The organism is Lysobacter sp. BMK333-48F3, assembly GCF_019733395.1.
Lineage (GTDB): Bacteria > Pseudomonadota > Gammaproteobacteria > Xanthomonadales > Xanthomonadaceae > Lysobacter.
Genome location: NZ_JAIHOO010000001.1, coordinates 3,896,841 through 3,953,599 on the forward strand (window position 1 = coordinate 3,896,841; position 56,759 = coordinate 3,953,599).

A 56,759-nucleotide genomic window follows, 5' to 3' on the forward strand; every position below is an offset into this window, starting at 1 on the left:
ATGACCGCGGTGCAGACGCCGGCGACCGCGTTGACCACGTAATCCGGCAACGGCTCCAGCCACGGCATCGCCAGCACGACGCTGGCCAGAAAACCGAGGCACGCGCCGGCGGCGGTCCAGATCGTCCTTGTCTGCCAGGGGGTTCCCATGACCCGGCTCCTTGGGCGTGCGCCCGTGGCTTCGTAGCGATTCTATGACTGTGGGCGCATCCAAGTGCCAGTGTGGCATCGCCCTCAGACCGTCGTGACACGGATTGGCCCCGCAATAAAGTTTCGATAGGGCGATCCGAGCGCGAAGGCCGCTCCTGAGGACCGCCATTGCCAGGAGTGGGGGCTTCGATTGAAGAACAAGCCGATCCGATGGGGCGAGCTTGGTTACTCGTTAAGGGGGGGCACTATTGTGATTCTTTGCACATCGATCCCTGGCAGTCGATTAGCAAAGAACGCCCGGTAGATGGACAACTCGCCCGGTACGTGTTGTCACTGATGAGCGATACTCCGCCGGCTCCGCAACCTCGTTCTGATGCGTACCTCAGCGCAGCTTCGTATGCGGTTCCGCCCTGTGGAGCCGCGGTTTCTTGTGTCGCGGTGGCAACGGAAACAGGCTCGGTGCGAGCCGAGGTCTGGTCGAACACATAAATCGCCAGACCTGAGCCGGCCTTACGATAGCTGGCGACGCTTGATCCTATCCCGAATGCCGAATTGCCACTGGCCCACGCGTTACCTACACCGACGCTGCCGTTGTATTGGTCGCCTACGTTCTGCAGAAGGACGCCATTTGCACCATATTTAGCGGCTTCGATTTTCAGTCGTTCGACAGCCTTGTTTGTCTTCTGTTGAGCAGTGATAGCCCAAGAGGCGTCGCTGTTCGATTCGAGTATGGCGATTTTTTCGAAGCGTTCTGGTGGGTCTACGTAGAGCCTCACCTGGCTTGGGTCAATTGGCGGTCTTGCAGTTCCAACGAGAATGCTGGACGAAACGCATCCGGTCGCGCCGACGATGAGCGCGAGTAAGATCAGGCAATTACGAAACATCGGCCCCCTCCATTTCGTTGATTTCACCTACGCGTTGAGCATTGGCGGCTTTGCCCGAAGGTCGCGCGCGAGCGTGCGCCTCAAACGCTAAAACGTTGTCACGGGGTCTAAACGGCAAACTCCGGTGAGTTAGGCCAGGCTTTGCAGGCCGGTTCAGGGCATCGATCCTCGCCGACAGCTTTTCGGCCAGCGCCCACAACATTCCGTCCGTCCATCTTTCCAAGATGTCTTCCCTTTCTGAGGTCGCTCGATCAACCTTGCGCGCGGTATTGATGTCTTCCATCATGTCCTGGAACACCAACACCAGGGTCTGCTTGATCCGTTCGCTGCGGTGCGGTGCAGACGCCGGCGACCGCGTTGACCACGTAATCCGGCAGCGGCTCCAGCCACGGCATCGCCAGCACGGCGCTGGCCAGAAAACCCAGGCACGCGCCGGCGGCGGTCCAGATCGTCCTTGTCTGCCAGGGGGTGTCCATGACCCGGTTCCTTGGGCGTGCGCCCGTGGCGATGGCCCGATTCTATGCCTGCGGAAGCGACGGGAGAGAAGCGGCGTGCCCGGACGACTCTGCGGGGCGAAGCTCCGCCGATCAGTCGGCGATGCCGAAGCGTTGCTTGAGCCGGGCGATCGTATCGATCCAGGACGCGGCGCGCGGGCGCGCCACGCTGTTCTGATTGCCGAACAAGCCGGGTTCGTGGATCGCCTGCGCCAGCGGCACGGTCTTGATCCAGTCCACCCCGACCACGTATTCGGCGTTCTCCGGGTCGTCGGCATAGCGCGTGGTCTTGGCGATCGCCGGCGCGACTTCGACGATGGGGCGCGTCACGCCGTCGACCACGACCTTGAAGTCGTCGACCGGCACGGCTTTGGACACCACCCGGCCGACGCCTACATAGCCGCGCTTGGGGCTGCGCACCCAGATCCGGTCGCCGGGGTTGAGCAGGTTGAGGGTGCGCGTGTACCACGAGCCGCCGCCGGCGGCGAAAAAGCCGTACTTGCTGGCTTCTTCCCAGGAGCGGTCGGGGTACTCGCCGAAGCTGGCGTAGAACTCGCGGTTCCAGCCGGCCTGGTCCGGCGTCGGCGACGGCGCCTCGGTGGGGTCGCGCAGCCAGGCGCGGGCCAGGTACTCGCGGTCGCCGTCGCGCATCACGTGAACGAATACGGCGTTGATCGGCAATTCGTAATGTTCGGCCAGGTAGTCGCACAGGCGCCGCGTGCGCTCGTCCATGCCGGCGACTACGAGCCACAGTTCGTGGGTGGCATCCAGTTCTTCGGGCAGTTCGTGGCCGAAGCGCGCCTTGAAGGCCTGGTCCAGGGTCTGCCCGGCCGTGCGGTTGGGGTTGTACTTTTCGAACAGAGTGTTGAGATCGCCCAGACTCAGCTCGGCGACCCAGGCGCCGTAGTCGAGCAGCTGCGCCACCGCTTCGCGCCGGGCGATATCGCGCTTGAGCTCAAGCACGTACAACCGCCCGGCGCGGTCGATCGCGAGCAGGTCGATGCGCTCGTTGTCGAAGGCGTGAACCTCCTTGCCGACCAGCATCAGCTCCGGCGCGACGATGCTGAGGTCGCGGATCAGCCACTGCTGCAGCCGATTCTCCTTGTCCGACCCGCCCAGGGACAGGCGTTGCGGGCTGTCGCCGTCCACGCGCCAGACGCCGAATTCGATGCTCATGGGATTCCATTCCTTCCGGCCGGCGATCCCGGCGGCCTATTTTCTCCTGTGGCCGGTACAGCGCAAGCGCATTGCAAGACGTAACCAGAGCGCGCCGCGGGCGATGCTAATCTTGGTGTCCCGCTCATGCATGGACCGCATATGCTCGCCCGCTTGCGTCGTTTGTTCGGAGGTCCCGCCGCGGCCGCGAGTCCGGCGCTGATCGGGGTAGCGGCGCCGGAAGTGGCCATGCACTGGCAGGCGGACACGCGTCAGCCGATCCCGGATTGGGAGCGCCTGGCGCAAGCTGAGGACGGCTCATGGTCGGAGCCGTTGCGGGACGCTTACTGGACCCGGGCCGGCGAACACTGGCTGACGGCGCTGGCCGAGTCGCTGGGGCCGGACTACGGCCTGCAGGCCTCGGACCGCTTTCTGCTGCTGTCGGCCCTGTCGCCGGAGCAGGGCAGGGCGTTCCTGTCGTTCTGCGAATCGGCCCGGCGCCGGATCGTGCGCAACCTCGGCGAGCTCGCGCTGCCGCCCGGCGGCGGCAAGCATGTGTGCCTCATGTATGCCGATGAGGATGCGTATTACGACTACATCGCCCACTACTACCCGGACGGCGGCGAGTACGCCATGTCCGGCGGCATGTTCATCCGCGCCGGTTACGGGCATTTCGCCCTGTTCGAGGGCGATATCGACGCCATGCGCGCGACCATCGCCCACGAAATGACCCACGCCCTGCTGTCGCACCTGCCGATCCCGATGTGGCTCAACGAGGGCATGGCGGTCAACACCGAACACAGCCTGTTCCCGCAGTTGGCCGACCCTCGGACACAGCTCTACTCGCCGGCCGAGATCGCACGCAAGCATGCCGCGTTCTGGAACCCGCAGCGGATCCAGGAGTTCTGGTCGGGCGCCTCGTTCCTGCGCACCGACGACGGCAACCTGCTGTCCTACGATCTGGCCAAGAAGATGGTCGGGCTGGCGGCCGGCGATCACGCCGCCTTCGTCGCGTTCGTCCTGCAGACGCAGGCCTGCGATGGCGGCATCGCCGCCGCCGAGCGCCTGGGCTATCCGCTGGAAAACCTGGTGGTCGCGGTGCTGGGGCCGGGGAGCTGGGCGCCGCAGCCGCAAGAGTGGTCGGAGGTTCCCGAGACCGCGGCGACCGCAGCCGAGCCCGAACCCGAATCGCAAGTCTGATCGGCCTCGGAGCGCCACGGCGGAACGAGCTTATCGCTCCAGTTCCAAGCGCATGATGGTTTCGTCGAACTCGTCCTGCTCGACCACCCGGAAGCCGAAGCGTTCGAAGAACGGACGCATGATGTCGTGTCCTTCGACGTAGCAGACCGAGATCGCGCCGCAGTCGTCGCGCCGGCGGATTTCATCCAGCGCCAAGGCGACGGCGCGGGTGCCGATGCCCTGGCCCTGGCGGCTCGCGTCGACCATCAACTGGTCGATGAAGATCTCGTCCGGCCGGCCATTGCGCAGATTGGGATAGTACTGGAGGAAGCCGACCGGCTCCTCGTCGAGGTAGATCGCGCGGTTGACGTAATGCTGGTGGAACTTCGACGCGGCGATCGACTCGGAATTCAGCGCGACGTAATCCTCCTGCTCGCGGGTGATCTCCAGGCAGATCACCTGCACCCAGTTGTCGGCGGTGACCTCGCGCAGGCTGATGTTTGCGTTCATGCATTCGTTCTCCATAGGCGGCGATCGCGCCGACGCCCTACGCCCGCCTCGACGGCCACGGCAATAACGTTGAGGGCGGTGGAGTGCGGCGCAAGGAGTAGCACCGCAAGCGGCCCGGTTGGGCAAGGCCCGGCGCGATGCCGCGGCACGCAACGCTGCGAGTGTCGCTCGAAGCCGTCGCGCTGCGAGGACATCGGTGCGGTATGACCGGTCGCGCAAAAAAAAGCCCTCGATCGCTCGAGGGCTTTGGTATTGGTGGAGGTGGGCGGAATCGAACCGCCGTCCGAAGGCACTCCATCCCCGGCACTACATGCTTAGCGCTCCGTTGGATCTCGTCCCGGGACAGCACGGCGCGCAAAGCGCATCCCCGGACCAGCCTGCTATAGGTTGACCCGGAGCTGGCAGGCGGCCGCTCCGGGCGATTCCGTGATAGTGACCCTACGCTGCGAGCACGGACACAAGCAGTTTCGGGGCTTACGCCTTAAGCGGCGAGAGCGTAGTTGTCGTCGTTGGCAACTAGAAGTTTGCAGCTGGATTTACGAGGAAAGCTACCCCCTCGGCATGCGCCAAGCGATTTCGCGACCCCCGTCGAAGCCAGTGCACCCCCGGGGACAGCCAAACTGCGCTGACGTGTTCAGTATAGGGCCTGGCGGCGCGTTCTCAAGCACCGCGTCAGCGGTCGGCGGGCGGGGTTCAGCCGCGGCGCCGGCTCAGTTGCCGTCCAGCAGCTCGATCAGGGCGCGGCGCTTCTTGCGCGAGAGCTTGCGCATCAGGCCCATCAGGCGCAGTTCGTCGGGGTCGCTGTACTTGGCGGCGTTCTCGCGCACCGACAGCGATTTGCCTTCGATCGTGCCGCGGCCGGTGGCCAGCCATTCGAAGCTGACATGCTGCTGCACGGCGATCTGCAGCATGCGCTCGAGTTCGGGCAGGGCCAGGCCGACCAGCCATTTGCGGGCGGTCTCGCGGCTGACGTCGTAGTAGGCGGAGAGGGCGCCGGTGCGGGCCCGGCCCTTGGCGAATCCGGAAAAATCCAGGGCCTGGTGCAGGCGGTTGGCGAATTCTTGGTGGGGCGCGTTGGTCATGGGGTCTCGCCGGAGCATCCTGCAGGGCTAAACGTCGGCGCCGCCCGTCCCGGGCCGCCGGCCGAGGGGAGGATAGCGCAACTCATTGTTGCGTACCCCCTCGCCAAAACATCACTCTTTGCGGTCGTTGAAAAGAGCAATTTGTGGTGGTAAGTTGGCCTGGCATGGATGCAAGGCCGGAGATCAGGACATGGACTCGAAAGGCAAGGCGGGATCGCGACGCGGTTCCGGGCAGGGATCGCGACAGGCCGCACAGGACGAGGGCGCACCGCTGCCGCGGCTTGCGCCGGCGCGCGAGCCCAATCCCATCGAACGTTATATCGCCTGTTTCGCCACCGCGCGGGCGGCGGCCGAGGCGGCGGGGGTGTCGACCGCGATGCTGCGGCGCATGCGCGGGCGCGGTTACGTGTCGACCCGCGGCCGCGCGCTGGTGATGGCGCAGGCCTGCGGCTTCCGGATCCAGGCGGCCGAGTTGCTGGCCTTGCCGGCGGAGGCGAAGTGATGCGCGCGCGGCGGTGGTGGGCGGCGCTGGGACGGGTCGCGTCGGGCGCCTGGCGTCCGCTGCCGGGGCGTCCGCATGCGCCGTGGGGCGGGCGGATCGAACTGGCCCGGCGCGCCGACCGCAACGGCCGCGCGCTGCTGGAACTGGCCGACGAGATCGAGCGCTTCCTGGCCTGCCAGCAGTGGGAGGGAAGGCCGGTGAGCCTGCAGCGGCACTGGCCGCGGCTGTGCCGGCAGGTCGCCGCCGAACACCTGGAGTGCATCAACCGGCTGATGCTGGACGGCGCCTGGGACGAGGAAAACGCGGCACGGGGCAAGGATTGAGCGCCCGGCGGCGGGCGTGAGTGCGGCGCACACGAAGGGGCAGGTATGCTTGATCGGATGACGACGAGCGATCCGGCCGAGCACGCCCCTTCGGCGTCCGGCGACGACGATGCCGAGCTGAGCGGGCTGATGCCGCGGCGCGGCTACCTGTTGGCGCTGGGCGTGTTGATCGGTTCGCTGATCCTGGTGTTCACCGCCTGGCGCATCGCCCGCGACCGCGAGTTGCGTTCGGCCCAGGCCGAGTTCGTCGGCCGCACCGTGCAGGTCACCGAGCTGATCCAGCAGCGCCTGGTCAATTACGAACTGGTCGCGCGCGGCGGCGTGTCGTTGTTCGCGTCGGTGCAGCGGCCGACCGCCGAGCAGTGGCGCGCCTACGTCGACGGCATGAACATGCAGCGCCGGTTTCCGGCGACGCTGGGGCTGGGCTTCGCCGGTTACGTGCCGCAACGGCTGTTGGTGCAGTTGCAGAGCGAATGGCGCGACGCCGGCTACGGCCTGCTGACGGTGCGTCCGCAGGGCATGCGTGAGGTGTACGCGCCGATCCTGTTCCTGGAGCCCAGCACCCAGGCCAATGCCGCCGCGGTCGGCTACGACGTCTATTCCGAAGCGGTCCGGCGCGAGGCCATGGCCGCGGCGATGGACACCGGCCAGGCGCGGCTGTCGGGCAAGATCCACCTGATCCAGGACGGCCCGCAGGCGCAGGCGAGCGGGCTGCTGCTGACCCTGCCGGTGTATCTGGGCGGCGGCCGGCCGCAGTCGCCGTCGCTGCGCCGGGCCGAGATGCAGGGCTGGGTCTACGTGCCGTTCCGGATGGAGCGCTTCGTCCAGACCACGCTCGGCGGCAGCCACGACGACATGCTGTTCCGGATCTACGACCGCAGCGGCGGACGCGACACGTTGTTGTACGAGGCGCCGGGCATGAAGGGCCAGGCCGCGGCGTTCGTGCATCGGGTCAGCTTCGACATCTACGGCCGCAGTTGGCGGATCGACTACCAGTCCGCGCCGGTGGAGCAGGCGGTGCCGCGCTTGAACGCGCTGCGCAACATGTTCGCGCTGGGGCTGTTCTCTTCGTTGCTGCTGTACGGCATCGCCTTGATGCTGGCGCGCACCGAGTCGCGCGCGCGCAACATCGCCGTGCGCATGACCGAGGACTTCCGCCGCAGCGAGGCGCGTTTCCGCAGCGCCATGCAGTACTCGGCGATCGGCAAGGCGCTGCTCGACAGCGAGGGCCGCATCGTCGACGCCAACCCCTCGCTGGCCGGGATCGTCGGCACCGGCATCGAGCCCTTGCGCGGGCGGCGTTTCGAGGACCTGCTGGAGCGCGACGACGGCGACGGCGCGGAGGAGGGCGACGGCCGCACCGACGAGGACGGCGTGCACCGCGCCACCCGGCGCCTGCATCGCGAGCACGGCGTCGCCCGCCAGGTGCAGCTGACCTATTCGCCGGTGCCGGGCAACGTCGGCCAGGACATCACCGGCCTGGTCCAGGTCGAAGACGTCACCGAGCGCCTGCGCGCCGAGGCGCGGGTGCACGCGCTCAACCGCACCCTGGAGGCGCGCGTGGCCCTGCGCACGCGCGAGCTCAGCCAGGCCAATCAGGAACTGGAGGCCTTCGCCTACAGCGTCTCGCACGACCTGCGCGCGCCGCTGCGGGCGATCGACGGCTTCAGCCGCATCCTCGGCGAGAAATACGCCGGCCAACTCGACGCGGCCGGCCGCGACTACCTGGGCCGGGTGCGCAAGGCGGCCTCGCGCATGGGCGACCTGATCGACGCGCTGCTGAAGATGTCGCGCCTGTCGCGCGGCGAACTCAAGCACGAGAGCGTGGACCTGAGCCGGGTCGCGGCGGAGCTGATCGAAGAGCTGCGCCTGGCCGAACCGCAGCGTGCGGTCGAGGTGCGGATCGACCCGGGCATGCGGGTCATCGGCGACACCTCGCTGCTGCGCAACCTGCTCGGCAACCTGCTCGGCAACGCCTGGAAGTTCAGCCGCGACCGCGATCCGGCGCAGATCGCCTTCGGCCTGCGCGAGCTGCCCGGCGGCGGGCGCGAGTTCTTCCTCAGCGACAACGGCACCGGCTTCCCGCAGGCCTATGTCGACAAGCTGTTCCGGCCGTTCCAGCGCCTGCACAACGTCGAGGATTTCGCCGGCCACGGCATCGGCCTGGCCTCGGTCAAGCGCATCGTCGAGCGCCACGGCGGCACGATCCGCGCCGAGGGGCGCGAAGGCGAGGGCGCGACGTTCTACTTCACCCTGCCGTTGGAGACCGCGCGCGGGGAGTGAGGGCGGTCGGGCGTCCGCGGCGTCGATGCGCAGCGGTGCAGGTGCGGTTTCTGCGGCGTGCCGGGTCGCGGCTTATGACCGAAGGAAATCCCCTTGGGACGCCGCTCCTACAGGAGAGGCCAGCGTCGCTCGATGGCGTCGCTATCGGGTTTCTGCGCGTCCCGGGTCGCGGCTTACGCCGCTCCTACAGGGGGGGCGGAGTCAGGCGTCGCGGTTGTGGCGACGCATGACCCGCTGCTTCTCGCGCGCCCAGTCGCGTTCCTTGCTGGCCTCGCGCTTGTCGTGGGTCTGCTTGCCCTTGGCCAGGGCGACCTCGATCTTGACCTTGTTGCCCTTCCAGTACAGCGCGGTGGGCACCACGGTGTAGCCGTCGCGCTGGACCCGGCCGATCAGGTTGTCGATCTCGCGCCGGTGCAGCAGCAGCTTGCGGGTGCGGCGTTCCTCGGCGACGACATGGGTCGAGGCCGAGATCAGCGGGGTGATCTGCGAGCCGATCAGGTAGATCTCGCCGTGCAGGATCACGGCGTAGCTTTCGGTGATGTTCGCCCGTCCGGCGCGGATCGACTTGAGCTCCCAGCCCTGCAGGGCCAGGCCGGCTTCGAAGCGTTCCTCCAGGTGGAATTCGTGGCGCGCGCGCTTGTGCAGCGCGATGGTGCCGCCGGCGGCGCCCTTTCCTTTATCCTTGCCGGCCTTGTTGTTGGTGTTTTTAGCCATGCCGCGATTGTCTCCGATCCGGAGGCGGTTTGAGTAGCCGGCGGGGCGGCGGGGGGCTTCGCGGCCCTGCGGACCCTCGGCCGGCGATGCTTGCGGCAACGGGCGGCCCGGTCCGGCCGGCTTGAAACCAGCGTTGCGATCCCAACTAGCGAACACGATGCCTACCATCCGCCGCTCCGCCTTGGTCGAACACTCCGCCGCGCGCATGTTCGCGCTGGTCAACGACGTGGCCGCCTATCCGCGCCGTTTCGACTGGTGCGAGCAGGCGCAGATCCTGGAAGTCTCCGAGCAGCACATGGTCGCGCGGCTGGACCTGGGCCTGGGCGCGCTGCGGACCTGGTTCACCACCCGCAACAGCCTGTCGCCGCCGCATCACATCGAGTTGCAACTGGTCGACGGCCCGTTCCGCAAGCTCGGCGGGCGTTGGGAGTTCCATGCCCTGGACGAGTCGGCGTGCAAGGTCACCCTGACCCTGGAGTTCGAGCCGGCGGTGAAGCTGCTGGGCCCGGCGCTGGCGCTGGGCTTCCAGAGCCTGGCCGACCGCATGGTCGACGACTTCGTCCGCGTCGCCGACCGCGGCGCCGAGCCCGGCGCGCCGGTGGCCGGGGCGGCGGCGACGTGAAGATCGAGCTGGTCCGCGCCTGGCCGCGTCGCCACGAGGCCTTGACGCTGGAACTGGCCGAGGGCGCGACCGTGGCCGCGGCGCTGGCCGCCGCCGGCTGGCAGGACGCGCCTGAAACGGTCGCCTATGCGGTGTTCGGAGTGCGCGCCACGGCCGACACCGCGTTGCGCGACGGCGACCGGATCGAGTTGCTGCGGCCCTTGCAGCTCGACCCCAAGGAGGCGCGCCGGCGCCGCGCGGCCGACCGGCCGCTGAAGCCGCCGCCGAAGAAATAGCCCGGGGCGGTTGCGCACGGCCGGGCCGGCCAGTGTGCGAACGGGCGTGCTTTCGAGAACGGGCTGAGAGGCGCCGAGTGCCCGCACCGGCGCCGGAACGAGGCGCCACAATGAGGCGCCACAATGAAAGACGGCCGCCCTGCGGCGGCCGTTTCTGACGATGGACGGAGCGGGATCAGCTGCCGCGACGGCGCTTCTTGTCCTTTTCCTTGGCCAGGTTACGGCCGAACTGCTTGACCGAGGCCTTGGCGATTTCCGGATCCTGCTCGGCGAAGTAGTCGCCTTCCCACTTGGTCAGGGCGTCGTTCTCGAACCACAGGGTCAGGTTCTTGCGCGAGGTGTGGCCGAGGCGGTCCAGGCGCTGGGTCGAGGTGTAGTCCCAACGGTTCTGGTGGAACGGGTCTTCGATCGACGGGGTGCCGAGCAGGATCTGCACCTGCTGCTTGCTCATCCCGGTCTGGAGCTGGTCGACCGCGGTCTTTTCCAGCAGGTTGCCCTGGTAGATCGGCTGCTTGTAGATGATGCCGCAGCCGGCGGTGAGCACGGAAAGCGAGAGGACGAGCAGGAGCTTACGCATCGGGTCGGGGTCTGCGGCAGTCGAAGGCAACGGGGCCGATGATACACTGAAGCCCGCACCCACCAAGGGCGGGCACGGGCGCGCGGCGACCCCTCGCGTTCATCCGCCATTCCGGCCCAGCCAGCCCAGTCCGCTCAACGCGCAGGCGCTCGCGGCCTGGCCAGCCGGTCTAGACCCGGGCCCGATGCTTCGGGCCGCAAACGATCGCAAGGAACACCGCCATGGAATCGCAAGACCTGCGCAACGCCGGACTCAAGGTCACCCACCCGCGGATGCGGATCCTGGAGCTGCTGGAGCAATCCAAGCCGCGCCACATGACCGCCGAAGACATCTACCGGATGCTGCTGGAAAAGGGCGAGGACATCGGTCTGGCAACGGTCTACCGCGTGCTGACCCAGTTCGAATCCGCCGGCCTGGTGCTGAAGCACAATTTCGAAGCCGGCCAGTCGGTGTACGAGCTCGACCGCGGCCACCACCACGACCACATGGTCGACATCGACACCGGCAAGATCATCGAGTTCGAAAGCGCCGAGATCGAGGAACTGCAGCGCAAGATCGCGGCCAAGCACGGCTACGAGATCGAGGAGCATTCCTTGGTGTTGTATGTGCGCAAGAAGCGCTGAGGGGCTGGGAATCGGGAATGGGGAATGGGGAATGGGGAATGGTTCGAGCGGTTCTGCGCCGCTTGATCGTTCGTGATCCCTGAGCGGAACCGTCGATTTCCCTGGACGTTGGACTAGGCCCGCTCGATGCGGGCCTTTGTTTTTTGGGGGCGGGACGGATGAAGCCGGTTCCGATGCGGGCCGGGCTTCAATAGCGGGCTGGTTTCATCGGATCGCCCCGTGGGGCTTGGAGGCCCCAAGCCGTCGCTCACGCGAGCGCAGGCTCTGCTTTACTGCGGCGTAGCCGAACATCCACCGCCTTCGGCGGGCGGACGCTCCCGCTTCAGCGGGTGCAGGACGTCTTGCGTTCTCGCTCCAAACGCCCTGGATTCCCGCGTTCGCGGGAATGACGGTGAGGGGAGCGCGTGAAGAGGGAAGTGGGGTAGTCGCTGCGCGAAGGCAGGGACTGTGCGCCGACGGCCTTAAGAAAAGCGCGCGGAGCCTTACGCGTCATCGCCACAGGGCTGCGAAGCCCCGAGCGCCATCGCCACGCCCGCTCTTCCCATTCCCGATTCCCCACTCCCCATTCCCGGCTCTCACCCTACATCCGCCAGCAAGCGCCGCGCCGCGGCGCGGACTTCCTTGCTGAGTTCGATGCCGCCGAGCATGCGGGCGAGTTCTTCCTCGCGTTGCTTGGCGCCCAGCACCACCACCGCGCTCTGGGTGACGCCTTCGCTGGCGGCCTTGCTGACCCGGTAGTGGGCGTGGCCCTGGGCGGCGACCTGGGCCAGGTGGGTGACGCACAGGACCTGGCGGCTGGCGCCGAGGGTGCGCAGTTTCTGGCCGACGATCTCGGCCACCGCGCCGCCGATGCCGGAGTCGACTTCGTCGAAGACCATGGTCGGCACCGCGTCCAGGCCGAACGCGGCGACTTCGATCGCCAGCGAGATGCGCGAGAGTTCGCCGCCGGAGGCGACCTTGCGCAGCGGCCGGGCCGGCTGGCCGGGGTTGGCCGCGACCATGAATTCGACCCGTTCGCCGCCCTGCGGATCGGGGCGGTCTTCGTCCAGCGGTTCGATCGCGACGTCGAAGCGGCCGCCGCCCATGCCCAGTTCGCCGATCAGCTCGGTGGCGCGCGCGCCGAGCGAGCGCGCCGCCTCGCGGCGGGCCTGGCCGAGCGCGTCGGCGGCGCGGCGCCAGCCGGCGCGCGCGGCCTCGATCTCGCCGTCCAGGCGCTCCAGGCGTTCGCCGGCGCCGCGCAGCTGTTCCAGCTCGGCGGCCAGGCCGTCGCGGGTCGCGGCCAGGTGTTCCGGCGCGATCCGGTGTTTGCGCGCCAGTTCGTGCAGGCGGCCCATCTTGTGTTCGATCTGCTCGAACTCGGAGGGATCCAGGTCGAGGTCGTCGCGGACCCGGTCGAGCAGCGACACGGCCTCGTCGATCTGGATCGCGGCCTGGTCGAGCATGGCCTCGACCTCGCCCAGGCGCGGTTCGTGTTCGCTCATTTTCTGCAGTTCGCCGCGCACCTGCTGCAGGGTGCGGGTCAGCGACGGGCCCTCGTCGCCGCCGAGCCGGGCGAAGGCGCTTTCGCAGGCGGCGATCAGGCCGGCGGCGTGGGCGTGGCGGCGGTGGTCGGCGAGCAGCTTGGCCAGCGCCTCGGGCTCCAGCGCCTCGCGCTCGAGTTCGGCGTGCTGGTGTTCGAGCCAGCCGATGCGGTCGCTGACGTCGCCCTGGGCGAGCAGGGTCTCGCGCTCGCGCAGCAGCGCGCTCCAGGCGCGCGCGGCGCGTTCGACCGGTTCGCGCTGGGCCTCGCAGCGGCCGTAGGCGTCGAGCAGGCCGAGCTGGCTGGCCTTGGACATCAGCGCCTGGTGCTCGTGCTGGCCGTGGATCTCGACCAGATGCCCGGCGAGGTCGCCGAGCTGGCCCAGGGTGACCGGACGGCCGTTGATCCAGGCCCGCGAGCCGCCGTCGGCGCGGATCACCCGGCGGATCTGGCACACCGCGACGTCGCCGTCGCCGGTTTCGTCCAGTTCGTTGTCGCGCAGCCACTGCGCGGCCTGCGGGGCGTCGTCGAGGGTGAAGTCGGCGACCAGCTCGGCGCGGTCGGCGCCGTGGCGGACCACGCCGCTGTCGGCGCGCAGCCCCGACAGCAGGCCGAGCGCGTCGACCAGCAGCGACTTGCCGGCGCCGGTCTCGCCGGAAATGACGGTGAGCCCCGGACCGAAGCTGAGTTCGGCGGCGCTGACGACGGCGAATTGCTTGAGCGAGAGATGGGCGAGCATGCGGCGGCGATTGTGCCTTGACGGCCGGCGGCCTGGGAATGGGAGGCGGACAGCGGCGTAGGGTAGGGGGAGGGTGGCTCAGGGGGTGAGACTTTGGGGCCGGGAATCGGGAATCGGGAATCGGTAGAGCCCTCGGCTTGAGAGAGACGACAGCAGTCACAGTGGCGCCGCCGTTGCCTTTCCGATTCCCCATTCCCGATTCCCTATTCCCCGCTCCAACCCTTGCACCCACCCGCCGCGACGCCTATATCCACCCCATGACCCGCCGATCGCCCGAACCCGTCCTCGACCCGCGTGCGCGGCAGTTGCTGCGCACCCTGATCGGCCGCTACATCCACAGCGGCGAGCCGGTCGGGTCGCAGACCCTGGCCCGACACGCCGGGCTGGACGTCAGTGCGGCGACGATCCGCAACATCCTGGCCGACCTGGAAGAGGCCGGGCTGCTGAGCGCGGCGCACGCTTCGGCCGGGCGAGTGCCGACCGCGCAAGGCTACCGGCTGTTCGTCGACTCTTTGTTGCAGGTGCGGCCGCTGCCGGAGGGCGAGGTCGCGCGGCTGCGCAGCGAACTGCCGGCCGGCTCGGGCACTCAGGCCCTGCTCGGCAGCGCTTCCGAGCTGCTGTCGGCGATGACCCATTTCGTCGGCGTGGTCAGCGTGCCCAAGCGCGAGCAATTCGCGTTCCGGCGCATCGACTTCGTGCCGCTGGACGCGCAGCGGGTGCTGGCGATCCTGGTGTTCGCCGACCAGGACGTGCAGAACCGCATCATCCAGACCCGCCGGCCCTACGACGGCGGCGAGCTGGAGCGGGTCAGCAATTACCTGAACGCTCATTTCGCCGGCCGGCCGGTGGCCGAGATCCGCGCCACCCTGGTCCACGAATTGCGCCATGCCCAGGCCGAGATGCAGGCCCTGTTGGCCCAGTCGGTGGAGCTGGCCGAGCAGGTGCTGGCCCCGGACGGCGACGACATGGTCCTGGCCGGGCAGACCCGGTTGATGGGGCTGCAGGAACTGGCCGACCTGGACCGGCTGCGCGAGCTGTTCGAGGCCTTCGCCCGCAAGCGCGAGATCCTGCAGTTGCTCGAGCGGACCGTGCGCGCGCCGGGGGTGCGGATCTTCATCGGCGAGGAAACCGGGCTGGCGCCGCTGGAAGGGGTCTCGCTGGTGACCGCGCCGTACACCGCCGGCGGCCGGGTGCTGGGGGTGCTGGGGGTGATCGGGCCGACCCGGATGGCCTACGACCGGGTCATCCCGGTGGTGCAGGCCGCCGCCGACGCGCTCGGCGATGCGTTCCAGCCCGGCGAGGGCGGCGAGCCCCCGCAGCACCCCGGCTCCTTGTAGGAGCAGCCCCCGTTTCCAAAGGGGGGAACAGCAAACGCTACGGGCCTTGCGGGTAGGAGCGGCGCGAGCCGCGACCGCGAACCTGCGCTGGCCGGCGCAAGCGGCCCGGAAGGCAGAAGCAAATCCCCCCTAACCCCCCTTTTTCAAAGGGGGGAACAGCAAGAGCGAGGCGAACGGCGGTCAAGGGGTAGGAGCGGCGCGAGCCGCGACCGCGAACCCGCGCTGGCCGGCGCAAGCGGCACGGAAGGCAGGAGCAAATCCCCCCTGGCCCCCCTTTTTCAAGGGTCTTAGGAAGCAAAGCTGCCTCATAACGCAGCTATCTTCCTGAAATGAATAAGAAAAATAGGTACTACAGCCGTTCGAAAATCAGCGAGGCCCGATTTCGGGCCCTCGTGCGCTGCTGGGCCCTGGACCTGACCGCGACCAGCACCGCGCAACTGACCGGGTTGAGCGTGCGATCGGTCAACTCGATCTTCCTTGCCTTGCGTCGTGCCATCGCCACCGAATGCGAGCAGCATTCGCCGTTCACCGGCCAGGTGGAAGTCGACGAATCCTTCTTCGGACCGTGGCGCGTGCGCGGCAAACGCGGCCGCGGCGCCGGCAAGAAAACCATCGTCTTCGGCATGCTCAAACGCGGCCAGCACGTCTACACCCAGATCGTCCCCAACTGCAAAACCGCCACGCTTCAGGCCTTAATTCGTGGGCATATTCGCCTGGAGAGCGAAATCCTCTCCGACTGTCTGTCCAGCTACGACGGCCTGGTCGACCTGGGCTATGCCAAGCACTGGCGCATTCGCCACAGCGGCAATCATTTCGCCGAGGGCGACAACCACATCAACGGCATCGAGAGCTTCTGGAGCTTCGCCAAGCGGCGCCTGGCCAAATTCAACGAGGTGCCCAAGGCCACCTTCTACCTGCACCTGAAGGAGTGCGAGTTCCGCTTCAACCACCGCCACGAAGACCTCTACCGGGCGACCCTCAAGTTGCTACGATCCAACCCACTCTGAGGGGCTGTTTGCTTCCTAAGACCCTTTTCAAAGGGGGGAACAGCAAAGGCGATGGCGTTTCTGGGTAGGAGCGGCGCGAGCCGCGACCGCGAACCCGCGCTGGCCGGCGCAAGCGGCCCGGAGGCAGGAGCAAATCCCCCCTAGCCCCCCTTTTTCCAAAGGGGGGAACGGCAAGGGCGACGGCGTTTCGCTTCGGCCGACCGGACCGCGCAGCCGTTCACGAACCCCGCGGCTCGGCGTCGATCCCGGCCGATCGGCGCAGATCCCGGCACTTGAATGGCGCCGGCGCGGCCCCATAGCTGCCCCTGTCGCGGATGGACCGCCAGGAACCAGCATGAACTCACACGATCTGAACCCCGAATCGGCCCAGGCCGCCCAGGACGAGGCGCCGGCCGGAGATGTGTCCGAACTCGACGCCCTGCGCGCCGAACTGGGCAAGCTGCGCGAAGACTCGCTGCGCGAACGCGCCGAGCTGGACAACCAGCGCAAGCGCGTGGCGCGCGATATCGAGATGGCGCGCAAGTTCGCCAACGAACGCCTGCTCGGCGACCTGCTGCCGGTGATCGACAGCCTGGAGGCCGGCCTGGCCGCCGCCGGCGAGGACAGCGGCGCGCTGCGCCAGGGCATGGAACTGACCCTGCGCCAGTTGCTCAAGGTCGGCGCCGACAACGGCCTGGTCGCGGTCGACCCGGTCGGCCTGCCGTTCAACCCCGAGCACCATCAGGCCATGAGCCTGGTGCCGGCGCCGGGCGTGGCGCCGAACCACGTGGTCCAGGTCTACCAGAAGGGCTGGCTGCTCAACGAGCGCCTGCTGCGGCCGGCCCTGGTGGTGGTCAGCCAGGACGCCTGAGATCTGCGTCCGGGTATCGGTGAAGGGCCGGTACCGGGACCGACGGGGCAGGGCACGGGCGCTTGAACTGCCCGGCACCGGGCCCCAGATAGCGAACATCGGCGGCCGGCGCCAAGCGCGCCCCGCCCCTTAAATTCCAAGCATTCGAGAGGGAGCACTAGCAATGGGCAAGATCATCGGCATCGACCTGGGCACGACCAATTCCTGCGTCGCGATCATGGAAGGCGGCAAGGCCAAGGTCATCGAGAATTCCGAAGGCGATCGCACCACTCCGTCGATCGTCGCCTTCACCAAGGACGGCGAAGTCCTGGTCGGCGCCTCGGCCAAGCGCCAGGCGGTGACCAATCCGAAGAACACCTTCTACGCGGTCAAGCGCCTGATCGGCCGCAAGATGACCGACGCCGAAGTGCAGAAGGATCTCGGCCTGGTGCCGTACGCGATCGTCCCGCACGACAACGGCGACGCCTGGGTCGCGACCCAGGACGGCAAGAAGATGGCGCCGCAGCAGATCTCGGCCGAAGTGCTGGGCAAGATGAAGAAGACCGCCGAAGCCTATTTGGGCGAGCCGGTCACCGAGGCGGTGATCACCGTCCCGGCCTACTTCAACGACAGCCAGCGCCAGGCGACCAAGGACGCCGGCAAGATCGCCGGCCTGGAAGTCAAGCGCATCATCAACGAGCCGACCGCGGCCGCGCTGGCCTACGGCATGGACAAGAAGGGCGGCGACCGCAAGGTGGCCGTGTACGACCTCGGCGGCGGCACCTTCGACGTGTCGATCATCGAGATCGCCTCGGTCGACGGCGAAATGCAGGTCGAAGTGCTGTCGACCAACGGCGACACCTTCCTCGGCGGCGAAGACTTCGACAAGCGCGTCATCGACTACTTGGTCGAAGAGTTCCAGAAGGACCAGGGCATCGACCTGCGCAAGGATCCGCTGGCCCTGCAGCGCCTGAAGGACGCGGCCGAGCGCGCCAAGATCGAGCTGTCCTCCTCGCAGCAGACCGAAGTCAACCTGCCGTACGTGACCGCCGACGCCTCGGGTCCGAAGCACCTCAACATCAAGCTGACCCGCGCCAAGCTGGAGTCGCTGGTCGAGGACCTGGTCAAGAAGACCATCGAACCCTGCCGCATCGCCCTGAACGACGCCGGCCTGCGCGCCAGCGACATCAGCGAAGTGATCCTGGTCGGCGGCCAGACCCGCATGCCCAAGGTCGGCCAGGCGGTGGCCGAGTTCTTCGGCAAGGAGCCGCGCAAGGACGTCAACCCGGACGAAGCCGTCGCCGTCGGTGCGGCGATCCAGGGCGGCGTCATGGCCGGCGACGTCAAGGACGTGCTGCTGCTCGACGTGACCCCGCTGTCGCTGGGCATCGAGACCCTGGGCGGCGTGTTCACCAAGATCATCGAGAAGAACACCACCATCCCGACCAAGGCCTCGCAGACCTTCTCCACCGCCGAGGACAACCAGTCGGCCGTGACCGTGCACGTGCTGCAGGGCGAGCGCGAGCAGGCCCGCTACAACAAGTCGCTGGCCCGCTTCGACCTGTCCGGCATCGAGCCGGCGCCGCGCGGCATGCCGCAGGTCGAGGTGTCCTTCGACATCGACGCCAACGGCATCCTGCACGTCAGCGCCAAGGACAAGAAGACCAACAAGGAACAGAAGGTCGAGATCAAGGCCGGCTCGGGCCTGTCCGAGGAAGAGATCGCCAAGATGGTCGCCGACGCGGAAGCCAACCGCGAGGAAGACCAGAAGTTCCATGAGCTGGTGCAGGCCCGCAACCACGCCGACGCGCTGATCCACAGCGCCCGCAGCGCGATCAAGGAGCACGGCGAGAAGCTGCCGGGCGAGGCGATCGGCCGCGCCGAGTCGGCCATCGCCGAGCTGGAAACGGCGATGAAGGGCGACGACAAGGCCCAGATCGAGGCCAAGTCGCGCGCCCTGGAAGAGGCCGCGCAGTCGCTGTTCGCCGCTGCCGGCGCCGGCCATGCCGACGCCCCGGCCGGCGACGCCGGCGCCTCCTCGGCCAAGTCCGACGACGTGGTCGATGCGGAGTTCACCGAGGTGAAGGACGACAAGAAGTAAGCCGGGAATGGGGAGTGGGGAATCGGGAATGGGAGGAGCGGCGAGCGCCGCGACCTGTCAGGAACCCGATTCCCCGTTCTCGTATCCGTAGCTCACGGCGCGCACGCCGCGCCGTTGGCTTTTGATCCAACCATTCCCGATTCCCACTCTCGATTCCCAGCCCATGAGCAAACGCGATTACTACGAAGTGCTGGGCGTTGCGCGCAACGCCGGCGACGACGACCTGAAGAAGGCCTATCGCCGCTGCGCGATGAAGTTCCATCCGGACCGCAATCCGGGCGACAAGGAAGCCGAAGCCTCGTTCAAGGAGTGCAAGGAGGCCTACGAAGTCCTGTCCGACGCGAACAAGCGCCGCGCCTACGACCAGCACGGCCATGCCGCGTTCGAGCACGGCATGGGCGGCGGCGCCGGCGGCCCCGGCTTCGCCGACATGGGCGATATCTTCGGCGACATTTTCGGCAACATCTTCGGCGGTGCCGGCGGCGGCGGAGCGCGCGGTCCGCGCCGCGGCGCCGACATCGGCTACGTCATGGAGCTGTCGCTGGAGGAAGCGGTCGGCGGAGTCGAGAAGCAGATCGAAATCCCGACCCTGGACGAGTGCGAGACCTGCAAAGGCTCGGGCTCGGCCGACGGCAAGGTCGAGACCTGCACCACCTGCAACGGCCGCGGCCAGGTGCGTTTCCAGCGCGGCATCTTCTCGATGCAGCAGACCTGCCCGCACTGCAACGGGCGCGGCCAGACCATCGCCAATCCCTGCGGCGACTGCCACGGCCAGGGCCGGGTGGAGCGGACCAAGACCCTGCAGGTCAAGATTCCCGCCGGCGTCGACAACGGCGACCGGATCCGCCTGACCGGCGAAGGCGAGGCCGGCCCGGCCGGTTCGCCGCCGGGCGACCTGTACGTGGAAGTGCGCGTGCGCGAGCACGAGATCTTCCAGCGCGACGGCGACGACCTGCACTGCGAAGTGCCGATCCGGATCTCCCAGGCCGCGCTCGGCGACTCGATCCGGGTGCCGACCCTGGACGGCGAGGTCGAGCTGCGGATTCCGGCCGAGACCCAGAGCGGCAAGCTGTTCCGCCTGCGCGACAAGGGCGTCAAGTCGGTGCGCAGCCGCCGCCCGGGCGATCTGTACTGCCGGGTGGCGGTGGAAACGCCGGTCAACCTCACTCCCGAGCAGCGCGAGTTGCTGGAGAAGTTCGAGGCCACCTTCGTCGGCGAGGGCGCGCGCAAGCATTCGCCGCGCTCCTCGACCTTCCTCGACGGGGTCAAGGGCTTCTGGGATCGGATGACGTCCTGAGCCGGGCGGCGCGCCGCGCCGCTCGTAGCTGCATTTGGAAAGGGCCGCCCATGCGGCCCTTTCTTTTTTTCGGTGGTCCCGAATGGCCTCCTGAGCCGGGCGGGGCGTCGTGCCGCTCGTAGCTGCATCTGGAAAAGGCTGCCCATGCGGTCCTTTCTTTTTTCGGTGGCGGTCCCGAATGGCCTCCTGAGCCGGACGGCGCGCCGAGCCGCTCGCTGCTGCATTTGGAAAGGGCCGCCATGTGGTCCTTTCTTTTTGCGGTGGTGGTTCCGACAGCGTCGACACCGGCCCGCGCGAGGTGCCGAAACGCAGGCGCGATGCGGCAACCCGCACGTTATCGACGGCGGCCTCGGCATCCCGTTCGAAACGATTCTTCGCCCGATGTGGCGGCTTGCGCGCGCCGGCGGGCAGGAACGCAGCGATGTGCTAGAAAGCACGCGCAGAGCAAGGCGTCGCGATCCGCAGCGCCTCACCGAACGTTCGCTGCCTCGTTCCCATCGACATGGAGTCCCTGATGCCGCTACCTCACGCAACGCCGAACCGGACACCGATCGCGTGGCCTGCGCTCGCGCGCCGGGCGGCGAGGGCGGCCGCCTTCGTGTTGGCCTTGGCGGCCGCAGCGCCGGCCGCGGCCGCCTGCAGCGGCGCCACGCCGACGGCGGTCGCGCAGTCCTTCTACCGCTCGCACTACCTGTTCTGGGACCAGGCGCCGCAGCGCCTGGGAGACGCCGTCGCCGCGCCGCTGCTGGCGTTGCTGCGCAGCGAACACGCTTGCCGCGATGGCGGCGAACTGTGCGCGATCGACGCCGACCCCTGGCTCGGCGCGCAGGACGGCGAAGCGGTGGACCCGCGTTTCCAGGCCGAGGGCCGGGACCGGGTGCGGGTGGCCTACCGCTTCGAGCTGGGCGAGGAACGCAGCGAACGCAGCGCGCAATTGCTGTTCGTCCACGAGCGCGGCTGCTGGCGCATCGCCGACCTGATCTCGCCCGACGGCGGCTCGCTGCGCCGGTCGTTGGCGCAGTTCCACCGCCCTTGAGCGCGGTGTCGGGGCGAGAGCAAAAGCAAAAGCAAAAGCAAATCCCCCCTGGCCCCCCTTTTGCAAAGGGGGGAACGGCAACAGCGACGCCGCCTCGTGTAGGAGCGGCGTGAGCCGCGACCCACGACGCGCAGAGACACCGCCCGTCTTGCCGCTCATCGAAGCCGCATCCGCCCAGGGGGAGGAGCGACGCCAGTCGCGACCGCGAACCCGCACCGCGCGGCGCCGACTGCCGAAGGCGAATGCCCCGCCGCGCTTGCCGTCGCGGCGGCGCAGCCGGTAGCCTGCGCGCATGAGCGCACCCCTACGACTGTTGATTCACGGCGCCTCCGGGCGCATGGGCCAGGCTTTGTTGCGTCTGGCGGCCGAGCGCGACGACGTGCAGGTCGTCGCCGCCTTCTCGCGTTCGCAGCCGACCCAGCGGGTGGTCGACGGCGTGCCGCAGTTCGCCTCCAGCGAGCTCGACGGCGCGCCGGCGTTCGACGTGGCCGTCGATTTCAGCCTGCCGCAGGGCTTCGACCCGGTGCTGGCGCTGTGCGCGCAGCGCGGCAGGGCCCTGGTCTCGGGCACCACCGGCCTGAGCTCGGCGCAGAACGCGGCGATCAACGAGGCCGCCAGCGCCATCGCGGTGGTCTGGGCGGCCAACTACAGCCTCGGCGTGGCGGTGCTGACCGAACTGGTCCGGCGCGCCGCGGCGGCGCTGCCGGGCTGGGACTGCGACGTGGTCGAGGCGCACCACACCCGCAAGCTCGACGCGCCCTCCGGCACGGCCTTGCACCTGGGCGCGGCGGCGGAGATCGGCCGCGGCGCGGCGCCGCATTACGCCAGCCTGCGCGCCGGCGACATCGTCGGCGAACATACCGTGCAGTTCGCTGCGGCCGGCGAGCGCCTGGAGCTGATCCACCGCGCCACCAACCGCGACATCTTCGCCCGCGGCGCGCTCGAGGCGGCGCTGCGGGTGGCCCATCAGGCGCCGGGGCGCTACGGCCTGGCCGAGCTGATGTTTCCCAATCTGTGATGCCGCCCGCGCTCCGCGCCGGGCCTGCGGCGCGAATCGCGCTGCCGGCCGGGCCGGCGCCGGAGCAGAGTGAGAACGCCGCGGACCCGCGGCGTTCTTACTTTCCGGGAGGCAGATCATGGGCAAGAACGGGATGTTCGCGGCCGCTGCGGTCGCCGCGTCGCTGCTGGTCGGGCCGGCCGCCGCCGGCGATGCCGAGACCGTGGTGGCCGGCGCCGAGGGCTACCAGCGCCAGCCGCTGATCCAGATCGTCGACGAGCACGGTTTCCAGCGCGACGGCCTGCGCTGCGGCGCGCCGCCATCGACGCCGCAGCGCCGGCGCGAGGTCGAGCGCCGCCTGCAGCAGCTGCGCGCCGCTACGCCGTTGCGCAACGGCGTGTGGGCGGCGACGGCGGCGAGCAAGACCGTGCCGGTCTGGTTCCACGTGGTCACCCGCACCGACAACACCGGCAACGTCAGCGACGCGCGCATCGCCGAGCAGTTGCAGGTGCTCAACGCCGCCTACGTCGGCCGCGGTTTCCAGTTCGCCCTGGCCGGGGTGACCCGGACCCGCAACAACACCTGGTACGGCAACTGCGTCAACAACGAGATGAAGATGAAGAACGCGCTGGCGGTGGACCCGGCGCGCAATCTGAACATCTACACCTGCAAGCCCGGCAGCTACCTGGGCTATGCCTATCTGCCCGACAGCTATCCCGAGTCGTCCAAGCGTCACGGCGTGGTGGTGCTGCATTCCTCGCTGCCGGGCGGCTCGTCGAGCAACTACAACGAAGGCGACACGGTCACCCACGAAGTCGGCCATCACCTGAGTCTGGAACACACCTTCGAAGGCGGCTGCAGCGAGCCGGGCGATTTCGTCGCCGACACGCCGCCGCAGGCCAGCCCGAGCTCCGGTTGCCCGGTCGGCCGCGACAGCTGCCCGGGCGGCGGCCTGGATCCGATCACCAACTTCATGGACTACAGCTACGACTCGTGCATGAACACGTTCTCCGACGACCAGAGCATCCGCATGCAGGACATGGTCGCGACCTACAAGCCCTCGCTGGGAACGTGAACGGCCTGGCCTGAACGGCCGGTCCGGGCTTGCCTATCCGGGCACGCCGATCCGGGCGGACTGCCTTGAGCGGCTCGCTCGGGCAGTTCGCGCGGGCCTTCCGCTGCAGACCTTCGCGGCGGCCTGAGCGGGCCGCCGCGAAGGTGGGCGGGCGGGGGAGAAACGCCCGGTGGGCACCGTCCAGGCGCCGCCGCAGCGGTCGCGACGGCCCGGTACGGGGCCTGCCCGCAGCGGGGCGACTGCCTGAACGGCGGCCGCGTCCGGGCGCCGCTGCGCCCGGGCCGGGGCGAATCGGGCTGCGCAAACGCTGGCGCCCGGGGGCCTTCGCCGCTACAATTCCGGCTCGCCTGAATCCCGAACGCCGGACCGGTCCAGCACCGCGTCCGCGCTTTGCTGCAACTTGCGTTTTGCCGCAGTCGCGCACGGGATCAGATCCTTCGGCAGCCAAGGCGACCCCCGTGACCCAACCCGCAATCCTCGCCCTCGAAGACGGAACCGTGTTCGAGGGCGTTTCCGTAGGCGCGCCCGGCCTCAGCGTCGGCGAAGTCGTATTCAACACCGCCATCACCGGCTACCAGGAAATCCTCACCGATCCCTCGTACGCGCGCCAACTGGTGACGCTGACCTATCCCCACGTCGGCAACACCGGCTGCACGGACCAGGACGACGAGGCGCGCCAGGTCTGGGCCTCGGGCCTGATCGTGCGCGACGTGCCGCGCCGGCCGAGCAACTGGCGCAGCCAGGTCGCGCTGCCGCAGTGGCTGAGCGAGCGCGGCGTGGTCGCGATCGCCGACATCGACACCCGCAAGCTGACCCGCCTGCTGCGCGACACCGGCGCCCAGAACGGCGCGCTGATGGCCGGAGAGATCGACGTAGCGAAGGCGCTCGAAGCCGCGCGCAAGTTCCCCGGCCTGAAGGGCATGGACCTGGCCAAGGAAGTCTGCACCCGCGAGCGCTACGAATGGACCGCCGGCCAGCTCGACCTGGACCGCAACGCCTTCGTCGACGCGCCGGCGCGCTTCCACGTGGTCGCTTACGACTTCGGGGTCAAGCTGAACATCCTGCGCATGCTCGCCGAGCGCGGCTGCCGGGTCACCGTGGTGCCGGCGCAGACCCCGGCCGCCGAGGTGCTGGCGCTGAATCCGGACGGCGTGTTCCTGTCCAACGGCCCCGGCGACCCGGAGCCCTGCGACTACGCGATCGTCGCGATCAAGGAATTCGTCGCCCGCAAGATCCCGACCTTCGGCATCTGCCTGGGCCACCAGCTGCTCGGCCTGGCCTCCGGCGCCAAGACCCTGAAGATGAAGTTCGGCCATCACGGCGCCAACCATCCGGTCCAGGACCTGGATTCGGGCCGGGTCATGATCACCTCGCAGAACCACGGCTTCGCGGTCGACGAGGCCAGCCTGCCGGCCAACGTGCGGGTCACCCACCGCTCGCTGTTCGACGGCAGCAACCAGGGCATCGCCCTGACCGACGCGCCGGCGTTCAGCTTCCAGGGCCACCCGGAAGCCAGCCCCGGCCCGCACGACGTGTCGCCGCTGTTCGATCGCTTCGTTTCGCTGCTCGAACAGGCCAAGGCGGCCTGATGAGCGCCGCGCCGGCCTCGCCGCCGCGCCGACGCCGCTGGCGTCTGCGCGCGCTGGCGGCGCTGGCGCTGCTCGCCGCCTATCCGGCGTTCGTGCTGAGCGCGGTGTACGCGCAGTGGCTCGGCGCGAACCTGCCGGGCGGTCGCAACGGCCCGGCCGATGCCTACCGGCACAGCCTGGCCAGCGCGATCGTCGCCTACACCGCGTCGCCGCGCTGCGTCGACTGGGTCACGGCGGTGATGGAGCGGGGCGGCGAGGGCAACCCGAGCCGGGCCATGGACGCCCACAACAACCGGATCGGCGCGCGCCTCGGCGCCGCCGCTCCGACCTGGACCGCGATGCAGCGCGAGGTTCGCGCCGCGGTCGACCATGGGGCGATCGATGCGCGATCGCCCGACCAGATCACCTGGCGCGCCCCCGAGACGTGGCAGGAACGACTTTACTGAGGACGACATGCCCAAGCGTACCGACATCAAAACCGTCCTGATCATCGGCGCCGGCCCGATCGTGATCGGACAGGCCTGCGAGTTCGACTACTCCGGCGCGCAGGCGTGCAAGGCGCTGCGCGACGAGGGCTACCGCGTGGTCCTGGTCAACTCCAATCCGGCCACGATCATGACCGACCCGAACATGGCCGACGCCGTGTACATCGAGCCGATCAACTGGCAGACGGTCGAGAAGATCATCGCCAAGGAAAAGCCCGACGCGCTGCTGCCGACCATGGGCGGCCAGACCGCGCTCAACTGCGCGCTCGACCTGGCCGACAACGGCGTGCTGGAGAAGTACAACGTCGAACTGATCGGCGCCTCGCGCGAAGCGATCCGGATGGCCGAAGACCGCGAGCTGTTCCGGGTGGCGATGAAGGAAATCGGCCTGGAATGCCCCAAGGCCGAGGTCGCCCACACCCTGGAAGAGGCGATCGACATCCAGACCCGGGTCGGCTACCCGACCATCATCCGTCCCTCGTTCACCCTCGGCGGCAGCGGCGGCGGCATCGCCTACAACCGCGAAGAGCTGATCGAGATCGTCAACCGCGGCCTGGAACTGTCGCCGACCACCGAAGTGCTGGTCGAGGAATCGGTGCTGGGCTGGAAGGAATTCGAGATGGAGGTGGTCCGCGACAAGGCGGACAACTGCATCATCGTCTGCTCGATCGAGAACTTCGACGCGATGGGCGTGCACACCGGCGACTCGATCACCGTCGCCCCGGCGCAGACCCTGACCGACAAGGAATACCAGCGCCTGCGCGACGCCTCGATCGCGGTGCTGCGCAAGATCGGCGTCGACACCGGCGGCTCCAACGTCCAGTTCGGCATCAACGCCAAGAACGGCCGGGTGGTGGTGATCGAGATGAACCCGCGCGTGTCGCGGTCCTCGGCGCTGGCTTCCAAGGCCACCGGTTTCCCGATCGCCAAGATCGCCGCCAAGCTGGCGGTGGGCTACACCCTGGACGAACTGCGCAACGAGATCACCGGCGGCGCGACCCCGGCCTCGTTCGAGCCGAGCATCGACTACGTCGTCACCAAGATCCCGCGCTTCGCGTTCGAGAAGTTCCCGCAGGCCGACGCGCGCCTGACCACGCAGATGAAGTCGGTCGGCGAAGTCATGGCGATGGGCCGCACCTTCCAGGAATCGCTGCACAAGGCCCTGCGCGGCCTGGAGACCGGCAAGGTCGGCCTCGACCCGACCGGCCTGGACCTGGCCAGCGAGGACGACCTGGCCCGGCTCAAGCGCGAGCTCAAGGAGCCCGGCCCGGAGCGCATGTTCTACATCGGCGACGCGTTCCGCGCCGGCCTCAGTGTGGAGGACGTGCATGCGCTGTCGTTCGTCGATCCCTGGTTCCTGGACCAGATCGAAGAGCTGATCGCGACCGAGCGCGACGTCGCCGAAGCCGGCCTGGCCGCGCTCGACCAGGCGCGCATGCGCGCGCTCAAGCGGATGGGCTTCTCCGATGCGCGCATCGCCCAGCTGACCGACACCGACGAGACCGCGGTGCGCACCCTGCGCCGCGCGCTCAAGGTGCGCCCGGTGTACAAGCGCGTGGACAGCTGCGCGGCCGAGTTCGCCACCACCACCGCCTACATGTACTCGACCTACGAGGACGAGTGCGAGGCCGCGCCGACCAACCGCGACAAGATCGTCGTCCTCGGCGGCGGCCCCAACCGCATCGGCCAGGGCATCGAGTTCGACTACTGCTGCGTGCACGCCGCCCTGGCCCTGCGCGAGGACGGCTATGAAACCATCATGGTCAACTGCAACCCGGAGACCGTGTCGACCGACTACGACACCTCCGATCGCCTGTACTTCGAGCCGCTGACCCTGGAAGACGTGCTCGAGATCGCCGACCTGGAGAAGCCCAAGGGCGTGATCGTGCAGTACGGCGGCCAGACCCCGCTGAAGCTGGCGCGCGCGCTGGAAGCCAACGGCGTGCCGATCATCGGCACCACCCCGGACAGCATCGACCTGGCCGAGGACCGCGAGCGCTTCCAGAAGCTGGTCCAGGAGCTGGGCCTGGCCCAGCCGCTCAACCGCACCGCGCGCAACCCCGACGAGGCGCTGGTCCTGGCCGGCCAGATCGGCTACCCGCTGGTGGTGCGCCCGAGCTATGTGCTCGGCGGCCGGGCGATGGAGATCGTCTACTCCGACGCCGACCTGACCCGCTACATCCGCGACGCGGTCAAGGTCTCCAACGATTCGCCGGTGCTGCTGGACCGCTTCCTCGACAACGCGGTCGAGGTCGACGTCGACGTGATCGCCGACCGCGAAGGCCGGGTGCTGATCGGCGGGGTGATGGAGCACATCGAAGAGGCCGGCGTGCATTCCGGCGACTCGTCCTGCTCGCTGCCGCCGTACTCGCTGTCGGCCGCCACCCAGGAGAAGCTGCGCGCCCAGGTCGTGGCCCTGGCCAAGGCGCTGAAGGTGGTCGGCCTGATGAACACCCAGTTCGCGATCCAGACCGACGCCGACGGCAACGAGACCATCTACCTGATCGAGGTCAACCCGCGCGCTTCGCGCACCGTGCCGTTCGTGTCCAAGGCCACCGGCATGGCCCTGGCCAAGATCGCCGCGCGCTGCATGGTCGGCCAGACCCTGACCTCGCAGGACGCGGTCGAGGAGATCGTGCCGGACTACTACTCGGTCAAGGAAGCGATCTTCCCGTTCGCCAAGTTCCAGGGCGTGGACCCGATCCTCGGCCCGGAGATGCGCTCGACCGGCGAGGTCATGGGCGTGGGCAAGAACTTCGGCGCGGCGATGGCGCGCGCCCAGGAAGCCGGCGGCATCAAGGCGCCGCCGGTCGGCAAGGTGTTCGTCTCGGTGCGCGACCCGGACAAGCAGCGCGTGCTGCCGGTGGTGCAGGAACTGGTGCGCCGCGGCTACAGCCTGGTCGCGACCCGCGGCACCCAGGAGTTCCTGAGCGGGCACGGCGTGGCCTGCGAGTCGATCAACAAGGTCACCGAGGGCCGCCCGCACGTGGTCGACCTGATCAAGAACGGCGAGATCGTCTACATCATCAACACCACCGAAGGCCGCCAGGCGATCTCGGACTCGTTCTCGATCCGCCGCGAAGCGCTGCAGCAGCGGGTGACGTACTCGACCACCGTGTCGGGCGCGCGCGCCCTGGTCAACTCGCTCGACTACCGCGGCCAGGGGCCGGTGTGGTCGCTGCAGGAGTTGCACGCGCAGATCGGCGCGGCCTGATCGGGGCGGCCTGATCGGAGCCGCGGTCGCCGGCACACTCGCCGGCGGCGCGTCCGCGCGCCGCCGGGGCTACGGCGAAACCCCCTGCGGCCGGCCAGGCCGGCGCAGGGCGGCGCGCAAATCCCCGGGATCGGTCACACGTTCCGCGCAGGCGCCCCGCAACGGGGTGCCAAGCCGGCCTGTTCCCGGCACAATGCCGTTACAGTCAAACACGATGGGCCGGCGGCGTCCGGCGAGAGGAAGGCAATGAGAGCACCCATGACCGCGAAGGGCGCGCAGCGTCTGCGCGCCGAGCTGGACGAACTGAAGACGGTCAAGCGGCCGGCGGTGATCAACGCGATCGCCGAAGCGCGCGCGCACGGCGATCTCAAGGAGAACGCCGAGTACCACGCCGCGCGCGAACAGCAGGGCTTCATCGAAGGCCGCATCAAGCAGCTCGAAGCCGAGCTGTCGCACGCCCAGATCATCGACATCAGCCAGCTCAACGCCGGCTCCAAGGTCGTGTTCGGCGCGATCGTCGAACTGGCCGACGTCGACACCGACGAAGAAAAGACCTACCAGATCGTCGGCGACCTGGAAGCCGACATCAAGCTGGGCCTGATCGCGATTTCCTCGCCGGTGGCGCGCGCCCTGATCGGCAAGAACGAGGGCGACAGCGTCGTCATCGAAGCGCCGGGCGGCACCCGCGAATACGAGATCGTCGGCGTCAGCTACCAGGGCTGAGCCGCGGTCCCGCGCGCATGAATTCCGCCACCGTCCTGCTGCCGGCGCGCGAGCGCTACGGCGGCCAGCGCTTCGGCGAAGCCTTCGGCCGCCGGCTCGGCCGCGCCGACCGCCAGGTCGAGGCGGCCGACCAGGCCGCGCGCGCGTTCGACATCCTGCCGCGCGGCTGGCCGGTCGCGGCGGTGACCCGCCAGCGCGACGCCGGCGACGCCGCGCACGCGGCCTGGCTGCGCGCCGATCCCGCCTACGTGCGCCCGGACATCAACGGCGCGCGCCTGCTCGCCTACGGCCAGGCGCTGGCGCTGAGCGAGCGCGACAGCGCCGCGCTGCTGCCGGCGCTGCGGCCGTTGTTCGGCGACGCCGGCTTTCCGATCGACGCGCCCAGCCCGACCCGCTGGTACCTGCGCCTGCCGCGCGAGGCGCGCCTGCCGCGGTTCGCCTCGCCGGAACAGGCGCTGGGCGAGGATCTGTTCCAGCACCTGCCCGAGGGCGAGGGCGCCGAAGGCCGGCGCTGGCGCAGCCTGCTCAGCGAGGCGCAGGTGGTGTTGCACAACCACCCGCACAACGCCCAGCGCATCGCCGCCGGGCTGGCGCCGATCAACTCGCTGTGGTTCTGGGGCGCCGGCGTGCTGCCCGACCATGTGCGCAGCGACTACGCGCAGGTGTTCAGCGACGACGAAGCGCTGACCGCGTTCGGCGCCCAGGCCGGCGTCGCCGCGCAGGCGCTGCCGCCGCGCTGGAGCGCGGGCGAGGGCGCCTGCCTGTTCGACCTGCGCGCGACCCGCGACCTGGCCATCGTCCAGCGCGACTGGCTGGAACCGATCGGCCAGGCCCTGGATGCCGGCGCGATCGAACGCGCGGTACTGGCCTTCGCCGACGGCGAGCGCTTCGAACTGGCGCGTTCGCAGCGCTGGCGCTTCTGGCGCAAGCCGCTGCGTTCGCTGTTGGACCCCGAGCCGGCGCAATGACGCCGGCCGCACGTCTGCGCCGCCGGCCGCCGAGCGAGAGCGGCGATTTTCCCGACAGCATTCCGCCGCTGCTGCAGCGGATCTACGCCGCGCGCGGCGCCACCGACGCGGCCCTCGCCCAGCCCAAGCTGACCCAGTTGCTGCCGCTCGACGGCCTGCTCGGGCTGGAGCGGGCTACCGAACTGTTGGCCGAGGCGATCGCCGCGCAACGCCATATCCTGGTGGTCGGCGATTTCGACTGCGACGGCGCCACCGCTTGCGCGGTCGGCGTGCGCGGGCTGCGCATGCTCGGCGCGCAACGGGTCTCGCACGCGGTGCCGAACCGGATCGTGCACGGCTACGGCTTGTCGCCGGCGCTGGTCGAGGAACTGGCGCCGCTGCAACCCGACCTGCTGGTCACCGTCGACCACGGCATCGCCTGCCACGCCGGCATCGCCGCGGCGCGCGCACGCGGCTGGCAGGTGCTGGTCACCGACCACCATCTGCCCGGCGAGCGCCTGCCCGAGGCCGACGCCATTGTCGACCCCAACCAGCCCGGCGACGGTTTCCCGAGCAAGATGCTGGCCGGCGTCGGAGTGATGTTCTACGTGCTGCTGGCGCTGCGCCGGCGCCTGCGCGAGGCCGGCGTCTTCGCCGACGGCAAGGGCCCGGACCTGAGCGTGCTGCTGGACCTGGTCGCGGTCGGCACGGTCGCCGACCTGGTGCCGCTGGACACCAACAACCGCGCCCTGGTCGCGGCCGGCCTGCGCCGCCTGCGCGCCGGCCAAGGCTGCGCCGGCCTGCGCGCGCTGATCGAAGTCTCGCAGCGCGACTACCGGCGGTTGACCGCGGCCGACATCGGCTACGCGGTCGGGCCGCGGCTCAACGCGGCCGGGCGCCTGGAAGACATGGCGCTTGGCATCGAATGTCTGCTCACCGACGATGCCGGCCAGGCGCGCGAGATCGCCGCGACCCTCAACGAGATCAACGCCGAGCGCCGCGCGGTGCAGCAGCAGATGACCGACGAGGCGCAGAGCGCGTTCGCCCGCGTCGCTCTCGACGCGGCCAGCGCGCCGCTGGCGGTGTGCCTGTACGACGCCGACTGGCACCCCGGCGTGGTCGGCCTGGTCGCCTCGAAGATGAAGGAACGCCTGCACCGGCCGGCGATCGCCTTCGCCCCGGCCGAGCCCGGCAGCGACCAGTTGCGCGGCTCGGCGCGTTCGATTCCGGGCTTCCACATCCGCGACGCCCTGGCCGACGTGGCCGCGCTGCATCCCGAACTGATCGAACGCTTCGGCGGCCACGCCATGGCCGCCGGCCTGTCGCTAAAGCGCGAGGCCTTCGACGCGTTCCGCGTAGCCTTCGAGGCCTGCGCCCAGCGCCTGCTGACCCCGGAGCTGCTGCAGGCCGACATCCTCAGCGACGGCGAACTGCAACCCGCCGAGTTCGACCGCCGCCACGCCGAATGCCTGCGCGACGGCGGCCCCTGGGGCCAGGGTTTTCCCGAGCCTACCTTCCATGCCCACTGCGAAGTGCTCAACCACCGCGTGCTCGGCGAGAAGCACCTGAAGCTGACCCTGCGCGTCGAGGGCAGGGCAGAGCCGCTGAACGCGATCCAGTTCAACGGCTGGGACGGGGTGCCGCCGCCGAAACATATCCTCGTGGCGTTCCGGCTGGAGCCGGACGATTACCGGGGCGGGGATGCGATCCAGCTCAATATCGTTTATCGAGAGTCTGTCTAAAAAGGCGGTTAGATCGATGCACCCAGCCCATCAGTTGATCGCACAACAGATCTCTAGTGCCGCATCTACTCCGCACTGGACTGTCTACATAACAGCTGTTGTCGTTCCCGTGGTTGCATTGATTGCAGCGTGGATCGCATTCCGGCAATCACAGATTGCGCGAAACAAGCTAAAACTTGATCTATACGACAAGCGAATCGCCATCTACGACGTGGTGCGAAAAACTCTAGGCATTGCAACAAGTCATGGAAAGCTGACTCAGGACGATGAAGTTGAGTATCTATCCGGAATTCGCACGGCGCAGTGGCTATTTGGGCCCGAGGTGGCCGAGTATCTGACAAAGACTTTGTGGCACAAAATTGTCGACTTTAGCCTGCATAACGCGATGTTATCGAGCACCGACAGGGAAGAGAGGAGCAAGCATATCCATGCTCGTGCAGAGACAATTAAGTGGCTGGTCGAGCAATACGACGAGCTCGATAAGCTCTGTGGACCATATCTACGTCTTAAACATTGATGTGGCAATTTGACGGAAGTTCGTAACTGTAGATGCGATGGTCGGTGCGATCATCTGGTCCCTCGTGGGCTTGGCTTCACGGTCGAGTTTCGTCTGTCCCGGTGGAAGCCTGAATCTTTAGTTCGGCAGCAGCTGCATCGTGGCTCGTCAGCGAAGAGGGCGTGCGGATCAACGATCCCACTGGCACAGATGCAGCAGCACGCCCGCCGGGTCGTGCACGAACACCACGCTGGCGCCGTAGTCCTGCCAGCGCGGCGGTTGCACCCGCGCCGGGGCGAAATCGCCGTCGCGCAGGACCGAGGCGACGTGCGCATGCCAGGCCGGCGCGTCGTCGACGGTCAGGTGCAGCATGGTGTTTTCGGCGACTTCCTTGATGTAGTAGTCCTGGATGTAGAAGTGCTGTTCTTCGCCCAGGCTCACCAGGGCCAGCCCGCGGTCGACGTCGCGGGTTTCCCAGCCCAGCGCGGCGTAGAAGCGCTTGGACAAGGCGAAGTCCTGCGCAGGGATGAAGGGGCGCAGGTCGGAAACGTTCAATGTGGGCACGATGGCCTCCATGCTCGGGCGCGAAAAACCGCATCGACGGATGCCGCCTTCATGCTGCGTTGCGACCGGATCGCAGCGGATCGCAGCGGATCGGATCGACGCAAGGCGACGCTGGCCGAACCTACCGGCTATCGGGCACCCGATCAAGCGCTCTGCCCCAAGCCGCTCCCCTCATGCTGGTCCCGCCCAGCCGTCCCCCCCTTTGAAAAAGGGTGAGAGCGTGCGCTTGCGAACCGCAGGTTCGCGCACGATCGAACGCCAGCCGGCTATGCCGGCTGGCCGGACGGGCAGGGGGATTTGCTCACAAGCCTCGCGCCGAGCCCCGCCGGCGCCCAGGTTCGAGCCGAACGCATCCCCTCCCGTCCGGCCCGCGCTTGCGTCGCGGATTCAGCTGCCAGCGCCGGCCAGCGTGCGCAGGTTGCGCACCAACCCGCCGAGACGGTGCATGAAGTCCAGGCTGTACAGGTCCTGGGCCACATGGATGTCGGCACCGGCGCCTTCGAGAAAGGCGCGCGCCAGGCTGCAGTGCTGTTCGACCAGTTCCGGCCCGGCCAAGGCCGTCGGCGGCATGCCGAAACCAGCGACCGGCGCAGCCGCTACCGGCGTCGTCAACGAGGCGATCAACTCTGCGGTGCTCGGCAACGGCGCATGCGCGGCTTCCGATAGCGCAGTTTCGGATAGCGTGGTTTCGGACGGCGCGACATCGGGCAGCGCGACATCGGGCGACCGCGCCGCGGCCGCGACCGGGTCGCTCGGCTCGACCGCGGACGCCGCCTCCGCCGGCGCGGACTCGATCGAGAACGCCTGCAGCGCGGCCGCCAGTCCGCTTTGATCGCGCAGCGGCGGCGTCGCCTTCGCTGCGGCGTCCTCGGCGATGCGGATCTGCATCGGTCCGGAAAACTCCGGCATGGTGTCCTTGACCGCGCGCAGGCCGAAGCCGCCGTCGACGGGCGCGCGCGGCGCTTCGGCCGCGAACGCCAGCGAGGTCGGGTCGGCCGGCGACAGCGGCTCGCCGGGATCGAACAGGTCCATGCCGGCGCCACCGGCGCCGTGCCCGGCGCTGGGAAACAGGCTCAGCGGGTCCAGCGGCGTGTTGAGCAGTTCGGCCGGGTCAAGGCCGGCGCCCGCGTGTTCGCCCAGCGGCGAGGGCGGCGTGCCGGGTTCGTCGGCGGGATAGGCGCGCAAGGGATTGCCGGCCGGGTCCGAAGCGGCCAGCGCCGGTTCGGCGATCGCATCGTCCACCACGTCTTCGTCCAGGGTCGCGTCCTCGACCATCAACACGTGGTCGCCGATCTCGATCACGTCGTGGTCGGCCAGCGCGCGCTCGGCGCCGCATTCCAGCCAGCGACCGTTGACGACCACGAAGCGCTTGCCTTCGTTGCGCAATCGCCATTCGCCGCGTCCGCGCACGATGCTGGCCTGGCGCGCGGCGACGTTGCCGTCGACGGCGGGCAGGACCAGGTCGTTGTCGGGAGCGGCGCCGAGCGTGCCGCCGCGATGGTCGAACTGCACCGCTTTGTCGCTTTCGCAGGCTGTACCGGGCCGGCCGACGAGAATCAGTTTCATGACGACTCCTTCATGACGACTCCAGGGGGGAGGCGGCGCTGGCGTACAGGCGCCGCGCGGCGTTCAGGGGCAGGCGAAGGATTCCAGTTCGGCCAGGTGGAACGGATTGCGGCTGCCGCCGACCGCGACCCGCAGCGACAGCTTGCGGCCGCCGAAACCGTAGGACACGACGAAGTCCTCCGGCGCCGCGCCGGGCTTGATCCGGCCGCGCTGGAACAAACGATGCAGGGCCCAGGTGCCCTCGGTGCGGATCGCGTCGGTGCCCGGGCTGATCTGCAACTGCGCGGTCGCGCTGCCGCGCGGACCGGGCCAGGTCATGCTCGCTGGCGTCGGCGGGCCGTGCGCATAGCGCAGGGTCTGGCCGTCGATGTTCAACTGGTATTGCTCGATGGCCGGATCCAGGTCGATCGGGGTGAGCCGCAGGCGGACCGTCGGCATGCGCTCACCCGAGGGAAAAAAAACGTCGCGGATCACCTCGGCGCGCTGGAACGCCACCGGCAGGGCCGCATCGACCGGTTCGGCGCCCGCGCCGGGGTCGCGGAACGACCACGGCTGGGTGCTCATGTCGATGCGATCGGCCAGGTGCTTCTGGTAGAACGCGTCCATCAGCCCGCCCGGAGCGAACAAGCGGGCGAAGTCCTCGGCCGAGACTTCGCGCTCGGCATCGCGCACGAACGGATAGCGGCCCTGGATGATCTGCCGGCATTGCCGGCCGACCGAGGCTTCGGCATTGCCGATCAGGCTGCTGCGGCCGACCCCGCTGACCTGGCGGGTGGTGATGCCGGACAACTCGTCGAACATCTGCCGCAGCGGTATCGGCATGCGCCCGGCTTCGGACTGCAGCTTGCTCAGCACGTCGGGCGGCGGCGGCGGGCTGCCGGTGGCCTGGGCGGACTGGGTCGAGTTGAGGTAGCTGTAAAGCTCGTCGATGGTCTTGAGCGTGCCGTCCAGCGCCGAGGGGCCGCTGCCGTCGGGCGCGTTGCCGGCGACCATGCGCCGCAGCGGATCGAAGTGGTCGTCGACGATGCTCTCCAGGAATCGCTGGTTCTCGACCGGACGGCGGCGGGTCGGCAGGGCATCGCCGAACACGTCGGTCAGCGCCTGCTGGGCCTGGCTGATGCCTTCCTGGGCGCGGCCGAGCAGCGAACGGCGGTCGCCGACGCGTCCGCGCAGCAAATGGGTTTCGCGCGCCACCGATTGCAGGAACAGCTTCAGCGGCGAGTCGGGCGAGGACAGCACCCGCGCGATCTGGATGCTCTGGGTCAGCGACTCGCTGCTGGCCAGGCTGAGGTCGTCCAGATACTGGTCCCAGACTTCGACGTAGTCGTTGAAGTACTCGCGCTTGACCTCGCCGACCAGGCGCCGCCGGGCGATGTCGTCCAGGCCCTGCAACTGGCGCACGCCGAGCACCCAGGCGTCGTCCTTCTCCAGGTCGGAGGTGGCGCTGGAGACCTGCTTGTTGAACACCTCCCAGTAGCCGCGATAGCTGTACAGCCCGGGGATGCCTTCGGTGAGCGGGCGTCCGCTGCGGCGGCGGAACACCAGGGCCGCCTGCGGGCCGCCGGTGCTGACGTAGGTGATCGGATCCATCTCGATCGTGCGCAGCAGCTTGCGCCGCAGGCGCTGGTAGGCGCGCTGGCTGATCGGCACCTGGGTGATGCGCATGCGGGTGGCGTCGACCAGGCCGCGGTCGACCGGATACGGCGAGCGCAACGCGCCGGGCTGCAGCAGGCGGCCGATATGCGCCTGCATGGTCTTGATCTGCTCGCTGGTGATGGTCGCGGGCAGGTTGCGCTCGATGTTCCAGTTGAGCCAGGCGGCGAGGAAGTCGGCGTCGTAGTGCTCGCCGTCGTACAGCATCAGATAGGCCTTCAACGCCTGGTACGAGTACTCGACGTCCTCGGCCGGCGCATCGGCGAGGATGTCGCGCAGGCGCACGGCGAGCTGCGGCAACAGCTTCTCGACCAGGGCGCGGCGGTACAGCGCGTCGCCGGCGCCCTGCACCCGCGCGCCCTGGTAGAGGCCGAAGCGGTAACTCAGCCGCGGATCGGCGGTATCCAGGCTCGGGCTCTGCGGCAGGCTCAGCAAGGTGTCGAGCAACGGCGACAAGGGCTGGACCGCGCCGCTGGGCAGGGTGATTTGCTTGGGCGAGGTGCGTTCGAAGCGCTCGGCGCGTTGGGCGACTTCCTGCAGATAGTCGCGGTTGTTGCGGTAAGAAACCGTCCAGCCCCACACCGCCAGGCTCAGTGCGGCGGCGATCAGCACGCAGGTGGCGACGTGCCCCCACAGGTGTCGGCGCCGCCAGGTCGGATGGGTGCCGGCCAAGCCCGATTCGGCGAACACCACCTCGGAGAAGAAGCGCTTGAGGAACAGGCCCTGGCCCGCGCCGGGGCGCGGCGCGCGCGCCGGCAGCGCGGTCAGGCCCGGCAGGTTGGGATCGGACACCCGGTCGATGACCGCCTGGTGCTGCGCGGCGCTGCTGAGGTAGACGCCGCGCGGCCACAACCCGGACTCGAACTTCGACGCAGCGAAAACGCGCGCGAAGAACTCCTTCAGCACCGGCCCCAAGGTCGAAAACTGTTGCGGGAACACGTACGCCGCCCAGCGGTCGTCGAGTTCCGGTTCGCGTTCCAGCACCTCGTGCACGCCGGCGTGCAGGCGCTCGGCGAGCAGTCCGTATTCGGCGTCGAAGCGCTTGATCGCCTGCTCCGACGACAGCCCGGACGCAAAGGCGAAGCCCCACGCCTGCTCGCGCGCGTCGCGGTCCAGTCCGTCGAAGTACTCGCGGAAGCCCTGCACGCTGTCGAGCTTGGTCAGCAGCAGGTAGACCGGAATCCGGAACCCCAGCCGCGCCTGCAGGTCGAGCAGGCGGCGATGCAGCAGCGCCGCCTGGCGCATGCGGCCGCGGTCGTCCAGGCCGAGCAGCTCGGGCAGGGATACGGTCAGCACCACGCCGTTCAGCGGCTGCCGGCTGCGATGCTTGCGCAGCAAGTTCTGCAGCTGCAGCCAGCGCGCGTCTTCGGCCTCGGCGCGGCCGTCGGCGTCGAAGGCCTGGCCCGGTGCGTCGATCAGCACCGCATGATTGGAGAACAGCCAGGCGTAGTCGCTGTCGCCGGCGTGATCGGAGAACAGGCCGGCCGGGTCGGCGTCCGGGTCGGGCAGATCGATCCCGGCGCGCAGCAGGGCCGAGGTCTTGCCCGCGCCGGGACCGCCGACGACCAGGTACCACGGCAGCCGGTAGCGATACTGCTGGCTGAGCCGGTCGAGCAGCCGCCCCCACAGGCCGCGCGCTTCCGAGGGCATCGTGCCGAGCTTGCGCAAGGCGCCGTCGAAGCCGGCGCGCAACGGATCGTGGGCGACTTCGCGCGGCGCGGCGGCGTCGCGCTTGTGCCGTCCGGGCTGGCGCATCCGTTCCAGCACCCGCGCGCCGCCGGCCTGCGACCAGCGCCAGCGGCGCAGCAGCCGGACCAGCCACCACAGCACGATCGCGCCGCTGAGCACGTAACGCCAGAGCTTGGTTTCCAGCGGCCGCCAGCCGTTGATGTCCAGCGCCGGCCCATAGGCCCAGATCAGCGCCAGCACCAGCAACATCGCCAGGAACAGCCACAGCTCGCGCGAGAACAGGATCGAGAACAACCGGCCGAAGATGCGGAATATCCAGTACATGACGGACCTCAGGGTTGCGGTTGATCGGCCTGCGCCGGCGCCTGGAGAATGATTTCGACCCGGCGGTTGCGGGCGCGGCCTTCTGCGCTGGCGTTGTCGGCGACGGGCTGTTCGGCGCCCAGGCCGACGGCCTGGATGTCCTTCGAACGTTGCAGCGACAGCACCAGCAAGTTGCGCACCGCGTCGGCGCGCGCTTGCGACAGTTCGGTATTGGAGGCGAAGTTCTGGTTGTGGATCGGCTGCGAGTCGGTGTGGCCGATGATCCGCACCGTGCCTTCGGCGCTGTTGAGCGCGCTGCCGATGCGCTGGATGGTCGCCAGATAGCCGTCCTTGAGCTGGGCCGAGCCGGAATCGAACAGGCCGTCGCCGCGGATCGTCACCACGCTGCGGTCGGCCTCGTCGACCACCGAGATGCGGTCGTCGGCCAGCTGGTCGGCGAGCAGGCCGGTGAGGCGGGTCGCCTGGACGAAGGTGTCGAGCTTGGGCAGGGCGATGGCGTTGATCGCCGCATAGGTACGGTCGCCGTGGCCCTGCAGCGTGGTGAGAAAGCCGATGTAGGCGCCGCAGCCGAGCAAGGCGGCCAGCACCAGCCACACCCAGGCCGGCATCCAGCGCCGTTTCGCTTCGGCGTCGGGCGCGGCGGCGCGCCAGTTCGGCGCCAGCGCCGCGGCGGTGGGCGAGCCGGTTTCGCGCAGCAGCTTGAGCAGGCGCTCGCGCACGTTCTCCACCTGCGCCTGGCCGTTGGGCACGATCCGGTAGCGGCCCTGGAAGCCCAGCGCCAGGCAGAAGTACTGCAGCTCCAGGATCTGCCGGTGCGCGTGCGGCTGTTGCGACAGCCGCGCCAGCAACTGGAAGAACTTCTCGCCGCCCCAGGTCTCGTTGTGGAAGGTCACCAGCAGGCTGTGCGCCGACCACAGGCCGCCGCCGCCCCAGGGCGTCAGCGCCGCGGCCTCGTCCAGCGCGGTGCACAGGCAGTAGCGCGCGGCGACGATGGTCTCCAGCGGTATGTCGGCCTGTTGGGCGCGGGTCTGGAACCGCCGCACTTGCGCGGCGAGGTACTCGCGCAGGCGTTCCGGTGAGTCGTGGTGTTTGCTGCGCCGGATCGTCGGCAGCAGATCCAACAACGGATTGGCGGCGGCGACCAGCGGATTGCTGCCGCCTTGGCGGTCGGGCAGGGCGGACGGATCGGTGCCGTCGGCAGCGGACGGCAGTGCGGCGTCGGAGCGCGGTTTGGCGGCCAGGGCGAGCAGGTTCATGGCGGAGATTCCGGCGTGTAGGCGTAGGCGGAAGGAGCGCGGTCGGAGTAGCGCGATGCGTCAGTTGCGGATGGCCCAGCACTCCATGCTCAGGCCGGGCAGATCGCCGGCGAAATGCAGGGCCAGACCGGCGGAGGTTTCCATCTGCCGCCACAGCTCGCTGCCGGTATCCAGCTCGAAGTAGTGGTAGCCGGCGTGATAGGGAATCTGGCGCGGCGCGACCGGCAGGCTGCGGATGCCGATGCCTGGCAGGTGCAGGTGGACCAGGTCGTTGAGCAGTTCGACCGGGCCGATCTTGACCTGGGCCGGGTAGCGGGTGCGGACCACGTCGGCCGGCGCGCTGGCGTTGACCGCGAGCACGAAGCCGGCGGTGCGGATGAGTTCGACGCTGGGGATCTGCGCCACCCACACCCGCGGCGCGCGCTCCTGCAGTTCGATCGCGATCGCGTTCTGTTCCAGCACGGTCGACAGCGAACGGCGCAGTTCGGCCATCAGGGGTTCGAAGCTGGCGCTGAGCTCGTCGTGGCGATAGGTCGGGCGCACGCCGGGACGGCGTTCGGCGGTGGTGTAGGTGGACAGGTCGAACGCCAGCCGCAGCCAGTCGCGGAACAGGCGCTCCGGGTGCAGGCCATCCAGGTTCAGCGCATGCCAGGTGTCGGCCATGCTGCGGTTGATCAGCTCCAGCAGCAGGAAGTCGGCGACTTCGGCCACGCCGCCGCGGCCGGTGTGCGAGAGGCGATGCGCCATCGCTTCGCCGCGTTGTTCGAGCAGGCCGTGCAGTTCGTTGACGAAGCCGGCCAACGGAGGGCACTGGTTGGCGCTCAGCATCGGCGGGATGTAGCGCGGATCGAGCCGGATCGAGTTGTCGCTGCGGCGTTCGAGCACGCGCGTTAGCCCCAGCGCCTGCCATTCCACGCCCAACTGCGAGGCAGGCACCAGGCGGAAGCGCGGCCGGCCGACCTGGATGCTGGCCGGGCCGAACGCGACCGCGTTGTTGTCGGCCATGTCGCAGGCCTGGACGGTGTAGCGCGCCAGCGATTGCTCGTTGTCGGCGTAGATCAGGTCCTCGCCGCCCTGGCGCTGCAGCGGCAGGGCCAGCACCACCAGTTCGTCGCGGCAGCCCGGCGCCACCTCCAGCGGCGGCGGTGCTTCGCGCCCGCCGGCGAACTGGAACGGCGTGCCGTCGGGCATCACCCCGCGCGCCGAGGCCAGCACGATCTTGCCCAGCGCCAAGGCATCGCGGTCGATGTCGTAGTCGCAATAGCCCCAGAAGCAGGCCTGCTGGCCGAGGCAGCGCTGCTGGACGTAGCTTTCCAGATAGCGCTCCTGCTGCTGGAAGTGCTGCGGCCGCAGGTACATGCCCTCCGACCAAACGACTTTGCTGCGCGACAGGTGCGCGTCCTTGATCGGCGATTCGCTGGAAGTCATTTGCGGTTCCGCTGGCTGGATGGGGACGAGGGAGAGGGCGCGGGAATGGCGTCGGTCGGGTACATCTGCGGATAGGGGGGAGGCTGCGCCGGGGCATGAGTGGACGCTCGCGCGCGCTTTCGCGAATCGGCTTTCGGTTTGGTTTGCGCAGCGGCCGCCGGCGCGGTCTTCGAAACCGGCGTGGCGGTAGTCGAAGCAGTCTTTGCCGTCGTCGCGGTAGCGGCCGTGGCAGTCTTCGCACCGGTCGCGCCGGCGGTCGGAGCGGTCTTCGAAGCTGGTGTGGCGGTTTTCGGAGCAGTCTTCGAAGCCGGCATGGCGGCCGCCGGGGCGGTCTTTCCCGTCGTCGTGGCGGCTGCAGCAACCGTCTTCGAAGTCGTCGCGGCGGACTTCGACATCGGCGCGGCGGCTGGCGGCAAGCTCTTCGATGTCGTCGCAGCCGCCTTCGATGCGTTCGCAATGGGCGTCGGATCGGCCTTAAAGGCCTTTTCGGCGATGGTCGAAGCGGCCTTCGAAGTCGTCGCAGCGGCCGGCGAGGTGGTCTTCGCGGCCGTCGCAGCGATCGCCGAGGTGGCCTTCGACGAAGCCGAGGCGACGGCCGAGGCGGCTTTCGGACCCGGCAACGCAGGCGTCGGGACGGTCTTGGACGTTGCCGCGGCGATCGCCGAGGCCGCTTTCGAAGCGGCCGGAGGAATCGTGGGCACGGTCTTGGACGTCGCGGCGGAGATCGTCGAAGCGATCTTCGAAGTGGCCCCGACGGTCGTCGAGGCTGCCTTCGACGTCGTTTCTGCAATCGCCGATGCGATCTTCGAAGCCGCTTTCGCCGCGCGGGTCGGCGATTGCGACGCATCGCGCGCCGCTTGCCCAGGCCGCGGTACGGCGGTTGCGTGGCGCGTTGGCGCGGTCGCACGGGCACCGCGAGTCGGGCTCGGAGCCTCGGCGGCGCGTACGCGCGGCGGTTCGGGCTCGGGCCGGTCGCGCCGGTCAGCAAGCAACCGCAGTCCGCCGGCGCCGATATCGACTTGGAACAACCGGCGGCCCGATTTGATCTGGAAGTACTTGTCCTTGGCCGAGGGCAGGGCGAGCGTCGCCTTCCAGGGCTTGCCCTGCTCGCGATAGCCGACCGCGACGCCGATCAGGCGCGCTTCGGCATTGCCCTTGCGGCGCAGCCGGCGTTGCTCGCCCGGGTGCAGGATCAACTGCTCGCCGCCCAGCAGGTCGGGGCCGAGCGCGGTCTTGTCGTCGTCCTGCAGTTGCGGATAGTCGGCGTTGGAGAACGTCGTATCGGCCTTGAGTTCGTAGATCGCGACCAGCACCGGCGCGGCCTCGCCGCGGGCGTTGCGGTTGGCGTCGGCGGCGACGCGGATGTCCAGGTCGTAGGGCGGCGCGACCTGGGTTTTCAGGCCGGCGCAACCCGCCGACAGCAGTACACAGAACAAACTCAGCAGGCGCACGGGCAGTCGGTTCATGGCGGATCGCATCGCGTCGGAGGATCGGGCGGCCGGGGGCGGCGGTTCAGTTGATGAACACCTTGGTCTGGCAGGGTGCGGCGTCGCTGCCGGTGGTGTTGTTGGAGTTCTGCGAGGTCATGTTGGTCATGCGCGTGGCCGGCGTGCCGGACAAGATGAGCTTGTCGGACCCCTGGGTGTTGCGCGCGGTGGAGCAGAACGTGCCCGACGCCACGCCGCCCTGGCAGCCGCCCTCGTCGCCGTTGCTGGTCGGGGTGATCGAGGCCATGTTGCAGGCCGGGGCGCCGGCGAACTGGATGTGCGGGCAGGCCGATATGGTCTGATTGCGCGGGGCGATGTTCGGAAACGCTTGCGGGATCGAAGCGACATTGCGGTCGGTCGTGACGGCTTGGCCGAAACCGTTCTGGCAGCAGTTCGCGGGTGTGGGCATGGCGGTGCTCCTGGTGAGGCGGCGGAAGTGGAACGGGCTCGAAGATGCGTGCCGGTCAGCCGATATGGATCTGCTCGCCGTCGATCTTGGCCACCCTGTCCGCGGTGACGACGACGTGTTCGGCATGCAGGCGAGCGTCGGCGCTAGCGCTGTAGTCGATCTGCCCGGCGCGCAGGTAATCGACGGTTTCCACGCTGCGCACGCTGTGACGGCTGGCCTGGACGATGCGTTCGGCCGCGGACTCCAGCACGCGTCCGACCACACGCAGCAGGCCGGCTCGGGTTTCGATCCGGTTGCTGCGGACCTGCACGGCATCGGCGTCCAGGCGCGCTTCGCGGGCGGCGAAGGCGAGCGTTCCGGTGTCGGCCTGCAGCTCCTGTTCGCTGCGCAGTTGCAGGCGCTTGCCGCCGAGCAGGCGCAAGTCGCCGTCGATGGCGTGCAGTTCCAGGTCGCCCTGCACCTGCAGGCGCACCGGGCCGGCGTCGGGACGATGCAGCACCGTGCAGACGTAGTGCTCGCTGCGCCCGTCGGACACCGCCCAGACCCGGTCGCGGGCTTCCGGCGGGGTCAGGCAACTGTGGGCGCGACGGCAATGCAGCCGCCGCCCCAGGCGGTCGATCACGATGCCGCCATCTTCGTCGACCGCGAGCACGGTGACCGCGCCCGCCCAGGGGGCTTCTTCGTGGTACAGCAACTCGGCGAACACCGAAGCTGCGCTTTCCTGTTCCTGCAACATGATCGACTCCTTCAGTCGTAGAGGGCATCGCGGCGTTGCGACCAGGCTTCGGCCGCGTACAGATCCGCGTCTTGGAAAATCACGCCGGACTGCCGGCGCCAGGGGCCGCGCGGCAACGTGGCGCGGTGCACGCGCGTGGCCGAGAACGAGACGCCGTCGAAGTCGGCTTCCGAACAGTCGGCATAGGACAGGTCGGCCTGATTGAGCCGGGCGCGGGAGAAGCGCGTGCCGACCGCGTTGGCGCGCAGCATCGATGCCGACTCCAGGTCGGCACCGCTGAGGTCGGCGCGGTCCAGGCGCGCTTCCACCCACAGACTGTTGGCGAAGTAGGCCGATTGGCAGCGCGCGTCGCTGAGATCGGCGCCGCAGAAGTTGGCGTATGCGGCGGCCACCGCCTCCAGGCGCGCGCCGCGCAGGTCGGCGCCCTGGAAATTGCTTTGGGTCAGGTCGGCGCCGGACAGGTCGATCCCGGCCAGGCGGGTGCGCACGAACTGGCTGCGCGGCATGCGCTGGCCGCGCAGCACCTTGCCGCTGAGGTCGCAGTCGAAGAACGCGACCTGGTCGAGCGCCGCGGCGGCGAAATCCGTATTGCGCAGGTCGATTCGGTCGAATCCGACCTGGCGCAGTTGCGCCGATTGCAAGTCGGCCTGTTCCAGGGTGGATCCGGCGAAGATGCAACGATCCAGCGTGACCTCGCGCAACACCGCCTGGCGCAGGTCGCCGTTGAACCACTGGCTCTGGGCCATGCGCGCGCCGCGCAGATCGATGCCTGCGGCGCTGGCCTCGTGGAACACGCATTCCTCCAGTTGCGCCTGGGTCCAGCGCGATTGGTCGAAGCGGCCGCGGTCGAAGCGGCAGGCGCGCAGGGATGCGGCTTCCAGTTCGCCGCGGTCGAAGCGGCAGTCGTGGAAGGCGCAGTCGACGAAGCGCGCGTGCTGCAGTTGCGCGTAGGAAAGATCCACCCGGTCGAACACCGCGCCGGCGATGTCCGCGCCGCGCAGATCGGCGCTGTGCAGGGCCAATTCCGATACGGTGCTGTTCTCGGCCAGGTGCTCGAGCAGGGCGCTCAGTTCCGGACTCATGGCGCGCGCTCCCGAACCGGATAGGCGAAGCTCTTCTCCAGGTAGGTGTCGCGCAGGCGGGTGCTCTGGTCGAGCGAGACTTCCGAAAGGTGGGCGCGGAACAGGTTGGCCATGTCCAGGTCGGCGCCTTCCAGGCGCGCGCCGCGCATGTAGGCGCCGATCAGGTCGGACGAGCTGAGGTCGGCGCCGCATAGCAGGGTGCGGACCAACAGACCGTCGTGGATCTTGGCCCGGCTCAGGTCGGCTTCGGTGAGGTCGGCATCGGTGAAGTCGGTGGTGTGCACCTGCGCGGCGACGAAGCGCGCACCGCGCAGCTTGGCGCCGCGGAAGTTTACCTCGGCCAGTTGGGCCTGGCTGAAATTGGCGCGCGGCAGCACCGCAGCGCCGAGGGAGGCCTTTCGCAGCTGGGCGCGGACCAGGCGCAGGTCGCCTCCGACCTGGGTGTCGTTCAGCGCGAAGCTCTCGATATCGGCCTCCGACAAATCGATATCGTGCAAGCGGCATTGCATGAATACGATTTTGCGAAGTTGAGCTCGGTGAAAGTCGATATCGCGCAGGGTATTGCCGATCAGCATCAGATGGCTGAGCTTGGCGGAGCTGAAATCGATCGCTTCGAGGATGGCGCGATCGAAGCGACAGCGATCCAGGCTGGCAGACGAGAACCGGCAGCGTTGTAGCTTCGCTGCCTCGAAGTTGGCTTCCTTCAGATCGCACAGGCTGAAGTCGGCGTTCTCGCAGATGGCCTGGGCGAAATTGACCCGCTTGCCGACCGCCGCCGAAAGACGCGTGCGGGTCAGGTCGCAACGCACCAGCACGGCGTCGTCCAGTCGGGCGCCGGACAAGTCGGCGTCGGACAGGTCGGCGCCTTCCAGCAGCGCGCCTTCCAGGTGAGCGCCGTGCAGGTTCATGCCGCGCAGGTCGGCGCCGGTCAGGTCGAGTCCGGCCAGGGTTTCGCCGCGCGCATGCAGTGCGGCGACGCGTTCGCGCAGCGTCTGGGATGCGGCCGAATCCAGTCGCGGCGCGGCTTTTTGGTGCTGGGCCGACCAGCGATAGCCAGCGATCAGATCGGTCTCGCAGCGTTGCAGGCGACTCTCCAGCGCGGCGCGATCGGCCGCGTTCGGTGCCCGGTCTGCCAGCGCGTCCAGGTCCGGCCGAGCCAACTTCGGCGGCCCCTGCGGCGCCGGCGGTACGGTCACGGTCTTGCCGTGCGGGTCGGCTGCGACGCGCGCGCGTTCGGTATGTTCCTCGGCCAGGGCATCGGTGGAAATCTTGCGCAGCGCGTCGAGTTCGCGCTCTGCGCGGCGTTGGGTCTTCAGGGCGAATTCCGGCAGGGCATCGGCCGTCGGCAGGGCCGGTACCGTCAGCGCCGGATCGGGCAGGGGGGCGGCGCCGTGGCTCGGCGGCGGCACCTCGCGCAACTGGCGCTTGGCGCGGTCCAGCGCGCGTTGCAGCTTGGGGTCGACGCCGCCGCTTGCGGCCGCGGGCGCTTCGGGCAACAGCTCGGTGGGCAGCAAATCCCGGTCGCGCAAGCAATACAACGCGCCATGCTTGGGATCGTTGCGCCATTGCAGTACCTGCCGGTACCAGGACAACGGCCGCTCCTGGCCGTCCTGTTCGCCGGCGAGCAGCAAGCCGGACAGGTCGCTGGCATCGAAGGCCTCGACCGTCGCCTGGCCATGGAAGATCATGATCGCCTGTTCGCGGTGCGGAAAGAACCAGACCGTGCCAAGGCGCAGCGGAATTTCTTCCAGCTCGCCGCCTCCGCGCCGTTGCACGAAGGCGCGAGCCTTCAGCGCCGGCAATCGTCCATGCAGGCGCGCGCGATCGGGGTGCATGCCGAGAATTTCGTACTCGGCGGCGACGGGAAAGGCGACGCTGCCGGCGAGTTGCTGATCGGCCGGCGCCAGGTTGTAGTAGCGGCGGTCGTGATCGCGCGGCAGGCCGGGGTAGTCGTGCTGCAGCCAGTGATCGTCGACCCGGCCGTACAACTCGCTTCGCTGCGGCCGCGCCGGCGGCAGCGGCGCGTAGCTGGCCGGTGCCGCTTCGGCGCCGGCGCGCGACTGGGCGTAGTCGGCGTATTCCACGTTCGGCACCCGGCGCAGCCCGGTTTCGCCGGTGGCGGCGCCGGGCGCGCCGATGCCGTCGGGATTGGCGTCGTAGCCCGAACCGCCGTAGGCATGCTGCCAGTCCAGCCGAATGCGCTCGTACGGTGTCGGGTCGCTGGTTTCGAAAGCGTTGAGCCAGCAGCGATCGCCGTGCACTTGCAACTGCTTCTCCAAGCCGGCGAACCGCACCCGAACGAAGCCGCGTTCGGCGCTGGCCTGGCCGGGCTCCGGATAGGCGTAGCCGCTGACCAGGTACTCGGCGCAACCCTTGGGCACGGCTTCGTCGAGCGGCATCGGCGAGATCTCTTCGCCGACCAGGCGCCACAGATCCTGGTCCGAGCCCAGCCTGGGTTTGGCGCCGAGATTCACCAGCGCCGCTACCGCCAGGCCGAAGTGTTCGCTGCCGCGGTCGCGAAAGCAGCGGGTGAGATAGCTGAGGTGGGTAGGCTTGGTCGTTTTCATCGTCGATGCGTTCGAGGGCGGAAGCGCAGGAGGCGGACGGGCGGCGCTTCGGCGCCGCCCGGAACGGATGACGTCGGTTTCACATGATCATCTTGTTCCCCACCATTTCGACCGAGCTCTGCATGTCCTTGAGGTCGACGATGGTCTGGCTGTAGCCGACCTGGGTGATGCTGAAGCTGAAGCCGGTCATGCTGATCGAGCTGCCGGTGATGCCCAGGGTCGAAGTGTTGATGTTGGTGTCGTGGGTGGCGTTGATGTTGGTGCTGGCGCCGATCTTGACGTTCTGGCTGCTGCCGACGGTCAACGCGTTGGTGTTGCCGATGTAAGTCGAGGTGGTGTTGCTGACCGTCAGCTCGGTCTTGTTGCCGATGGTGGTCGCGGTCTTGTTGCCGACGGTGAGGCTGGTGTCGTTGGACAGCGTGGTGCTGGTGACGTTGCCGACCGTGGTCGAGGTGATGTTGCCCTCGGTGGTCGAGTCGCTGTTGCCGACCACCAGCGAGCGCGTGCTGCCTTCGACGGTCGAATCGGTGCTGCCGACCACCAGCGAGCGGGTGCTGCCCTGCACCGTGGACATGGTGCTGCCGATGATGGTGGAGGTGGTGCTGCCCTGGACGAACGACCAGGTGCTGCCGATGGTGGTCGAGTGCGAGCTGCCTTCCAGCACCGAGGTCGAGTTGCCGCAGACCAGCGAGGCGGTGTTGCCGATTACCGCCGAATCGGTGTTGCCGATGACCACGCTGGTCGAGTTGCCGTTGACGAAGCTGCTGGTGTTGCCGTTGACGTCGGAGAACGAGCTGCCGTTGAGCACGCTGATCGCGCAGCCGGTGGTGACCGAGATCGTGCCGCCGAGGGTGACGCTGATGGTGAAGCCCTGCACCGAGACGCTGAACATGGTCACTGAGGCGCTGGCGATCTTGGCGCTGACGTCGGCCAGGGTGGCCGATACGTTGGCCCCGGTGGCGGAGAACGAAGCGCCGGTGGCCGAAGCGCTGACGCCGGTGGACGAGAACGAGGCGCCGGTGCTGGACATGCTCAGGCCGGTGGACGAGAACGAGGCGCCGGTGCGCGACACGCTGACGCCGGTCGACGAGGTCGACACGCCACTGCCGGAGCCGCCGGAGCCACTGGAACCGCCGGAGCCGCTGGAGCCGCTGGAGCTGCCAGAGCCGGCAGAACCGCCGGCGCCGCCAGAACTGCCGGCGCCCGCGGACGCCGCACCCGCGGCTGCCGACTTGGCTTTCGGCGGCGGCATCTGTACGCCTTGGGCGGAGGCGGCGTTGGCCGCGGCCGCGCTCGCCGATTGCTGCTGCTGGGTGCGCGCCGCCGCGGTGGTGGCTTCGGCGCCGCTGGGCGCCTGCACCGCCGATGGCTTGGGAAAGTTGCCGGCGGCGGCGCCGTCGATCAACGGCAGCGGGCTCTGCGCGCCGTCGTGCGGGGTGAGGATGCTGCCGACGGTGAACAACAGCTTGTTGGCGACGGTCAGGGTCGAGTCGTGCTCGGCGGAGGCGTCGTAGTCGCGCTCGGCGTGCAGCCGCACCTGTTCGCTGCCCTGCTTGTCCTCGAAGCGCAGCATGTTGGCGTTGTCGGGACCGCCGCCCGGGGTGCGGGTGACGAAGCCGCTCTGGGTGCACGACACCGGCATTTCGAACGGCGGCATTTGGTCGGCGTTGTAGATGCGTCCGGTGATCAGCGGACGGTCCATCTGGCCGTTGAGAAAGTCGACCACCACTTCCTGGCCGATGCGCGGCACGTGTATCGAGCCGTAGTTGGTGCCGGCCCAGGCGTCGGACACGCGCACCCAGCACGAGCTGTTTTCGTCGCTGTTGCCGTATCGGTCCCAGCGGAACTGCAGCTTGACCCGGCTGTACTGGTCGGTCCAGATGATCTGGCCGGGCGGGCCGACCACCACCGCGGTCTGCGGGCCGGTCGCCTTGGGCACCGGGGTGACGCAGGCGGCGCGGAACGGCAGTTGCGCCGGCTGCACGGTGAAGTCGATGTCGTAGCGGGCGTCGCTGCTGCCGGTGGCGTAGCCGCCTTCGCGCAGGTCGTAGTCGGCGCCGACGATCAGATACTGGCGGTTCTCGTTGTCGCGCGGGCAGCCGATCAGGGTGAACAGGCCGCCGCAGGCGATCGCGCGGACGGTGCTGTGGGCGCGGATGCGGGCATGTTCGGCCTGCTCGGCCTCCAGCCGGATGCGCGCATAGTGCGTGCCCTGGTCGGCCTCGATGTAGCCGCCCTGCCAGATGTACTTCTCGAACTGGGCGTGGTCGTGGTCCATCGGCTGGGCCAGCGATTGGCCGAGCTTGGCGGCGGGCTTCTTGAAGTCGTAGTCGTCGATGCTGTAGGCGCCGGAGCGGACTTCCTCGGCGCTGCGCCACTGGTCGATGCCGGGCTCGTCCTGCAGCGCCAGACGGTCGTGGGCGATGTACGGCAGGGTGGCGTAGCCGGGCAGTTCGTCGTGCGAGCCCAGTTCGTCGGCCAGGACCAGGGTCTGCTGGCCCAGCTCGTGCTTGAAGTAGTAGTAGATGCCTTCGTGCTCCATCAGCCGGCTGACGAAGGCGAAGTCGGTTTCCTGGTACTGGACGCAGTATTCCCAGCTCCGGTAGCTGGCGGAGGTGCGTTTTTCCACCGGGAAGCCGTACTTGCCGAACACCTCGTCGAGGATGTCCAGCACGTTCTTGTTCTGGAAGATCCGGCAGTCGATGGTCTTGGTCAGGTACCACAGGCTCGGGCGCAGGGTCAGGGTGTAGATGTAGCTGCGCGGGGTCTCGGTTTCGCGGCCGCTGAGTTCGCAACGCACGATCTGGCCGCACAAGTGGCGGCGATCGCGGTCCTGGGTCCGGATCTCGAGAGTGAGGGGTTTGCCGAGCAGGGATTTCATGTCGACGGTCGGGTCTTCCGAAACCAGTTCGACAGCGAACTCGTACAGCGACGACAACTGCTCGGTGCCGCGGAGGCTGCGAAAGCGCAGGCTGTCCGCGGGCAGGGGGGTATGTGCGACGACGACTCTGTTCATGCCGGGTCCGTCAGTGCGAGTGGGGAATCGATGGGGGTGGGGAAGAAGCGGTGGGCGAGGGTTCCGCCCTGGTCGTGCAGCTCGACCGCTTGCAGCGGCCGGCCGTCGGCGATCGCGGCGATGACCGCGCGGCTGATCGGCGGCAGCACGGTGTCGACGATCACCGACTCGATCACCCGGCCGCCGGAGCTGCGCTGCACGCAGCGCTCGCGGATCGCGCCGACCGCGTCTTCGCCGTAGACGAAGCCGATGTCGTGGGCGGCGCGCATGCGCTCGACCAGGCGGTCCAGCTGCAGGCGCACGATGCGGCCGAGGGTGTCGTCGTCGAGCGGACGGTAGGGCACTACCGTCAGCCGGCCGAGAAAGGCCGCGGGGAAGACCTGCAACAGATCGTCGTGCAGCTTCGGCGCCAGGGCGGCGGCATCGTCGCCGCGACGCTCGGCGATGAGTTCGTCGCCGGCGTTGGAGGTCAGGATCAGGATGGTGTTCTTGAAATCGATGCGGCGGCCTTCGCCGTCTTCCATCCAGCCCTTGTCGAATACCTGGTAGAACACCTCCAGCACGTCCGGGTGCGCCTTCTCGACCTCGTCGAGCAACACCACGCTGTACGGCCGCCGACGCACCGCCTCGGTCAGCACGCCGCCTTCGCCGTAACCCACGTAGCCCGGCGGCGAGCCGCGCAGGGTGGCGACGGAGTGGCCTTCCTGGAATTCGCTCATGTTGAGCGTGATCAGATTCTGCTCGCCGCCGTACAAGGCTTCGGCCAGGGCGAGCGCGGTTTCGGTCTTGCCGACGCCGGAGGGGCCGCACAACAGGAAGCAGCCGATCGGCTTGCCGGGGTCGTCGAGCTTGGCGCGGGATATCTCCACCCGGCGGGCGATCGCCTGCATCGCGTCGAGCTGGCCGAGCACCCGGCGTTGCAGGGTTTCGGTCAGCACCAGCACTGCCTGCGCTTCGTCCTTGACCATGCGCCCCACCGGGATGCCGGTCCAGTCGGCCAGCACCGCGGCGACCGCATCGGCGTCGACCGCCGGGGTCACCAGCGGCGCCGGGTGCTGCAGGTCGCGCAACTCCGCCTGGTCCTGCGCGAGCGCGCTGCGCAATGCGGCGGCGTCGCCCTGGGCCGGATCGGCCGGCGCGTCCGGTGCGTCCAGGTTCGGGTCCGCGTTCGGGGCCGCACTCGGGTCCGCACGGTCCAGCCGCTCCAGCGCGGTGCGGGTCTGGGCGATGCGTTCGGCCAACTCGCGCTCGCGCTGCCAGCGCGCGACCAACTCGTCGAGCCGCCGGCGGTGTTCGCGCAGTTCGGCGTCCAGGCGGTCGGGGCGTGCCGGGTCGCCCGCCTGCATCGCGCACTCGCGCCGGGCCCGGCGCAGTTCGATGTCGAGCGCGTCGATCCGCTGGCGCAGCGCTTCGACCTGCGATGGCGCAGCGTGCTGGCTCAGCGCGACCCGCGCGCAGGCGGTGTCGAGCAGGGCGATGGCCTTGTCCGGCAGCTGCCGCGCGGGGACGTAGCGATGCGACAGCCGCACCGCCGCGGCGATGGCGTCGTCCAGCAGCAGCACGCCGTGATGCGACTCCAGCCGCCCGGCCAGGCCGCGCAGCATGTCCTGCGCCTGCGGTTCGGACGGCTCCGGCACCTGGATCGCTTCGAAGCGGCGGCTCAACGCGGCGTCTTTCTCGATGTGTTTCTTGTATTCGCTCCAGGTGGTGGCGCCGATGGTGCGCAGCTGGCCGCGCGCCAGCGCCGGCTTGAGCAGGTTGGCGGCGTCGCCGGTGCCGCTGGCGCCGCCGGCGCCGATCAAGGTGTGGACTTCGTCGATGAACAACACCGTCGGCTGCGCGCTGCCTTCGACTTCCTCGACGATCTGGCGCAGGCGCTGCTCGAATTCGCCCTTGACCCCGGCGCCGGCCTGCAGCAGGCCCAGATCGAGCGCGCACAGGCGCACGCCGCGCAACGGCGGCGGCACGTCGCCGCTGACCAGGCGCAAGGCCAGGCCTTCGACTACCGCGGTCTTGCCGACCCCGGCCTCGCCGGTGAGCAAGGGGTTGTTCTGGCGCCGGCGCATCAGCGTGTCGATGACCTGGCGGATCTCGTCGTTGCGGCCGACCACCGGGTCGATGCCGCCGCTGCGGGCGCGCGCGGTCAGGTCGACCGCGTAGCGCGCCAGCGCCGATTTTTCCTGCGCGCCGGCTGCGGTCGCGGCCGGCGCGGCGGTCGCGTCGGCGCTCGCCGGTTGCTCGCGCGAGCCGGCCACCGCCTCGGGCAGCCGCTCCAGCAGCGCGTCCGGCTGCAGTTTGGCCAGTTCGCCGGAGATCCCGCACAGCACCTGGCGCAGGCCGCCGGACTGGAGCATGCCGGCCAGCAAGTGGGCGCTGCGGATCTGCGCCTGTTCGTACAACAGGCTGGCGTAGACCCAGGCCCGTTCCACCGCTTCGTCGATGAAGCTGGAGAAGTCGGCGATCGCGCTGGCGCCGCGCGGCAGGCGATCGAGCGAGGCGTTGATGTCGGCGGTCAGGCGCGCCCAGTCGAGGGAGAAATGCCGGGCCAGGCGATGCAGGTCGCTGTCGTGCTCGTGGGCGATCTGATGCAGCCAGTGCGAGAGTTCGACATAGGGATTGCCGCGCAGCTTGCACAACGCGGTCGCCGACTCGAGCGTGCCGAGCAGGAACGGGTTGAGCCGTGCGTAGAGCGTTTTACGGCTGATATGGGTCATGGTCGGTTCCAGGGGACTGCGGCCGCAGCGGTGGCGGCGGCCGATCGCTGTTCGGGCGAATAGGTCAGATCGTCGGCGTCGCTGTCGGCGCGGCGTTGGCCCAGCCAGGCGTCCCAGCCCAGGCGCGCGCTGCCGTCGAGTTGCGCCGGCGGCACCTGGTCCCGGGCCAGCACCGGCCGCACCCGCCAGGCGAATTCCAGGCCGACGTAGTTGCGCACCCACTGCAGGATTTCGCGCGTCGCTTCGGCGTCGGGATGCAGCTTGCGGTAGTCGCTCAGCGACAGCGGGCCGATCACGATTTCGAACGTCGACTGCACGTCGCGCACCGCCGCGCCGAGCACCGCGCCGCTGCCCAGCGGCTGGCCGGCGCCGCGGCCGCACAACCGGGTGCGGCGCGCCGGCGGCACCGCGATCCAGGTCTCGACCCATTCGCGGATCCGCACCGGCAAGCCGAAGTAGGTGGCCAGGATCTGCTGCAGGCCCTCCGGGTTGCGGGTCTGGCGGCTCAGGTGGCCGGCCATGAACAACTTGGCGTGATCGGGGATGCGGTCGCGGCCGCGCAGGCCGGGCTGGCCCAGATGGATCAGGCTGGCGATGTAGTCGCCGAAGCGCGCGCCGCCGCGCGGGCCGCGATCCAGGCTGGTGGTGGCCTGCGCATCGGCCCAGGCCCGGTAGAACAGCAGGATCAGGCGATGATGGAACAGATCGGCGAAGCGGCTCATCGCCGGGTCGTTGTGGTGGCGGGCGCGGTCGCGAGCGTATTCGGTGAGATGCAGCGGCAGCGGGCCGTTCGGGCCGAACAGGCCGAAGCTGAAGATCGACAGCTTCGGCGCCGGCCCGGCGCCCAGTTCGACGCCGGCCAGGGTCGAAGGCGCGAAGGCGAGGCCGGGTTCCTGGCCCAGGCGCAGAGGCTCTTCGGCCGGTCGCGCGGCGCGGCCCAGCGGCGCGCGATGGTCCATGCGCGCATCCAGCCAGCGCAGCAGGTGATAGAGGTCGTACTCGTGCGGGGCCTGCGCCAGCCGGCGCCAGAAGTCCGCCGAGTCGGCGCCGGCGTTGCGGTCGAACGGGGCCAGTTCGGTCGCGGCGTTCATGCCACCGGCCTCCGTCCCAGCCGCGGCGGCCACTGGTGCAACGGGCCGCGTTGCAGGCTGTGCAAGGCCAGTTCGATGAAGCTGTTCAAGGCCACGTGGCGGGCCAGGAACTGTTCCAGCACCGAACCGAGCAGATAGGGACTGGCGCCGCTGAAGGCGGTTTCGTCCAGGCCGATCTCGATCCGCACCCCGCGCGCGAGCACGATCGGCCCCAGCGCCGGCATCGGCCGGTGCACCGGCTCCAGCCGCGCCGAACGCAGACCCTGGATCTGCCGGTGCAGGGCCGAACCCGGTCGGCCGGCGTACAGCTCAAGCAGCTCGCGCAGCGCCTGCGCGCCCTGGACCTCGTCGAGATCGGTCAGGGTCAGGTGGTTGAGGCCGAGATGGCTGATCAACCGCCACGCCGCTTCGCCTTCGGCCAGCGCCGGACGCGGCGGGGTCGGGCCGTGCAGCAGGCGGATCGACGCCACCGGCGCCGACACGCGCAGGCCCAGGCCGTGTTCGGCCGGACGCAGGCGCATCGGCAGGTCGCGGTTGCTGCACCACATCTCCACCGACAGCTGGCGCAGCTCGTCGGCATGCGGCGCTTCCTGCGCGTCGACCAAGCTCAGGAACACTTCGCTGCCGGCGTAGCGGGAACGCGGCTGCACCGCCTGCGAGGGTGCGCCGGCGATGCGCGGCTCGCGGCGCAGGGAAAAGAACCGGCCCTGCTCGCTGCCGTCGCGCAGGCAACTGTAGAACGGATGGAACTGCCACTTCTCGCCGCTGCGGGCGCCGTGGCCGACCACTTTCTCGACGCTGTAGACCTCGTAGTCGAGCGGCTTGGTCCGGTCCGGCACCAGATGGTGCTCGTAGCGCTGGGTCGATACCGGGATGCGGTCGCTGAGCTTGCGTTGCAGGTTGACGATCGGCGTGCAGTGCAGGGCCAGGCTGTGGCTGCCGACGCTGGCCTCCAGCTCGGGGTCGGCGGCGTCGAACAGCAGGCTGATCTCCATCGTCCGGCCCTGCGCGCGCTGCACCGCCGCGCCCAACCCGTGCAGGCTGAGGAACAGGCCGCGCGCGGGCATGGCGAAGTACTCCTGCAGCACCCGGTAACCCTGGAAGCCGCGCGGCCCGGTCGGCAACAGCGCCTCGTCGGCTTCGAAGCCGTCGTGGCGCAGCGCGTCGGCGCCCAGCAGGTGATGCCAGCGCAGCGGGCGTTCGGGGTCGTGGCAGACCACGGCCACGGTCCGGCACATCAGCCATTCCAGCAGCCGCGAGGCCTCGCGGTCGGGGCCGCTGAGATGCAGGGCCAGGCGTTCCAGCGACAGTTCGCGCAGCGGCATCGAACCCTGGGTTTCCAGGCGCAGCCGCAAGCAGCCGCGCACCCGCCGGGCCAGGCCCAGCGCGGCCAGCGGCAGGTCGCCGGGCTCGCCCGCGAACGAGGCCGCGTTCAGGCGCAGCGGCCACAGGGTGACGGCATGCGCGGTGCGGAACTCGCAGGCGGTCTGGCGCTCGCTGTCGGGCTTGGCCTGCACGGCGGTGCCGGCGGGCAGGGTGAAGCCGGCGCGCAGATTGCCTTCGCGCACGTTCGGCTCGAAGGCGACGATCGCCATCGACGGCGTCGGCGCCAGATAGCCGGGATAGACCACGTCGAGCATGCGCTGGGAAAAGCGCGGAAACTCCGCGTCCATCTTCAGCTGGATGCGCGCGGTTAGGAAGCAGAAGCCTTCCAGCAGGCGTTCGACGTAGGGATCGGCGCTTTCGCCTTCGCCCAGTCCGAGCCGGCCGGCGACCTTGGGGTGGAGCTGGGCGAACTCGGCGCCGAGTTCGCGCAGATAGGCCAGTTCGCGGTTGTAGTAGTGCAGCAGGCGCGCGTCCATGTCATTCGGCCCGTTGCGCGCGCAGCGAGATGTGGCCGCTTTCCAGGTCGATCTCGGAGCGGAACGAGAACGCAGTAGCGCGATCGGGCGAGATCACGTCGCCCTGGATCAGCAGGCTCAGCACGTTGCCGATCGCGCGCGCGCCGGACTCGGACAGGCAGCGCACCTGCAGCGACCCGGCGCAGATGCGCGGCTCGAAATCGACGATCGCGGCGCGGATGGTGCGTTCGATGTCGTCCCATTCGACCTCGGACATGCGCATGCCGGCCAGGGCGCTGATGCCGAAGTTGACCACCGAGCGGCGCGCGTGCGGATAAGCGTCGAAATCGATGTCCGCTTCCAGGTTGGCGGTGTTGAGCAGCCAGCTGAGGTCGCGCAGCAGCGCGTCGCGCAGGCGCGAGGGTGCCGACGGATCGACCTCCGGCGCGCCCTTGCGTTCGGCCGAACGATCGGTGAGCCGGTCGAGCAGGCTGGCCTCGCCGCCGGCCCTGCGGGTCGGAGCGGTCGGGAGCAGCGCGGGCGCGAATGGAGTCATGCGGTCGGCCTGGGTCGATACGGTGATGGAGCGGATGGGGAGGGAGCGGAAAAAAGGCTCCGGAACGGTGTCGGAGGCAGCCTCCGGCGACGCCGGAGCGGGCCGGCGGTCGGTGACCGTCTTCGAGGGGGAACGGCCGCTGGATGCGGCCCACCGACACCGTCCCGGAGTCCCGGAACGCGCTGGACCCGACCCGGTCCAGCCTTCGATGCATGAGCGGCAGCGGGGGACGCCGATGCCGAGCGGGTCGGAAACGGCAGGTCTTACATTTCGCG

Annotated in this window: 47 protein-coding genes and 1 other RNA gene (2 of these 48 cut by a window edge); 22 read left to right on the forward strand and 26 right to left on the reverse strand. The window is 69.1% G+C overall.

Translation table 11 applies throughout. The features are described 5' to 3' along the window. The 4 genes from K4L06_RS16940 to K4L06_RS16955 form a co-directional block, all read right to left on the reverse strand. On the reverse strand, positions 1 to 149 hold the start of the coding sequence (locus K4L06_RS16940; protein WP_221672510.1) for a hypothetical protein. Its footprint begins 661 nt before the window's first position; the window shows 149 of its 810 coding nt (coding positions 1-149); it begins with the start codon at positions 147 to 149; the stop codon falls past the left edge of the window. Positions 150 to 394: 245 nt separating this feature from the next. Then, positions 395 to 1,033 (reverse strand): hypothetical protein, encoded by a 639-nt coding sequence (locus tag K4L06_RS16945; protein WP_221672511.1) that lies wholly within the window; start codon positions 1,031 to 1,033, stop codon positions 395 to 397. Positions 1,034 to 1,284: 251 nt separating this feature from the next. Continuing rightward, positions 1,285 to 1,509: a hypothetical protein gene (locus tag K4L06_RS16950; RefSeq protein ID WP_221672512.1), complete on the reverse strand. Its 225-nt coding sequence runs from the start codon at positions 1,507 to 1,509 to the stop codon at positions 1,285 to 1,287. 111 nt (positions 1,510 to 1,620) lie between these two features. Beyond that, positions 1,621 to 2,703, reverse strand: a complete 1,083-nt coding sequence (locus K4L06_RS16955; protein WP_221672513.1) for a hypothetical protein — start codon at positions 2,701 to 2,703, stop codon at positions 1,621 to 1,623. Between the two features lie 228 nt (positions 2,704 to 2,931). Between K4L06_RS16955 and K4L06_RS16960 the strand changes: the two genes are divergently transcribed. Beyond that, on the forward strand, positions 2,932 to 3,882 hold the full coding sequence (locus K4L06_RS16960) for a hypothetical protein (RefSeq protein WP_221672514.1): 951 nt from the start codon (positions 2,932 to 2,934) through the stop codon (positions 3,880 to 3,882). 30 nt (positions 3,883 to 3,912) lie between these two features. On the opposite strand, the gene K4L06_RS16965 is transcribed toward K4L06_RS16960, so the two are convergent. The 3 genes from K4L06_RS16965 to K4L06_RS16975 form a co-directional block, all read right to left on the reverse strand. Next, on the reverse strand, positions 3,913 to 4,371 hold the full coding sequence (locus K4L06_RS16965) for a GNAT family N-acetyltransferase (RefSeq protein WP_221672515.1): 459 nt from the start codon (positions 4,369 to 4,371) through the stop codon (positions 3,913 to 3,915). Positions 4,372 to 4,624: 253 nt separating this feature from the next. Continuing rightward, positions 4,625 to 4,978, reverse strand: a transfer-messenger RNA (tmRNA) gene (ssrA, locus tag K4L06_RS16970). A 103-nt stretch (positions 4,979 to 5,081) separates the two neighbouring features. Beyond that, positions 5,082 to 5,453 carry a helix-turn-helix domain-containing protein gene (locus K4L06_RS16975; RefSeq protein WP_031373591.1) on the reverse strand — a complete coding sequence of 124 codons (372 nt, stop codon included), beginning with the start codon at positions 5,451 to 5,453 and terminating at the stop codon, positions 5,082 to 5,084. A gap of 85 nt (positions 5,454 to 5,538) precedes the next feature. Here K4L06_RS16975 and K4L06_RS16980 point away from each other — a divergent pair, with 85 nt between their 5' ends. The 3 genes from K4L06_RS16980 to K4L06_RS16990 are packed head-to-tail and all read left to right on the forward strand — an operon-like array spanning position 5,539 to position 8,561. After that, positions 5,539 to 5,955 (forward strand): hypothetical protein, encoded by a 417-nt coding sequence (locus K4L06_RS16980; protein ID WP_221672516.1) that lies wholly within the window; start codon positions 5,539 to 5,541, stop codon positions 5,953 to 5,955. Next, entirely contained in the window at positions 5,955 to 6,278 is a 324-nt protein-coding gene (locus tag K4L06_RS16985; protein ID WP_221672517.1) for a hypothetical protein, read from the forward strand. The genes K4L06_RS16980 and K4L06_RS16985 overlap by 1 nt, the downstream gene beginning before the upstream one ends. A gap of 57 nt (positions 6,279 to 6,335) precedes the next feature. Further along, positions 6,336 to 8,561, forward strand: coding sequence for a CHASE domain-containing protein (locus K4L06_RS16990; protein WP_221672518.1), 2,226 nt, complete (start codon positions 6,336 to 6,338; stop codon positions 8,559 to 8,561). 201 nt (positions 8,562 to 8,762) lie between these two features. On the opposite strand, the gene smpB is transcribed toward K4L06_RS16990, so the two are convergent. Beyond that, on the reverse strand, positions 8,763 to 9,275 hold the full coding sequence (smpB, locus tag K4L06_RS16995) for an SsrA-binding protein SmpB (RefSeq protein ID WP_064749235.1): 513 nt from the start codon (positions 9,273 to 9,275) through the stop codon (positions 8,763 to 8,765). Between the two features lie 157 nt (positions 9,276 to 9,432). Here smpB and K4L06_RS17000 point away from each other — a divergent pair, with 157 nt between their 5' ends. Together K4L06_RS17000 and K4L06_RS17005 are read left to right on the forward strand one after the other, a co-directional pair. Continuing rightward, entirely contained in the window at positions 9,433 to 9,897 is a 465-nt protein-coding gene (locus tag K4L06_RS17000; RefSeq protein ID WP_221672519.1) for a type II toxin-antitoxin system RatA family toxin, read from the forward strand. Then, positions 9,894 to 10,172 (forward strand): RnfH family protein, encoded by a 279-nt coding sequence (locus K4L06_RS17005; protein WP_221672520.1) that lies wholly within the window; start codon positions 9,894 to 9,896, stop codon positions 10,170 to 10,172. The genes K4L06_RS17000 and K4L06_RS17005 overlap by 4 nt, the downstream gene beginning before the upstream one ends. A 175-nt stretch (positions 10,173 to 10,347) precedes the next feature. Here the strand turns inward: K4L06_RS17005 and bamE are convergent, their stop codons facing one another. Then, positions 10,348 to 10,749, reverse strand: a complete 402-nt coding sequence (bamE, locus tag K4L06_RS17010; protein ID WP_221672521.1) for an outer membrane protein assembly factor BamE — start codon at positions 10,747 to 10,749, stop codon at positions 10,348 to 10,350. A gap of 221 nt (positions 10,750 to 10,970) precedes the next feature. Between bamE and fur the strand changes: the two genes are divergently transcribed. Next, entirely contained in the window at positions 10,971 to 11,372 is a 402-nt protein-coding gene (gene fur / locus K4L06_RS17015; protein WP_064749231.1) for a ferric iron uptake transcriptional regulator, read from the forward strand. A 575-nt stretch (positions 11,373 to 11,947) separates the two neighbouring features. Here the strand turns inward: fur and recN are convergent. After that, a complete protein-coding gene (gene recN, locus K4L06_RS17020; RefSeq protein WP_221672522.1) occupies positions 11,948 to 13,630 on the reverse strand; it encodes a DNA repair protein RecN in 1,683 nt (560 codons plus the stop codon). 257 nt (positions 13,631 to 13,887) lie between these two features. Between recN and hrcA the strand changes: the two genes are divergently transcribed. The 15 genes from hrcA (at position 13,888) to K4L06_RS17095 (ending at position 32,526) form a co-directional block, all read left to right on the forward strand. Beyond that, entirely contained in the window at positions 13,888 to 14,967 is a 1,080-nt protein-coding gene (gene hrcA / locus K4L06_RS17025) for a heat-inducible transcriptional repressor HrcA (protein WP_221672523.1), read from the forward strand. A gap of 329 nt (positions 14,968 to 15,296) precedes the next feature. After that, a complete protein-coding gene (locus K4L06_RS17030; RefSeq protein ID WP_221670508.1) occupies positions 15,297 to 15,974 on the forward strand; it encodes an IS1595 family transposase in 678 nt (225 codons plus the stop codon). Between the two features lie 334 nt (positions 15,975 to 16,308). Then, positions 16,309 to 16,824: a nucleotide exchange factor GrpE gene (gene grpE / locus K4L06_RS17035; RefSeq protein WP_221672524.1), complete on the forward strand. Its 516-nt coding sequence runs from the start codon at positions 16,309 to 16,311 to the stop codon at positions 16,822 to 16,824. Between the two features lie 163 nt (positions 16,825 to 16,987). Beyond that, the gene (gene dnaK, locus K4L06_RS17040; protein WP_221672525.1) at positions 16,988 to 18,904 is read left to right on the forward strand and encodes a molecular chaperone DnaK; all 1,917 of its coding nucleotides are present in this window, start codon (positions 16,988 to 16,990) and stop codon (positions 18,902 to 18,904) included. 163 nt (positions 18,905 to 19,067) lie between these two features. Beyond that, positions 19,068 to 20,201 (forward strand): molecular chaperone DnaJ, encoded by a 1,134-nt coding sequence (dnaJ, locus tag K4L06_RS17045; RefSeq protein WP_221672526.1) that lies wholly within the window; start codon positions 19,068 to 19,070, stop codon positions 20,199 to 20,201. 598 nt (positions 20,202 to 20,799) lie between these two features. After that, positions 20,800 to 21,237 carry a hypothetical protein gene (locus K4L06_RS17050; protein ID WP_221672527.1) on the forward strand — a complete coding sequence of 146 codons (438 nt, stop codon included), beginning with the start codon at positions 20,800 to 20,802 and terminating at the stop codon, positions 21,235 to 21,237. 292 nt (positions 21,238 to 21,529) lie between these two features. Beyond that, complete coding sequence (gene dapB, locus K4L06_RS17055; protein WP_221672528.1) at positions 21,530 to 22,255, forward strand: 4-hydroxy-tetrahydrodipicolinate reductase; 726 nt, start codon at positions 21,530 to 21,532, stop codon at positions 22,253 to 22,255. A 118-nt stretch (positions 22,256 to 22,373) separates the two neighbouring features. Continuing rightward, positions 22,374 to 23,309 carry a zinc metalloprotease gene (locus K4L06_RS17060; RefSeq protein WP_221672529.1) on the forward strand — a complete coding sequence of 312 codons (936 nt, stop codon included), beginning with the start codon at positions 22,374 to 22,376 and terminating at the stop codon, positions 23,307 to 23,309. Between the two features lie 458 nt (positions 23,310 to 23,767). Then, positions 23,768 to 24,898 (forward strand): glutamine-hydrolyzing carbamoyl-phosphate synthase small subunit, encoded by a 1,131-nt coding sequence (gene carA / locus K4L06_RS17065; protein ID WP_221672530.1) that lies wholly within the window; start codon positions 23,768 to 23,770, stop codon positions 24,896 to 24,898. Continuing rightward, positions 24,898 to 25,344, forward strand: a complete 447-nt coding sequence (locus K4L06_RS17070) for a hypothetical protein (RefSeq protein WP_221672531.1) — start codon at positions 24,898 to 24,900, stop codon at positions 25,342 to 25,344. Before carA ends, K4L06_RS17070 begins: the two co-directional genes overlap by 1 nt. Before the next feature lie 7 nt (positions 25,345 to 25,351). Continuing rightward, positions 25,352 to 28,597 (forward strand): carbamoyl-phosphate synthase large subunit, encoded by a 3,246-nt coding sequence (gene carB, locus K4L06_RS17075; protein ID WP_221672532.1) that lies wholly within the window; start codon positions 25,352 to 25,354, stop codon positions 28,595 to 28,597. Positions 28,598 to 28,843: 246 nt separating this feature from the next. Then, positions 28,844 to 29,320, forward strand: a complete 477-nt coding sequence (gene greA, locus K4L06_RS17080) for a transcription elongation factor GreA (RefSeq protein ID WP_221672533.1) — start codon at positions 28,844 to 28,846, stop codon at positions 29,318 to 29,320. 17 nt (positions 29,321 to 29,337) lie between these two features. Next, positions 29,338 to 30,288, forward strand: a complete 951-nt coding sequence (locus K4L06_RS17085; protein WP_221672534.1) for a phosphoglycerate mutase — start codon at positions 29,338 to 29,340, stop codon at positions 30,286 to 30,288. Beyond that, positions 30,285 to 32,009: a single-stranded-DNA-specific exonuclease RecJ gene (gene recJ / locus K4L06_RS17090; protein ID WP_221672535.1), complete on the forward strand. Its 1,725-nt coding sequence runs from the start codon at positions 30,285 to 30,287 to the stop codon at positions 32,007 to 32,009. Before K4L06_RS17085 ends, recJ begins: the two co-directional genes overlap by 4 nt. A gap of 16 nt (positions 32,010 to 32,025) precedes the next feature. Further along, positions 32,026 to 32,526, forward strand: coding sequence for a hypothetical protein (locus tag K4L06_RS17095; RefSeq protein WP_221672536.1), 501 nt, complete (start codon positions 32,026 to 32,028; stop codon positions 32,524 to 32,526). Between the two features lie 168 nt (positions 32,527 to 32,694). On the opposite strand, the gene K4L06_RS17100 is transcribed toward K4L06_RS17095, so the two are convergent. The 16 genes from K4L06_RS17100 to K4L06_RS17175 form a co-directional block, all read right to left on the reverse strand. Next, positions 32,695 to 33,069: a glyoxalase gene (locus K4L06_RS17100; protein ID WP_221672537.1), complete on the reverse strand. Its 375-nt coding sequence runs from the start codon at positions 33,067 to 33,069 to the stop codon at positions 32,695 to 32,697. 387 nt (positions 33,070 to 33,456) lie between these two features. Beyond that, positions 33,457 to 34,635: a hypothetical protein gene (locus K4L06_RS17105; protein WP_221672538.1), complete on the reverse strand. Its 1,179-nt coding sequence runs from the start codon at positions 34,633 to 34,635 to the stop codon at positions 33,457 to 33,459. 63 nt (positions 34,636 to 34,698) lie between these two features. Then, positions 34,699 to 38,301, reverse strand: a complete 3,603-nt coding sequence (tssM, locus tag K4L06_RS17110; RefSeq protein WP_221672539.1) for a type VI secretion system membrane subunit TssM — start codon at positions 38,299 to 38,301, stop codon at positions 34,699 to 34,701. Positions 38,302 to 38,309: 8 nt separating this feature from the next. Beyond that, positions 38,310 to 39,557 carry a type VI secretion system protein TssL, long form gene (tssL, locus tag K4L06_RS17115; RefSeq protein WP_221672540.1) on the reverse strand — a complete coding sequence of 416 codons (1,248 nt, stop codon included), beginning with the start codon at positions 39,555 to 39,557 and terminating at the stop codon, positions 38,310 to 38,312. Between the two features lie 60 nt (positions 39,558 to 39,617). Next, positions 39,618 to 40,985, reverse strand: coding sequence for a type VI secretion system baseplate subunit TssK (gene tssK, locus K4L06_RS17120; RefSeq protein WP_221672541.1), 1,368 nt, complete (start codon positions 40,983 to 40,985; stop codon positions 39,618 to 39,620). Further along, positions 40,982 to 42,451, reverse strand: a complete 1,470-nt coding sequence (gene tssJ / locus K4L06_RS17125; RefSeq protein WP_221672542.1) for a type VI secretion system lipoprotein TssJ — start codon at positions 42,449 to 42,451, stop codon at positions 40,982 to 40,984. Before tssJ ends, tssK begins: the two co-directional genes overlap by 4 nt. A gap of 46 nt (positions 42,452 to 42,497) precedes the next feature. Continuing rightward, entirely contained in the window at positions 42,498 to 42,881 is a 384-nt protein-coding gene (locus tag K4L06_RS17130) for a PAAR-like domain-containing protein (RefSeq protein WP_221672543.1), read from the reverse strand. Between the two features lie 55 nt (positions 42,882 to 42,936). Beyond that, the gene (locus K4L06_RS17135) at positions 42,937 to 43,617 is read right to left on the reverse strand and encodes a DUF3540 domain-containing protein (protein WP_221672544.1); all 681 of its coding nucleotides are present in this window, start codon (positions 43,615 to 43,617) and stop codon (positions 42,937 to 42,939) included. Between the two features lie 11 nt (positions 43,618 to 43,628). Further along, a complete protein-coding gene (locus K4L06_RS17140; protein ID WP_221672545.1) occupies positions 43,629 to 44,699 on the reverse strand; it encodes a pentapeptide repeat-containing protein in 1,071 nt (356 codons plus the stop codon). Then, the gene (locus tag K4L06_RS17145) at positions 44,696 to 47,266 is read right to left on the reverse strand and encodes a DUF2169 domain-containing protein (RefSeq protein WP_221672546.1); all 2,571 of its coding nucleotides are present in this window, start codon (positions 47,264 to 47,266) and stop codon (positions 44,696 to 44,698) included. Before K4L06_RS17145 ends, K4L06_RS17140 begins: the two co-directional genes overlap by 4 nt. Before the next feature lie 79 nt (positions 47,267 to 47,345). Next, positions 47,346 to 50,282 carry a type VI secretion system tip protein TssI/VgrG gene (gene tssI, locus K4L06_RS17150; RefSeq protein ID WP_221672547.1) on the reverse strand — a complete coding sequence of 979 codons (2,937 nt, stop codon included), beginning with the start codon at positions 50,280 to 50,282 and terminating at the stop codon, positions 47,346 to 47,348. Then, a complete protein-coding gene (gene tssH / locus K4L06_RS17155; RefSeq protein WP_221672548.1) occupies positions 50,279 to 52,996 on the reverse strand; it encodes a type VI secretion system ATPase TssH in 2,718 nt (905 codons plus the stop codon). The genes tssI and tssH overlap by 4 nt, the downstream gene beginning before the upstream one ends. Beyond that, positions 52,993 to 54,087 carry a type VI secretion system baseplate subunit TssG gene (gene tssG / locus K4L06_RS17160; RefSeq protein ID WP_221672549.1) on the reverse strand — a complete coding sequence of 365 codons (1,095 nt, stop codon included), beginning with the start codon at positions 54,085 to 54,087 and terminating at the stop codon, positions 52,993 to 52,995. Before tssG ends, tssH begins: the two co-directional genes overlap by 4 nt. Continuing rightward, positions 54,084 to 55,949, reverse strand: coding sequence for a type VI secretion system baseplate subunit TssF (tssF, locus tag K4L06_RS17165; RefSeq protein ID WP_221672550.1), 1,866 nt, complete (start codon positions 55,947 to 55,949; stop codon positions 54,084 to 54,086). Before tssF ends, tssG begins: the two co-directional genes overlap by 4 nt. A gap of 1 nt (position 55,950) precedes the next feature. Continuing rightward, positions 55,951 to 56,484, reverse strand: a complete 534-nt coding sequence (gene tssE / locus K4L06_RS17170; RefSeq protein ID WP_221672551.1) for a type VI secretion system baseplate subunit TssE — start codon at positions 56,482 to 56,484, stop codon at positions 55,951 to 55,953. Between the two features lie 263 nt (positions 56,485 to 56,747). Beyond that, positions 56,748 to 56,759, reverse strand: partial view of a type VI secretion system tube protein Hcp gene (locus K4L06_RS17175; RefSeq protein ID WP_221672552.1) — the 3' end only. Its footprint extends 471 nt past the window's final position; 12 of the gene's 483 nt are visible here — the last part of the coding sequence; the start codon falls outside the window, past its right edge; the stop codon is at positions 56,748 to 56,750.

What these genes read in the sequence shown, in the direction of transcription:
- K4L06_RS16945 (WP_221672511.1), bottom strand. Translation starts at nt 1,033, where the DNA reads ATGTTTCGTAATTGCCTGATCTTACTCGCGCTCATCGTCGGCGCGACC.
- K4L06_RS16950 (WP_221672512.1), bottom strand. Translation starts at nt 1,509, where the DNA reads ATGGACACCCCCTGGCAGACAAGGACGATCTGGACCGCCGCCGGCGCG.
- K4L06_RS16955 (WP_221672513.1), bottom strand. Translation starts at nt 2,703, where the DNA reads ATGAGCATCGAATTCGGCGTCTGGCGCGTGGACGGCGACAGCCCGCAA.
- K4L06_RS16960 (WP_221672514.1), top strand. Translation starts at nt 2,932, where the DNA reads ATGCACTGGCAGGCGGACACGCGTCAGCCGATCCCGGATTGGGAGCGC.
- K4L06_RS16965 (WP_221672515.1), bottom strand. Translation starts at nt 4,371, where the DNA reads ATGAACGCAAACATCAGCCTGCGCGAGGTCACCGCCGACAACTGGGTG.
- K4L06_RS16975 (WP_031373591.1), bottom strand. Translation starts at nt 5,453, where the DNA reads ATGACCAACGCGCCCCACCAAGAATTCGCCAACCGCCTGCACCAGGCC.
- K4L06_RS16985 (WP_221672517.1), top strand. Translation starts at nt 5,955, where the DNA reads ATGCGCGCGCGGCGGTGGTGGGCGGCGCTGGGACGGGTCGCGTCGGGC.
- K4L06_RS16990 (WP_221672518.1), top strand. Translation starts at nt 6,336, where the DNA reads ATGACGACGAGCGATCCGGCCGAGCACGCCCCTTCGGCGTCCGGCGAC.
- smpB (WP_064749235.1), bottom strand. Translation starts at nt 9,275, where the DNA reads ATGGCTAAAAACACCAACAACAAGGCCGGCAAGGATAAAGGAAAGGGC.
- K4L06_RS17000 (WP_221672519.1), top strand. Translation starts at nt 9,433, where the DNA reads ATGCCTACCATCCGCCGCTCCGCCTTGGTCGAACACTCCGCCGCGCGC.
- bamE (WP_221672521.1), bottom strand. Translation starts at nt 10,749, where the DNA reads ATGCGTAAGCTCCTGCTCGTCCTCTCGCTTTCCGTGCTCACCGCCGGC.
- fur (WP_064749231.1), top strand. Translation starts at nt 10,971, where the DNA reads ATGGAATCGCAAGACCTGCGCAACGCCGGACTCAAGGTCACCCACCCG.
- recN (WP_221672522.1), bottom strand. Translation starts at nt 13,630, where the DNA reads ATGCTCGCCCATCTCTCGCTCAAGCAATTCGCCGTCGTCAGCGCCGCC.
- hrcA (WP_221672523.1), top strand. Translation starts at nt 13,888, where the DNA reads ATGACCCGCCGATCGCCCGAACCCGTCCTCGACCCGCGTGCGCGGCAG.
- K4L06_RS17030 (WP_221670508.1), top strand. Translation starts at nt 15,297, where the DNA reads ATGAATAAGAAAAATAGGTACTACAGCCGTTCGAAAATCAGCGAGGCC.
- grpE (WP_221672524.1), top strand. Translation starts at nt 16,309, where the DNA reads ATGAACTCACACGATCTGAACCCCGAATCGGCCCAGGCCGCCCAGGAC.
- dnaK (WP_221672525.1), top strand. Translation starts at nt 16,988, where the DNA reads ATGGGCAAGATCATCGGCATCGACCTGGGCACGACCAATTCCTGCGTC.
- dnaJ (WP_221672526.1), top strand. Translation starts at nt 19,068, where the DNA reads ATGAGCAAACGCGATTACTACGAAGTGCTGGGCGTTGCGCGCAACGCC.
- dapB (WP_221672528.1), top strand. Translation starts at nt 21,530, where the DNA reads ATGAGCGCACCCCTACGACTGTTGATTCACGGCGCCTCCGGGCGCATG.
- K4L06_RS17060 (WP_221672529.1), top strand. Translation starts at nt 22,374, where the DNA reads ATGGGCAAGAACGGGATGTTCGCGGCCGCTGCGGTCGCCGCGTCGCTG.
- K4L06_RS17070 (WP_221672531.1), top strand. Translation starts at nt 24,898, where the DNA reads ATGAGCGCCGCGCCGGCCTCGCCGCCGCGCCGACGCCGCTGGCGTCTG.
- carB (WP_221672532.1), top strand. Translation starts at nt 25,352, where the DNA reads ATGCCCAAGCGTACCGACATCAAAACCGTCCTGATCATCGGCGCCGGC.
- greA (WP_221672533.1), top strand. Translation starts at nt 28,844, where the DNA reads ATGAGAGCACCCATGACCGCGAAGGGCGCGCAGCGTCTGCGCGCCGAG.
- K4L06_RS17085 (WP_221672534.1), top strand. Translation starts at nt 29,338, where the DNA reads ATGAATTCCGCCACCGTCCTGCTGCCGGCGCGCGAGCGCTACGGCGGC.
- recJ (WP_221672535.1), top strand. Translation starts at nt 30,285, where the DNA reads ATGACGCCGGCCGCACGTCTGCGCCGCCGGCCGCCGAGCGAGAGCGGC.
- K4L06_RS17095 (WP_221672536.1), top strand. Translation starts at nt 32,026, where the DNA reads ATGCACCCAGCCCATCAGTTGATCGCACAACAGATCTCTAGTGCCGCA.
- K4L06_RS17105 (WP_221672538.1), bottom strand. Translation starts at nt 34,635, where the DNA reads ATGAAACTGATTCTCGTCGGCCGGCCCGGTACAGCCTGCGAAAGCGAC.
- tssM (WP_221672539.1), bottom strand. Translation starts at nt 38,301, where the DNA reads ATGTACTGGATATTCCGCATCTTCGGCCGGTTGTTCTCGATCCTGTTC.
- tssL (WP_221672540.1), bottom strand. Translation starts at nt 39,557, where the DNA reads ATGAACCTGCTCGCCCTGGCCGCCAAACCGCGCTCCGACGCCGCACTG.
- tssK (WP_221672541.1), bottom strand. Translation starts at nt 40,985, where the DNA reads ATGACTTCCAGCGAATCGCCGATCAAGGACGCGCACCTGTCGCGCAGC.
- tssJ (WP_221672542.1), bottom strand. Translation starts at nt 42,451, where the DNA reads ATGAACCGACTGCCCGTGCGCCTGCTGAGTTTGTTCTGTGTACTGCTG.
- K4L06_RS17130 (WP_221672543.1), bottom strand. Translation starts at nt 42,881, where the DNA reads ATGCCCACACCCGCGAACTGCTGCCAGAACGGTTTCGGCCAAGCCGTC.
- K4L06_RS17135 (WP_221672544.1), bottom strand. Translation starts at nt 43,617, where the DNA reads ATGTTGCAGGAACAGGAAAGCGCAGCTTCGGTGTTCGCCGAGTTGCTG.
- K4L06_RS17140 (WP_221672545.1), bottom strand. Translation starts at nt 44,699, where the DNA reads ATGAGTCCGGAACTGAGCGCCCTGCTCGAGCACCTGGCCGAGAACAGC.
- K4L06_RS17145 (WP_221672546.1), bottom strand. Translation starts at nt 47,266, where the DNA reads ATGAAAACGACCAAGCCTACCCACCTCAGCTATCTCACCCGCTGCTTT.
- tssI (WP_221672547.1), bottom strand. Translation starts at nt 50,282, where the DNA reads ATGAACAGAGTCGTCGTCGCACATACCCCCCTGCCCGCGGACAGCCTG.
- tssH (WP_221672548.1), bottom strand. Translation starts at nt 52,996, where the DNA reads ATGACCCATATCAGCCGTAAAACGCTCTACGCACGGCTCAACCCGTTC.
- tssG (WP_221672549.1), bottom strand. Translation starts at nt 54,087, where the DNA reads ATGAACGCCGCGACCGAACTGGCCCCGTTCGACCGCAACGCCGGCGCC.
- tssF (WP_221672550.1), bottom strand. Translation starts at nt 55,949, where the DNA reads ATGGACGCGCGCCTGCTGCACTACTACAACCGCGAACTGGCCTATCTG.
- tssE (WP_221672551.1), bottom strand. Translation starts at nt 56,484, where the DNA reads ATGACTCCATTCGCGCCCGCGCTGCTCCCGACCGCTCCGACCCGCAGG.